The organism is Pseudomonas sp. SF2, from assembly GCF_036858055.1.
In the GTDB taxonomy this organism is placed as follows: domain Bacteria; phylum Pseudomonadota; class Gammaproteobacteria; order Pseudomonadales; family Pseudomonadaceae; genus Aquipseudomonas.
Genome location: NZ_JAMBDI010000009.1, coordinates 1 through 57,280 on the forward strand (window position 1 = coordinate 1; position 57,280 = coordinate 57,280).

At 64.6% G+C, this 57,280-nt stretch carries 49 protein-coding genes and 1 riboswitch (1 of these 50 cut by a window edge); of the genes, 34 read left to right on the forward strand and 15 right to left on the reverse strand.

Features of this window, described 5'->3' with window-relative positions:
- Positions 1-160: 160 nt before the first annotated feature.
- Together putA and M2S36_RS05775 are read right to left on the reverse strand one after the other, a co-directional pair.
- Positions 161-4,114 (reverse strand): trifunctional transcriptional regulator/proline dehydrogenase/L-glutamate gamma-semialdehyde dehydrogenase, encoded by a 3,954-nt coding sequence (gene putA, locus M2S36_RS05770; protein ID WP_233694663.1) that lies wholly within the window; start codon positions 4,112-4,114, stop codon positions 161-163.
- A gap of 12 nt (positions 4,115-4,126) precedes the next feature.
- Positions 4,127-4,474, reverse strand: a complete 348-nt coding sequence (locus M2S36_RS05775; RefSeq protein ID WP_207828606.1) for a hypothetical protein — start codon at positions 4,472-4,474, stop codon at positions 4,127-4,129.
- Here M2S36_RS05775 and putP point away from each other — a divergent pair.
- The 9 genes from putP (at position 4,473) to M2S36_RS05820 (ending at position 15,310) form a co-directional block, all read left to right on the forward strand.
- Positions 4,473-5,951: a sodium/proline symporter PutP gene (gene putP, locus M2S36_RS05780; protein WP_207828616.1), complete on the forward strand. Its 1,479-nt coding sequence runs from the start codon at positions 4,473-4,475 to the stop codon at positions 5,949-5,951. The genes M2S36_RS05775 and putP overlap by 2 nt on opposite strands.
- A 185-nt stretch (positions 5,952-6,136) precedes the next feature.
- Entirely contained in the window at positions 6,137-6,973 is an 837-nt protein-coding gene (locus M2S36_RS05785; RefSeq protein ID WP_207828619.1) for a 23S rRNA (adenine(2030)-N(6))-methyltransferase RlmJ, read from the forward strand.
- Positions 6,974-7,167: 194 nt separating this feature from the next.
- Entirely contained in the window at positions 7,168-8,925 is a 1,758-nt protein-coding gene (locus M2S36_RS05790; protein ID WP_063911962.1) for a carbamoyltransferase family protein, read from the forward strand.
- Positions 8,909-10,039, forward strand: a complete 1,131-nt coding sequence (locus tag M2S36_RS05795) for a glycosyltransferase (protein WP_207828623.1) — start codon at positions 8,909-8,911, stop codon at positions 10,037-10,039. Before M2S36_RS05790 ends, M2S36_RS05795 begins: the two co-directional genes overlap by 17 nt.
- Positions 10,039-10,935 (forward strand): antimicrobial resistance protein Mig-14, encoded by an 897-nt coding sequence (locus M2S36_RS05800; protein WP_207828625.1) that lies wholly within the window; start codon positions 10,039-10,041, stop codon positions 10,933-10,935. Before M2S36_RS05795 ends, M2S36_RS05800 begins: the two co-directional genes overlap by 1 nt.
- On the forward strand, positions 10,932-12,335 hold the full coding sequence (locus M2S36_RS05805; RefSeq protein WP_333956834.1) for a PIG-L deacetylase family protein: 1,404 nt from the start codon (positions 10,932-10,934) through the stop codon (positions 12,333-12,335). Before M2S36_RS05800 ends, M2S36_RS05805 begins: the two co-directional genes overlap by 4 nt.
- A gap of 49 nt (positions 12,336-12,384) precedes the next feature.
- On the forward strand, positions 12,385-13,341 hold the full coding sequence (locus M2S36_RS05810; RefSeq protein ID WP_207828627.1) for a glycosyltransferase family protein: 957 nt from the start codon (positions 12,385-12,387) through the stop codon (positions 13,339-13,341).
- A 66-nt stretch (positions 13,342-13,407) separates the two neighbouring features.
- Positions 13,408-14,181 (forward strand): glycosyltransferase family 2 protein, encoded by a 774-nt coding sequence (locus M2S36_RS05815; RefSeq protein WP_207828628.1) that lies wholly within the window; start codon positions 13,408-13,410, stop codon positions 14,179-14,181.
- Positions 14,182-14,218: 37 nt separating this feature from the next.
- Positions 14,219-15,310, forward strand: coding sequence for a glycosyltransferase (locus M2S36_RS05820; RefSeq protein ID WP_207828629.1), 1,092 nt, complete (start codon positions 14,219-14,221; stop codon positions 15,308-15,310).
- Between the two features lie 3 nt (positions 15,311-15,313).
- On the opposite strand, the gene M2S36_RS05825 is transcribed toward M2S36_RS05820, so the two are convergent.
- The gene (locus M2S36_RS05825; protein ID WP_207828630.1) at positions 15,314-15,919 is read right to left on the reverse strand and encodes a toluene tolerance protein; all 606 of its coding nucleotides are present in this window, start codon (positions 15,917-15,919) and stop codon (positions 15,314-15,316) included.
- 100 nt (positions 15,920-16,019) lie between these two features.
- Here M2S36_RS05825 and M2S36_RS05830 point away from each other — a divergent pair, with 100 nt between their 5' ends.
- The 3 genes from M2S36_RS05830 to hldE all read left to right on the forward strand — a co-directional run bounded on the left by M2S36_RS05830 (position 16,020) and on the right by hldE (position 20,571).
- Positions 16,020-17,195, forward strand: a complete 1,176-nt coding sequence (locus M2S36_RS05830; protein ID WP_233694658.1) for an O-antigen ligase family protein — start codon at positions 16,020-16,022, stop codon at positions 17,193-17,195.
- A gap of 15 nt (positions 17,196-17,210) precedes the next feature.
- Positions 17,211-19,019 (forward strand): lipid A export permease/ATP-binding protein MsbA, encoded by a 1,809-nt coding sequence (gene msbA / locus M2S36_RS05835; RefSeq protein ID WP_233687333.1) that lies wholly within the window; start codon positions 17,211-17,213, stop codon positions 19,017-19,019.
- A 130-nt stretch (positions 19,020-19,149) separates the two neighbouring features.
- Positions 19,150-20,571 carry a bifunctional D-glycero-beta-D-manno-heptose-7-phosphate kinase/D-glycero-beta-D-manno-heptose 1-phosphate adenylyltransferase HldE gene (gene hldE / locus M2S36_RS05840; RefSeq protein WP_207828633.1) on the forward strand — a complete coding sequence of 474 codons (1,422 nt, stop codon included), beginning with the start codon at positions 19,150-19,152 and terminating at the stop codon, positions 20,569-20,571.
- A gap of 131 nt (positions 20,572-20,702) precedes the next feature.
- On the opposite strand, the gene M2S36_RS05845 is transcribed toward hldE, so the two are convergent.
- From M2S36_RS05845 to M2S36_RS05860, 4 genes are all read right to left on the reverse strand, one after another.
- Complete coding sequence (locus M2S36_RS05845; RefSeq protein WP_207828634.1) at positions 20,703-21,671, reverse strand: metal ABC transporter ATPase; 969 nt, start codon at positions 21,669-21,671, stop codon at positions 20,703-20,705.
- Between the two features lie 52 nt (positions 21,672-21,723).
- Complete coding sequence (locus M2S36_RS05850) at positions 21,724-22,536, reverse strand: aldo/keto reductase (RefSeq protein WP_025340852.1); 813 nt, start codon at positions 22,534-22,536, stop codon at positions 21,724-21,726.
- Positions 22,533-23,708 carry an NAD(P)/FAD-dependent oxidoreductase gene (locus tag M2S36_RS05855; protein WP_207828636.1) on the reverse strand — a complete coding sequence of 392 codons (1,176 nt, stop codon included), beginning with the start codon at positions 23,706-23,708 and terminating at the stop codon, positions 22,533-22,535. Before M2S36_RS05855 ends, M2S36_RS05850 begins: the two co-directional genes overlap by 4 nt.
- Positions 23,709-23,901: 193 nt before the next feature.
- Positions 23,902-24,234 (reverse strand): DMT family transporter, encoded by a 333-nt coding sequence (locus M2S36_RS05860; protein ID WP_063911950.1) that lies wholly within the window; start codon positions 24,232-24,234, stop codon positions 23,902-23,904.
- 87 nt (positions 24,235-24,321) lie between these two features.
- Here M2S36_RS05860 and M2S36_RS05865 point away from each other — a divergent pair, with 87 nt between their 5' ends.
- Both M2S36_RS05865 and waaA read left to right on the forward strand, forming a co-directional pair.
- Positions 24,322-25,212: a LysR family transcriptional regulator gene (locus M2S36_RS05865; RefSeq protein ID WP_207828638.1), complete on the forward strand. Its 891-nt coding sequence runs from the start codon at positions 24,322-24,324 to the stop codon at positions 25,210-25,212.
- An 11-nt stretch (positions 25,213-25,223) separates the two neighbouring features.
- A complete protein-coding gene (gene waaA, locus M2S36_RS05870) occupies positions 25,224-26,495 on the forward strand; it encodes a lipid IV(A) 3-deoxy-D-manno-octulosonic acid transferase (RefSeq protein ID WP_207828640.1) in 1,272 nt (423 codons plus the stop codon).
- A 114-nt stretch (positions 26,496-26,609) separates the two neighbouring features.
- On the opposite strand, the gene M2S36_RS05875 is transcribed toward waaA, so the two are convergent.
- The gene (locus M2S36_RS05875; protein WP_207828643.1) at positions 26,610-28,046 is read right to left on the reverse strand and encodes a TolC family outer membrane protein; all 1,437 of its coding nucleotides are present in this window, start codon (positions 28,044-28,046) and stop codon (positions 26,610-26,612) included.
- 160 nt (positions 28,047-28,206) lie between these two features.
- A riboswitch (TPP riboswitch) is annotated at positions 28,207-28,313 on the forward strand.
- 154 nt (positions 28,314-28,467) lie between these two features.
- On the opposite strand from M2S36_RS05875, the gene thiC reads away from it, so the two are divergent.
- Both thiC and cytX read left to right on the forward strand, forming a co-directional pair.
- On the forward strand, positions 28,468-30,348 hold the full coding sequence (thiC, locus tag M2S36_RS05880) for a phosphomethylpyrimidine synthase ThiC (protein WP_087499604.1): 1,881 nt from the start codon (positions 28,468-28,470) through the stop codon (positions 30,346-30,348).
- Between the two features lie 165 nt (positions 30,349-30,513).
- Entirely contained in the window at positions 30,514-31,797 is a 1,284-nt protein-coding gene (gene cytX / locus M2S36_RS05885; RefSeq protein ID WP_207828645.1) for a putative hydroxymethylpyrimidine transporter CytX, read from the forward strand.
- On the opposite strand, the gene M2S36_RS05890 is transcribed toward cytX, so the two are convergent.
- Positions 31,766-32,512 (reverse strand): RsiV family protein, encoded by a 747-nt coding sequence (locus tag M2S36_RS05890; RefSeq protein WP_046613356.1) that lies wholly within the window; start codon positions 32,510-32,512, stop codon positions 31,766-31,768. The two genes, cytX and M2S36_RS05890, sit on opposite strands and share 32 nt — an antisense overlap.
- A 185-nt stretch (positions 32,513-32,697) precedes the next feature.
- Here M2S36_RS05890 and M2S36_RS05895 point away from each other — a divergent pair, with 185 nt between their 5' ends.
- The 9 genes from M2S36_RS05895 (at position 32,698) to M2S36_RS05935 (ending at position 42,025) form a co-directional block, all read left to right on the forward strand.
- Positions 32,698-33,315, forward strand: coding sequence for an NUDIX domain-containing protein (locus M2S36_RS05895; protein WP_063911945.1), 618 nt, complete (start codon positions 32,698-32,700; stop codon positions 33,313-33,315).
- Positions 33,306-33,758: a DUF1249 domain-containing protein gene (locus M2S36_RS05900; RefSeq protein ID WP_016501905.1), complete on the forward strand. Its 453-nt coding sequence runs from the start codon at positions 33,306-33,308 to the stop codon at positions 33,756-33,758. The genes M2S36_RS05895 and M2S36_RS05900 overlap by 10 nt, the downstream gene beginning before the upstream one ends.
- An 85-nt stretch (positions 33,759-33,843) precedes the next feature.
- The gene (gene cpdA, locus M2S36_RS05905; RefSeq protein ID WP_333956835.1) at positions 33,844-34,644 is read left to right on the forward strand and encodes a 3',5'-cyclic-AMP phosphodiesterase; all 801 of its coding nucleotides are present in this window, start codon (positions 33,844-33,846) and stop codon (positions 34,642-34,644) included.
- Between the two features lie 183 nt (positions 34,645-34,827).
- Entirely contained in the window at positions 34,828-35,436 is a 609-nt protein-coding gene (locus M2S36_RS05910) for a YqiA/YcfP family alpha/beta fold hydrolase (RefSeq protein WP_063911944.1), read from the forward strand.
- Between the two features lie 34 nt (positions 35,437-35,470).
- Positions 35,471-37,375 carry a DNA topoisomerase IV subunit B gene (gene parE / locus M2S36_RS05915; protein WP_015272020.1) on the forward strand — a complete coding sequence of 635 codons (1,905 nt, stop codon included), beginning with the start codon at positions 35,471-35,473 and terminating at the stop codon, positions 37,373-37,375.
- Positions 37,372-38,358 (forward strand): esterase-like activity of phytase family protein, encoded by a 987-nt coding sequence (locus M2S36_RS05920; protein ID WP_207828656.1) that lies wholly within the window; start codon positions 37,372-37,374, stop codon positions 38,356-38,358. Before parE ends, M2S36_RS05920 begins: the two co-directional genes overlap by 4 nt.
- Positions 38,355-38,873 (forward strand): retropepsin-like aspartic protease family protein, encoded by a 519-nt coding sequence (locus M2S36_RS05925; protein ID WP_207828658.1) that lies wholly within the window; start codon positions 38,355-38,357, stop codon positions 38,871-38,873. The genes M2S36_RS05920 and M2S36_RS05925 overlap by 4 nt, the downstream gene beginning before the upstream one ends.
- Positions 38,874-38,883: 10 nt before the next feature.
- Positions 38,884-41,142 carry a DNA topoisomerase IV subunit A gene (gene parC, locus M2S36_RS05930; protein WP_207828660.1) on the forward strand — a complete coding sequence of 753 codons (2,259 nt, stop codon included), beginning with the start codon at positions 38,884-38,886 and terminating at the stop codon, positions 41,140-41,142.
- Positions 41,143-41,314: 172 nt separating this feature from the next.
- Complete coding sequence (locus M2S36_RS05935) at positions 41,315-42,025, forward strand: PqiC family protein (protein ID WP_063911940.1); 711 nt, start codon at positions 41,315-41,317, stop codon at positions 42,023-42,025.
- Between the two features lie 160 nt (positions 42,026-42,185).
- On the opposite strand, the gene M2S36_RS05940 is transcribed toward M2S36_RS05935, so the two are convergent.
- Entirely contained in the window at positions 42,186-43,643 is a 1,458-nt protein-coding gene (locus tag M2S36_RS05940) for an AhpA/YtjB family protein (RefSeq protein ID WP_207828663.1), read from the reverse strand.
- Between the two features lie 135 nt (positions 43,644-43,778).
- On the opposite strand from M2S36_RS05940, the gene serB reads away from it, so the two are divergent.
- The gene (serB, locus tag M2S36_RS05945) at positions 43,779-44,993 is read left to right on the forward strand and encodes a phosphoserine phosphatase SerB (protein WP_063911938.1); all 1,215 of its coding nucleotides are present in this window, start codon (positions 43,779-43,781) and stop codon (positions 44,991-44,993) included.
- Positions 44,994-45,090: 97 nt separating this feature from the next.
- Here the strand turns inward: serB and asd are convergent, their stop codons facing one another.
- The 3 genes from asd to M2S36_RS05960 are packed head-to-tail and all read right to left on the reverse strand — an operon-like array spanning position 45,091 to position 48,353.
- Positions 45,091-45,954, reverse strand: coding sequence for an archaetidylserine decarboxylase (gene asd, locus M2S36_RS05950; protein WP_063911937.1), 864 nt, complete (start codon positions 45,952-45,954; stop codon positions 45,091-45,093).
- Positions 45,955-45,963: 9 nt separating this feature from the next.
- Entirely contained in the window at positions 45,964-46,773 is an 810-nt protein-coding gene (locus M2S36_RS05955) for a rhodanese-like domain-containing protein (protein ID WP_233687336.1), read from the reverse strand.
- A gap of 44 nt (positions 46,774-46,817) precedes the next feature.
- Positions 46,818-48,353 carry an HDOD domain-containing protein gene (locus M2S36_RS05960; protein WP_207828671.1) on the reverse strand — a complete coding sequence of 512 codons (1,536 nt, stop codon included), beginning with the start codon at positions 48,351-48,353 and terminating at the stop codon, positions 46,818-46,820.
- Between the two features lie 130 nt (positions 48,354-48,483).
- Here M2S36_RS05960 and motA point away from each other — a divergent pair, with 130 nt between their 5' ends.
- Together motA and motB are read left to right on the forward strand one after the other, a co-directional pair.
- Entirely contained in the window at positions 48,484-49,335 is an 852-nt protein-coding gene (gene motA / locus M2S36_RS05965; RefSeq protein WP_015272014.1) for a flagellar motor stator protein MotA, read from the forward strand.
- Between the two features lie 3 nt (positions 49,336-49,338).
- Positions 49,339-50,352 (forward strand): flagellar motor protein MotB, encoded by a 1,014-nt coding sequence (gene motB, locus M2S36_RS05970; protein ID WP_207828673.1) that lies wholly within the window; start codon positions 49,339-49,341, stop codon positions 50,350-50,352.
- Positions 50,353-50,511: 159 nt separating this feature from the next.
- On the opposite strand, the gene rsgA is transcribed toward motB, so the two are convergent.
- Positions 50,512-51,543 (reverse strand): small ribosomal subunit biogenesis GTPase RsgA, encoded by a 1,032-nt coding sequence (gene rsgA, locus M2S36_RS05975; RefSeq protein WP_063911933.1) that lies wholly within the window; start codon positions 51,541-51,543, stop codon positions 50,512-50,514.
- Positions 51,544-51,688: 145 nt separating this feature from the next.
- Between rsgA and orn the strand changes: the two genes are divergently transcribed.
- Positions 51,689-52,231: an oligoribonuclease gene (gene orn / locus M2S36_RS05980; protein ID WP_003258152.1), complete on the forward strand. Its 543-nt coding sequence runs from the start codon at positions 51,689-51,691 to the stop codon at positions 52,229-52,231.
- A gap of 100 nt (positions 52,232-52,331) precedes the next feature.
- Positions 52,332-52,943, forward strand: coding sequence for a trimeric intracellular cation channel family protein (locus M2S36_RS05985; RefSeq protein WP_063911932.1), 612 nt, complete (start codon positions 52,332-52,334; stop codon positions 52,941-52,943).
- A gap of 259 nt (positions 52,944-53,202) precedes the next feature.
- Here the strand turns inward: M2S36_RS05985 and queG are convergent, their stop codons facing one another.
- Complete coding sequence (gene queG, locus M2S36_RS05990) at positions 53,203-54,267, reverse strand: tRNA epoxyqueuosine(34) reductase QueG (RefSeq protein WP_207828675.1); 1,065 nt, start codon at positions 54,265-54,267, stop codon at positions 53,203-53,205.
- A gap of 65 nt (positions 54,268-54,332) precedes the next feature.
- Here queG and M2S36_RS05995 point away from each other — a divergent pair, with 65 nt between their 5' ends.
- The 4 genes in view from M2S36_RS05995 to mutL are tightly spaced (at most 11 nt apart) and all read left to right on the forward strand, a layout consistent with a single transcriptional unit that may run on beyond the window.
- Positions 54,333-55,193, forward strand: coding sequence for an NAD(P)H-hydrate dehydratase (locus M2S36_RS05995; protein WP_333956836.1), 861 nt, complete (start codon positions 54,333-54,335; stop codon positions 55,191-55,193).
- A 2-nt stretch (positions 55,194-55,195) separates the two neighbouring features.
- The gene (gene tsaE / locus M2S36_RS06000) at positions 55,196-55,654 is read left to right on the forward strand and encodes a tRNA (adenosine(37)-N6)-threonylcarbamoyltransferase complex ATPase subunit type 1 TsaE (protein WP_243434030.1); all 459 of its coding nucleotides are present in this window, start codon (positions 55,196-55,198) and stop codon (positions 55,652-55,654) included.
- A gap of 11 nt (positions 55,655-55,665) precedes the next feature.
- Positions 55,666-57,102 carry an N-acetylmuramoyl-L-alanine amidase gene (locus M2S36_RS06005; RefSeq protein WP_063911928.1) on the forward strand — a complete coding sequence of 479 codons (1,437 nt, stop codon included), beginning with the start codon at positions 55,666-55,668 and terminating at the stop codon, positions 57,100-57,102.
- Positions 57,099-57,280, forward strand: the beginning of a protein-coding gene (gene mutL, locus M2S36_RS06010; RefSeq protein ID WP_207828679.1) for a DNA mismatch repair endonuclease MutL. It continues 1,717 nt past the right edge of the window; 182 of the gene's 1,899 nt are visible here — the first part of the coding sequence; it begins with the start codon at positions 57,099-57,101; the stop codon falls past the right edge of the window. The genes M2S36_RS06005 and mutL overlap by 4 nt, the downstream gene beginning before the upstream one ends.

Below are 57,280 nucleotides of genomic sequence, written 5' to 3' on the forward strand. Positions count from 1 at the left end.
ATGTGGGAGCGGGCTTGCCCCGCGAAGCGCCGCGCGGGCGGCGCTCGATATCACAGGCGCAGAAAATTTTGTGGCGAACACGTGTCAGCCCAACCCCAGCCCCCATAAAAAAAGGAGAGCCGAAGCTCTCCCTTTTCTTCAACAACCCTCAGCCTCAGCTTCAGCCAATGGTCATCAAGCTGGCATTACCACCGGCAGCAGCAGTGTTCACACTCACTGCCCGCTCGATCACCAGACGCTCCAGCGCAATCTGATGATCCCCGCTGGACAGCCCGTGCACGCCCACGATCGCACCGGCACGCTTGGCCACCTGCTGGCACACGCCGCGCAGCTGGTCCGAGTCGCCATGATGGATCACGGCGTCGAACGCCACTTCATCCTTGTTCCAGTCCGCCACCAGCTTGACCTTGGCCTGCAGCTCACGCGGCAGGCGGGCACGCAGGGCCTTGCCCGGCTCGCCGTCAGCCCATACCGCCGAGCTGCCAACCGCCAGCACTGCGGCGAACTGCGCCAGCAGGTCGGCCTCGTTGTCGGCCAGGCACAGCACGTGCTCACGCGGCAGGATGGTGTAGCTGTTGCGCTCGCCGGTCGGGCCTGGCAGCAGGCGGGCGATGCCGCTTTGCGACTGACTGGCGAACTGGCTGCACAGCGCGGCCAGGTCGGCCAACTGGTTGCTCTCGGCCCAGGCCTTCAAACCGTGCAGCGGCTTGATCAACTGCTCGTGCAGGGCGCGGTCAGGCTTGCCTTCGCCGTCCTGCTGCTGGAAGTGGCGGCCAATCGCGTCGGCCGGGCGAGTCGACAGCAGGCGGTACAGGTACAGCGGGCCGCCGGCTTTCGGGCCAGTGCCGGACAGGCCTTCACCACCGAACGGCTGCACACCCACCACCGCACCGACGATGTTGCGGTTGACGTACATGTTGCCGGCGTTGGCGGTTTCCACCACCTTGGCGATGGTCTCGTCGATGCGGGTGTGCACGCCGAGGGTCAGGCCATAGCCGGAGTTGTTGATCTGCTCGATCAGCTGGTCCAGGTTGCGGCGGTTGTAGCGCACCACGTGCAGCACCGGGCCGAAGATTTCACGCTTCAGCTCGTCGAAGCTTTCCAGCTCGATCAGGGTCGGCATGACGAAGGTGCCACGCTTGATCTCGGCAGCATCGGCAATGGCCACCTGATAGACCGAACGGCCTTTCTCGCGCATGCCCTGGATGTGCTTCTCGATACCGGCCTTGGCTTCGGCGTCGATTACCGGGCCAATGTCCACGGCCAGGCGGTCCGGGCTGCCCAGGCGGCTTTCGGCCATGGCGCCCTTGAGCATTTCGATCACGCGGTCGGCGGAGTCTTCCTGCAGGCACAGCACGCGCAGGGCCGAGCAACGCTGGCCGGCACTGTCGAAGGCCGAGGACACCACGTCGATCACTACCTGCTCGGTCAGTGCCGAGGAGTCGACGATCATCGCGTTCTGGCCGCCGGTTTCGGCGATCAGCGGGATCGGGCGGCCCTGGTTGTCCAGGCGGCCGGCGACGTTGCGCTGCAGCAGGCGGGCCACTTCGGTGGAACCGGTGAACATCACGCCTTTGACGCGCTCGTCACCGACCAGGCCGGCACCGACGGTTTCACCGCGGCCTGGCAGCAGCTGCAGCACGCCTTCCGGAATACCGGCTTCCAGCAGCAGGCGCACGGCCTGGGCGGCGATCAGCGGGGTTTGCTCGGCCGGCTTGGCCAGTACCGGGTTGCCGGCGGCGAGCGCTGCGGCCACCTGGCCGGTGAAGATCGCCAGCGGGAAGTTCCACGGGCTGATGCACACCACCGGGCCCAGCGGGCGGTGGGCGTCGTTGCTGAAGTCGTTGCGTGCCTGCACCGCGTAGTAGCGCAGGAAGTCCACGGCTTCACGCACTTCGGCGATGGCGTTGGCGAAGGTCTTGCCGGCTTCGCGGATCAGCAGGCCCATCAGCGGCTGGATTTCGGCCTCCATCAGGTCGGCGGTGCGCTCCAGAATGGCAGCGCGTTCGGCCGGCGGGGTGGCCTGCCAGATCGGTGCGGCATTCAGTGCGCACTGGATGGCATTGTCGACGTCGGCGACAGTGGCTTCCTGAACATGGCCGACCACGTCGCGGTGGTCCGCCGGGTTCAGCACCGGCGCAGCAGCGCCTTCGCTGGCGGCGCAGGCCAGCAGCGGGGCGGCTTTCCAGTCGTTGTGGGCGGTGGCCAGCATGGCGCAGGACAGCGACGCCAGGCGGTGTTCGTTGGCCATGTCGATGCCGGCCGAGTTGGCCCGCTCGCTGCCATACAGTTCACGCGGCAGCGGGATACGTGGGTGCGGCAGGCCGATGCTGCCTTCCTGGGTGCCCATGCGCTCGATGCTGGCGACCGGGTCGGCGACCAGTTCCTGGATGGAGATCGAGTGGTCGGCGATGCGGTTGACGAACGAGGTGTTGGCGCCGTTTTCCAGCAGGCGACGCACCAGGTAGGCCAGCAGCGTTTCGTGGGTGCCGACCGGTGCATAGACGCGGCACGGGCGGTTCAGCTTGCCTTCGGAAATTTTCCCGACCACCTGCTCGTACAGCGGCTCGCCCATGCCGTGCAGGCACTGGAACTCGTACTGGCCCGGGTAATAGTTCTGCCCGGCAATGTGGTAGATGGCCGACAGGGTGTGGGCGTTGTGGGTGGCGAACTGCGGGTAGATGGCTTCTGGCACGGCCAGCAGCTTGCGGGCGCAGGCGACGTAGGACACGTCGGTGTACACCTTGCGGGTGTAGACCGGGTAGCCTTCCAGGCCTTCGACCTGGGCGCGCTTGATCTCGCTGTCCCAGTAGGCGCCTTTCACCAGGCGGATCATCAGGCGGTGGCGGCTGCGCTTGGCCAGGTCGATGACGTAGTCGATCACGTACGGGCAGCGCTTCTGGTAGGCCTGGATAACGAAGCCGATACCGTTCCAGCCGGCCAGCGAAGGCTCGAAGCACAGGCGCTCGAGCAGGTCGAGCGACAGCTCCAGGCGATCGGCTTCTTCGGCGTCGATGTTCAGGCCGATGTCGTACTGCTTGGCCAGCAGGGTCAGCGACAGCAGGCGCGGGTACAGCTCTTCCATCACGCGCTCGTACTGGGCGCGGCTGTAGCGCGGGTGCAGCGCAGACAGCTTGATCGAGATGCCCGGGCCTTCATAGATGCCACGGCCATGGGAGGCCTTGCCGATCGAATGGATGGCCTGCTCGTAGGACGCCAGGTACTTCTGTGCGTCGTGCTCGGTCAGTGCGGCTTCGCCGAGCATGTCGTAGGAATAGCGGAAGCCCTTGGACTCGAAGCGGCTGGCGTTGGCCAGCGCTTCGGCGATGGTTTCGCCGGTGACGAACTGCTCGCCCATCAGGCGCATGGCCATGTCGACGCCCTTGCGGATCATCGGCTCGCCGCTCTTGCCGATGATGCGGGTGAGCGAGGAGGTGAGGCCGGATTCGTTGTGGGTGGACACCAGCTTGCCGGTCAACAGCAGGCCCCAGGTGGCGGCGTTGACGAACAGCGACGGGCTGTTGCCCAGGTGTGGCTGCCAGTTGCCGGTACTGATCTTGTCGCGAATCAGTGCGTCACGGGTGCCCTTGTCGGGGATGCGCAGCAGGGCTTCGGCCAGGCACATCAGTGCCACGCCTTCCTGGGACGACAGCGAGAACTCCTGCAGCAGGCCCTGGACGATGCCGGCACGGCCACCAGCGCTCTTCTGGTTGCGCAGTTTTTCGGCGAGGCCGGCGGCCATCTTGTTGGTCGCTTCGGCCAGCGGGGCGCTCAGGCGCGCCTGCTCCAGCAGCATCGGTACCACTTCCTGCTCGGGGCGGCGGTAGGCGGCGGTGATCGCCGAGCGCAGTACCGACTGCGGCAGGATGCTCTCGGCGAACTCGAGGAAGCACTGGTGGCTGTGGTCGGCTTGGACTTCACCGGCGTCGTCGGCCAGGCTGCTGGCATGGCCGTTGAGTTCGGTCAGGGTGGCACCACCCTCGAGCTTCTCCAGATAGTTGAAGATCGCTTGCTTGATCAACCAGTGCGGCGTGCGGTCAATCGACTGCGCAGCTGCCTTGAGTCGCTCACGGGTCGGGTCATCGAGTTTGACCCCAAGGGTGGTCGTCGCCATTTCTTATCCTCGTTATTGCCACGGTTGTGGCCTAAGCTGGCGCCAAGAGTAGCTGTAGGACAATTCGGGTGCAACCAGGTGCAACCCGAATTTTTCGTGGAAAAGGTGCAACTCGTCCGACAGATATTTCCACACCTTGGAAAGGGTCGTTTTTGGTGCGTTTTCTTCTGAAAAACGACCTTGTTGCTCCAAAAGTGGAGCAAAAAAGCGGCTTTGACTAAAAATGCACGAGCAGGTGCAACTTGCAAATGAAAAATGGTTGCACCCGCTTTGCGTTGTTGCATAGGATTCGCCGCCTGGGTGCAACCGCAATGGCTGCGGTTGTGCATGACATAAAAACAAACGCCAGGGCACACGCATGGGCAATCCACTAACGATCACTTTCGTGATCTATATCGCGGCAATGGTGCTGATCGGCTTCGCCGCCTATCGCTCCACCAAGAACCTTTCCGACTACATCCTCGGCGGTCGCAGCCTGGGTAGCGTGGTTACCGCGCTTTCCGCCGGCGCTTCCGACATGAGCGGCTGGCTGCTGATGGGCCTGCCGGGCGCGATCTACTTCTCCGGCCTGTCCGAAGCCTGGATTGCCATCGGCCTGACCGTCGGCGCCTACCTGAACTGGCTGTTCGTCGCTGGCCGTCTGCGCGTGCAGACCGAGCACAACGGCGATGCACTGACCCTGCCGGACTACTTCTCCAGCCGCTTCGAAGACAACAGCGGCGTGTTGCGGATCATCTCGGCCATCGTGATCCTGGTGTTCTTCACCATCTACTGCGCTTCCGGCATCGTTGCCGGTGCCCGCCTGTTCGAGAGCACCTTCGGCATGCCGTACGAAACCGCCCTGTGGGCCGGTGCCGCAGCGACCATCGCCTACACCTTCGTCGGTGGTTTCCTGGCAGTGAGCTGGACCGACACCGTGCAGGCTTCGCTGATGATCTTTGCGCTGATCCTCACCCCGGTGATCGTGCTGATCTCCACTGGCGGCTTCGACACCACCTTCGCTGCCATCGATGCGGCGAACCCGGCCAACTTCGACATGCTCAAGGGCGCCACCTTCATCGGCATCATCTCGCTGATGGGCTGGGGCCTGGGCTACTTCGGCCAGCCGCACATCCTGGCGCGCTTCATGGCTGCCGACTCGGTGAAATCGATCGCCAACGCCCGTCGCATCTCCATGACCTGGATGATCCTGTGTCTGGCCGGTACCTGCGCCGTGGGCTTCTTCGGCATCGCCTACTTCTCGGCACACCCTGAGCTGGCGGGCCCGGTCACCGAGAACCACGAACGCGTGTTCATCGAGCTGGCCAAGATCCTGTTCAACCCGTGGATTGCCGGTGTGCTGCTGTCGGCCATCCTGGCGGCGGTGATGAGCACCCTGAGCTGCCAGCTGCTGGTGTGCTCCAGCGCCCTGACCGAAGACTTCTACAAGTCCTTCCTGCGCAAGAACGCTTCGCAGGTCGAGCTGGTGTGGGTCGGCCGCCTGATGGTGCTGGCCGTCGCCCTGATCGCCATTGCGATGGCCGCCAACCCGGAAAACCGCGTGCTGGGCCTGGTGGCTTACGCCTGGGCCGGCTTTGGTGCTGCCTTCGGTCCGGTGGTGCTGATTTCGGTGCTGTGGAAAGGCATGACACGTAACGGCGCGCTGGCCGGTATCGTGGTGGGTGCGCTGACCGTGATCCTGTGGAAGAACTTCGACACCCTCGGGCTGTACGAAATCATCCCGGGCTTCCTGTTCGCCAGCATCGCCATCATCGTGGTGAGCAAGCTGGGCAGCCCGTCGCAGGCAATGGTCAAGCGCTTCGAGACTGCTGATGCGGCGTATCACGCTGACAAGTAATACCCGTTGAGTCGGCGGCGCCTGCTTCGCGGGTGAACCCGCTCCCACAGGAATTGCGCAGAACTCAAATTCTGTGAGGTGCCTGTGGGAGCGGGTTTAGCCGCGAAGAAGCCGCCGCCGATCAGCAGCCAGGCCTGACTCCGCCTGCAAGGCAAGGTAAACTTGCCACCCCCGCAGGAGTTGCCATGAACTATCGTCACGCCTTCCACGCCGGCAACCACGCCGACGTCCTCAAACACATCGTGCTGACCCGCCTCATCGCCCTGATGTCGCGCAAGGAACAGCCGTTCGCCTACATCGATACCCACGCAGGGCTTGGCCTGTACGATCTGCAAGGCGACCAGGCAACCCGCACCGGCGAGTACCTGGAAGGTGTCGCCCGCCTGTGGAATCGCGATGACCTGCCGGCCATGGCTGACGACTATCTGCGTATCATCAAACGCCTGAATGCCGATGGCGAGCTGCGCTATTACCCCGGTTCGCCCGAGCTGGCCCGCCGCCTGATGCGTCAGCAGGACCGCGCCCTGCTCAACGAGAAGCACCCCGAAGACGGGCCGCTGCTCAAAGAGAACATGAAGAAAGACCCGCGCGTGGTCGTGCACCTGGGTGAAGGCTGGCATGTGCCGCGGGCCTTGCTGCCCGTGCAGGAAAAGCGCGCGATCATGCTGATCGACCCGCCGTTCGAGCAAGCTGATGAGCTGAAGCGCTGCACCACGGCGATGAAAGAAGCGATCGGCCGCATGCGCCAGACCGTCGCGGCCATCTGGTATCCGATCAAGGACCAGCGTTCGCTGACCCGCTTCTACCAGGACCTGACCAGCACCGGCGCGCCGAAGCTGCTGCGGGTCGAGTTGTATGTGCATCACCAGGACAGCCCGCAGGGGCTCAATGGCTCCGGCCTGGCCATCGCCAACCCGCCGTGGGGGCTGGAGGACGAGCTCAAGGAGCTGCTGCCATGGCTGGCCAAGGAGCTGGCGCAGACCGCCGGCAGCTTCCGTATGGACTGGCTGATCGCCGAATAAGCAGTTGCCTTGGGGCATCTGTGGGAGCAGGCGCTGCGGTGCATGGCACCGGCTTTGCCGGTGTTCGCGGGCACGCCCGCTCCCACAGGTTAATGCAGTGCCTATCCTGATGTTTGCGTTATAATCCCGCCCTTTAGCCGCCACCCGCCCAAGAGGCCGCTGGCGCATTTCTACCGAATGAAGAGGCTAATCCCTTGGCATTGACGATTCTTGGCCTGTCCGGCGCCCTTAGCCATGACCCTTCCGCGGCCTTGTACATTGACGGCAAGCTGATTGCCGCCGCCGAAGAAGAGCGCTTCGTGCGTGACAAGCATGCGAAGAACCGCATGCCCTACGAGTCGGCGAAGTTCTGCCTGGAACAGGCAGGCATCAAGCCATCCGACGTCGACGTGGTAGCCATCCCGTTCGCCCCGATCAGCCTGTTCGGCAAGGCGCGCTGGCACTATGCCAAGCGCTACTGGTACGCCCCGGACCGCGCCCTCGACGCTATCCTGATGGGCAACCGTCGCTACAAGCGCTACCGCAAGAAGATTGTCTGGTGCCTGGAGCAACTGGGCTTCGACCCGAAAAAGGTCAAGATCGAGCCGGTCGAGCACCACCTGGCCCACGCCTCCAGCGCCTACCACTGCTCGGGCTTCAAGGAAAAAACCGCAATCCTTGGCATCGACGGCAAGGGCGAATACGCCACCACCTTCTTTGGCTATGGCGAAAACGGCAAGATCCACAAGATCAAGGAATTCTTCGACCCGGACTCGCTGGGCGGCCTGTACGGCGCAATCACCGAGTTCCTCGGCTTCGAGATGCTCGACGGCGAGTTCAAGGTCATGGGCATGGCGCCGTATGGCGACGCCAGCAAGTACGACTTCTCGCGCCTGGCCAGCTTCGAAAATGGCGAACTGGTGATTAACACCGAATACGCCAACGTCATCGGCCTGCGCCGCTATAAAGAGAAGGGCAAGGGCTTCTACTTCTCGCCGAAGCTGATCGAATGGCTGGGCCCCAAGCGCGAAGGCGATATCGCCGACGAGCCGTACATCCATTACGCGGCCAGCATGCAGGCGCTGTTCGAGAAAATCGCCCTGCAGATGATCGACTACTATCTGGGCGACACCCTGCGTGAAACCGGCAAGCTGGCCTTTGCCGGCGGTTGCGCGCTGAACGTCAAGCTCAACCAGAAGATCATCGCCCGCCCAGACCTGAAAGAGCTGTTCGTGCAGCCGGCTTCTGGTGACGCGGGTACCGCCGTGGGTGCTGCCGCCTACGTTTCCCACGCCCGTGGCGTGCCGGTCGAGAAGATGGAACACGTCTACCTCGGCCCGTCGTACTCCAACGAAGACGTGATCGCTGCCTGCGCCCGTCACCCGAACGCGCCAAAGTGGCGCAAGCTCGACGATATGCCGCAGCGCATCGCCAAAATCATGGTCGATGGCAACCCGGTGGCCTGGTTCCAGGGCCGCATGGAATTTGGTCCGCGCGCCCTGGGCGGCCGTTCGATCATCGGCTGCCCGAGCGTGCCGGGCGTGGCCGACCGCATCAACGAGCAGATCAAGTTCCGCGAACGCTGGAGACCTTTCTGCCCGTCGATGCTCGACACCGTCGCCCCGCAGATGATCAAGGTCGACCACCCGGCGCCGTTCATGACCTTCACCTTCGAAGTGGCTGAAGAGTGGAAGACCCGCGTGCCGGAAGTGGTCCACGAGGACGGCACTTCGCGTGCCCAGGTGCTCAAGCGCGAGTACAACCCGCGCTACTACGACATGATGAAGGCGCTGGAAGACCTGACCGGCAACGGCGTGTCGCTGAACACCTCGCTGAACCGCCGTGGTGAACCGATGATCTGCTCGCCGACCGACGCCCTGAACATGTTCTTCGGCTCGGACCTGCAGTACCTGATCATGGAAGACATCCTGGTTGTGAAGGACGGCGCGGCCCCGTATGACCAGCCGCTCTGAACCGCGCATCCTGCAGTTCTGCCATGGCTATGACGGGCCGTTCCTGGACTGCGCCCGTCAGTACGCCAGCCTGTTCCAGGGGCGTGGCTACCAGGTCACCACGGTGTTTCTCACCGGCGCAGCCGACCCGCAGGTAGCGGCCGGCTGCGCGTCGGACGAGGTGCTGTTCCTGGAGTTCAGCTCCAAGGCCGTACGCGGCCTGAAGCTCGGCGCCATCCGTGCATTGCGGCGGATCGCGGCCGAGCGCAATTTCGCCTTCTGCATTGCCCATCGCTTCAAGCCGATCTACGTGGCGTTGCTGGGCACCGGCTTGCCGGTGATCGGTGTGCACCATGCCTTCGGTGACTACGAGCGCAAGGGGCGACGCATCTTCGCCAACCTGTTCAGCAAACGCCTGAGCCTGCTGGGCGTGTCGGACGCCGTGCGTGACGACATGCGCCGCTGCCTGCCGCAGTGGCCGGCAGAGCGTATCCAGACCCTGTACAACCGCATCGACATCGACGCCCTGCAAGCGGCCCTGGTGCCGCGCGCCGAGGCGCGCCAGGCCTTGGGCCTGGATGCGCAGGCGTGGATTGTCGGTAACGTCGGGCGCCTGCACCCGGACAAGGACCAGGCTACCCTGCTGCGTGGTTTTGCCGAAGCACTACCGGGGCTGCCGGCCGGTGCCCGCCTGGCGATCCTCGGCAAGGGCCGCCTGGAAGCCAGGCTCAAGGACCTGGCCGCCGAGCTGGGCATTGCCGGGCAAGTGGACTTCCTTGGCCAGGTGCCGGATGCGCGTCGTTACTTCCAGGCGTTCGACGTGTTCGCCCTGAGCTCCGACCATGAGCCGTTCGGCATGGTCCTGCTTGAAGCCATGGTTGCCGGTGTACCCGTGCTGGCCACGGCTTGTGGCGGTGCCCGTGAAGTGGTCGAGGGTGTTGGCGTGCTGTTCCCGCTGGGCGATGCCGGGCAACTGGCCCAAGGCCTGAAGCACATGGCCGTGCTCGATGGGCAGCAGCGCCAGGCCTGTGCCGGGCACATGCTGCAGCGCCTGCATGAACGCTTCTCCGACCAGGCGGTGCGCGAGGCCTTCTGGCAGCTGCCGCAGGTCCGTGCGCTGGTGGGGAAGGCCTGATGCTCAACCGTATCCAGGCCTTCCGCGAGCGCGGTTGGCAAGTGATCGATGCCAAGGCCTACGCCGAGGCATGGGCCCGCTTTGGCGGCAGTGTCGCCACCCATCCTCTGGTGGTCGAGCAGCTTGCGGATCTGGCGCAGATCCCGGTGCGTTACCTGGGCTGGCACCAGGCCGGTGAGCTGAAGGCCGCCATCCCCACCTGGGGGCGCCACCTTGCGCTGTCCAAGGACGTGCTCAAGCGTGCCGGCAAAAAGGCGCTGTTCGACCTGGGTAACGCCGAGATCATCCTGCCGGCGGCGGCCGATGCCGCCGCGCCGTTGCGCCATGCCGCGCGCTACCTGTCCGAACTGAACCAGGGCCGCTTCAGTGGCCTCAAGGTGCAGAAGGAACAGCTGGCCATGGCTCGCGCCCACGAAGACCTGTCGAAGAAGTTCCGCTACAACCAGCGCCGCGAGCTTCGCCTGCTGGAAGAGGCGGGCGGTGTGGTGCGCCCGATCAGCGACTTCAGCGCGCAGGAAATCGCCAGCATGTACTGCGACTTGTTCCAGCGCCGCTGGGGCTTCCCGGCCACCGGTGCCGAGCGCATGGCCGAGGTGCTCGAGCGCCTGCGCGCGCTGCTGATCGGTTCGGTCCTGCTGCTGGACGGCAAGCCGATCGCCATCCAGCTGGTATACCGTGTCGAAGCGCCGGAATGGGTCAGCGTCGAGTACATCAATGGCGGTGTCGACCCTGAAACCAAGGCCTTCAGCCCCGGCAGCGTGCTGAGCTTCCTCAATACCCAGGCCGCCTGGGAAGACGCCCGTGCGCGCAACAAGCCGCTGCGGTTCTCGTTCGGCCGTGCCGACCGCGAGTACAAGGACCGCTGGTGCAACCCCGTGCCGGTGTATCAGGCGTGAGCCGCAAGCAGCAGTTGCTCAAGCGCCACCGGCGCAACAAGCGCCTGGGCCTGCTGGCGGGCCTGGTCGCGCTGGTGGCCTTGGGTGTGCTCAGCTGGTGGTGGTTGCCACTGTTGCTGTTGCCGCTGCTGTGGGCGGCCCATGAAGCCTGGTTTGCCGACCACCTGTTCTATGCGCCAGGCGAGGACTACGCCTACGACTTCGGCGAGCAGACCCGGCAAGCCCCTGCCAGCCTGAACGGCGGCCTGCTCAAGGCTGACTGCGCGCTGCAGGGCAACGAGACCCTGATCCTCGAGCTGCGGGTAGAAAGCCGCTGGCTTGGGCGCTTCCTCGACCCGCAGGTCGAGCTGGTGGCTGGTGAACAGACCGACCGGCAAACTTTCGAGCGCGGCGTCGATGGCGTGCGCTTCCTCAACTTGACCGGCCTTGCCGCACCGCTGCAGGCTGGCGCGTTGCGCCTGCGTGGCCGGCATTGCCGGCTGACGGGCCAGCCGCGCTTGTGGATAACTCCGGCGGTCGAGCTGCAAAAGCGCCGGGTGATGGTGATCGCGCCGCATGCCGATGATGCCGAGCTGGCCGCGTATGGCCTCTACAGCCAGGCCGATGAAACCTGGGTAGTGACCCTGACCGCTGGTGAAATCGAGGCCGAGCACTATCAGCAGATGGGCCTGGCAAAGGCCGAGGCCGCGCGCCTGAAGGGGCGCCTGCGGGCCTGGGACAGTATCGCCGTGCCACGCTGGGCCGGTGTGGCGGAGTCGCGCTGCGTGCAGCTGGGCTACTTCTGCCTGCAACTGCCTGCCATGCAGGCCGCGCCAGACCAGCCGGCCGCTTCTCGCGAGGCCGACCTCGCCGACATTCGCGTATTCCGCCGGTTCAACCCGTTCCCGCTGCCGGCCGACGGCGATGGCGCGCCGACCTGGCACAACCTGCTGGCCGACCTGCGTGCCTTGCTGGAAATGGCCAGGCCAGAGGTGCTGGTGATGCCGCACCCGCAACTCGACCCGCACCCCGACCACATCTGTGCCCAGGCAGCGGTGCTGGAAGCCTTGCAAGGCCTTGCCTGGCAGCCGCAAACCCTGCTGTGCTACGCCAACCACCTGCATGACAACGATCGCTGGCCGATGGGCGACAGTGGTGATGGCGTGGCCTTGCCGCCGCAGCTGAGCGCTGCCCAGGCCTGGGCACCCTGCAGCCTTGTGCTGGATCTGGCGACCCAGCGCGACAAGGCCATGGCCCTGGGCATGATGCACGACCTGCAGCCGCCGGCGCCGTTCAAGCGCCGCCTGCGCCGCTTGTTGCAGCGCTGGCTGGCCGGGCGGCGGCCGTCGCCTTACGGCGAGAACGAATTCTTCCGCAAGGCCGTGCGCCGACATGAACTGTTCTGGCGGCGTGAGCTGTAGCCGCGCCCCCATGGTTGACCGCGATGGCGCAGAGCGCCCAAGGAATGCAATGAAAGTCCTATTTTTGGTGCAGAAGGAACAGCGGGCGATTCTCGACCGCCTGTACGATGGCGTCGCGGCCAACTGCGAGTGCGACCTGCGCTGGCTGACCAGCGAAGACCAGCGCAATCTGCGCCGTTATTTCAAGCGTGAAGTGCAGGTCGAGCGTTATGACCGCATTGTGTTCTTCCTGCGTTTCAAGCAGGAAATCCGCCAGGCGGCGTTCATCCGCACCGTGCCGAACCTGGTCATCCTCGAGCATGATGCCTATCAGAACTACATCCCGTGCAAGTACACCGGCAAGTTCAGCGCCCATTACCGCAAGCTGCCCTGGGCGCGGGTGATCAGCTCCGGCTACATGGTCAGCGAGCGCCTGCGTCAGGAAGGTTTCGATGCCGTGTTCGTGCCCAAGGGCTACGACGAGCAGTTGCTGGCCGACCAGGGGCGTGAGCGCGACATCGAACTGGCCTTCGTCGGCAGCACCAACAGCGTGGCCTACAGTGGCCGCAAGGCGTTGCTGGACGAGCTGGGTCGGGTCGAGAACCTGGTGGTGACCCGTACCAAATCGGGTGAGGACTACTGCAACACGCTCAACCGGATCCGCTTCTTCGTCAGTGCCGACGTCGGCATGGGCGAATACATGATCAAGAACTTCGAAGCCATGGCCTGTGGCTGTGTGTTGCTGGCGTATGACCAGGGCGAGCAAGAGAACCGCGCGCTGGGCCTGCAGGACATGCACAACGTGGTGTTCTATGACAGTATCCCCACCCTTCAGGAAAAGCTCCGCCGTTTGCGTTCGGACCCTGAGCTGGCGCGGCAGATTGCAGAAAATGGCCGCCACCTGGCGGTTTCCCGTTTCAGTTTCGCGGCAGTTGGACGTAGCATCGTCGACCACATGCGCCCGGCGCTCAGGCCCCACCCACCGTTGTCTGCATGGCAGCGGCTGCGCCTGAAGCTGGGCATCTAACATAAGAACTTTCGCGCCTACGGAAAGGGTGCCGGAAGTCGATAGTCGCAATGCGGAGGGAGTCCGGTGCGCTTTTCAGGTGAGAGTGACATCACGCTTGTCGTGACCAGTTGTGGGCGGTTCGATCTGCTCAAAGATACCCTTGAGAGTTTCGATCGCTACAATACCGCGCCCATTCGCGAAGTGTTCATCACCGAAGATTCCGGTGACGATGCCGTGCATGCCGCTGTGCCTGAGCACTGGAAGCCGCATTGCAAGGTGTTCGTCAACCGGCCCAAGCTGGGCCAACTGCCGTCTATCGACCTGGCCTACAGCCATGTAAAGACGCCCTACATCTTTCACTGCGAGGACGACTGGCACTTCTATCGCCAGAGCTTCGTCGAAGACTCCCGGGCCATCCTGGAGGTCAGCCCCAACCTGTTGCAGGTCTGGCTGCGCAGCCATGCCCATGACCTGGCCATCCACAGCCCGTACATCCACCTGGGCGATCGCCAGGTGATCGCTGGCGTCCCTTGCTACCCGCTGCTGTCCGACAAGGCCGAGTGGCAGGCTTTTTCGCTCAACCCCGGGCTGCGTCGCTTGAGCGATTACCAGCGTTGCGCGCCATTTGCCGCCTATGCTGGAGAGAAGGCACTTTCCCGACGCTACGCTGAGTTGAACCTGACAGCGGTCACCTTGGAGGGTGATGCAGTATTACATACTGGATTCGGTAATCACGTGACCTTGCCCATCGAAGTGGAGCGCAAGGCCAAACGTCGTAAACGTGATCGGATCAAGTTGGCATTGACGCTCGTGGCGGGTGCCGTGATTGGCATGGGAATCACCATTTTTGTTCAATGAAGTCGCTGCCCCACCTGGCATGAGCGGGAGAGGGCCCATGAACATCGTCAATATGATGTGGGCGGGTGGAACGCCGTACATGTCCATCCACAAGGTGCATCGGCAGGTGCTGTCGCACGCGGGGGCCGATGCCCGGATTACCAACTGGCTGCTGCTGGGTAGTGGGCTCTGCTGTGGGCTTGGTGCGACCCGGGAGTGGCACATGCCGTCACGGGCGCTGAAAGGGCGGCATTTCTGGCGCCTGTTGCGCCCATGGTTGCGCATGCGCTTGCGCAAGGCGCTGAACGAGGCCCAGGCTGAAGTCGTGCTGCTCGACGGTGTCGGTGTGGCGCGGCTGGTGTTGCCGTTGTTGGAGCAGGTTCCGCAGGTGCGTGCCAAGGTGCTGTTTCACGGCAAGACGCGCCTGAGTGACAGTGATGTTCGCCTGCTGCGCATGTTCCCGGCCGAGCGGCTGAGCATTGCCGCCGTTTCGCAGACACTTGCCGCGTCCATCGAACACGACCTGGGCAGGCCGGTGCAGACCTTGCGCATGGCCCTTGACCCGCGGGCATTCGCCGAGCCGTTGTTGAGTCGAGGAGCGGCCAGGCAGGCCCTGCAGTTGCCACAGGTAAATGGGGTGATGCTGGGCGCGGTCGGGCGGTTGGTGGAGAGCAAGGGCTTCGAAATGCTGATCGAGGCATTCGCCAAGGCCAGTGCGCGCCAGCCGGACATGCAATTGGCCATCATCGGCGAAGGCCCCCTGCGTGCGGTGCTGCAGGCCCGTATCGACGCGCTGGGCCTGGCCGGGCGTGTTCACCTGAGCGGTCACCGCGACGACCTGCAGCAGCTGTACCGGGCATTCGACTGGCTATTGGTGCCCTCGCGCTCCGAAGGCCTGGGGCTGGTGGTACAGGAGGCGGTCATGGCCGACGTACCGGTGCTGTGCAGCGACCTGCAGGTGTTTCGCGAGCAGTTGCAGGACACCGGTGGCTACCTGCCCGTTGCCAATGAAAATGCCTGGGCCGAGGCGATCGAGCGTTGCACGGCGCTCAGTGCCCCGGCGGTAGCCGCCCGGCAGCGCCAGGCGCTGGCCCCGGAGCAGGCCTGGCAGGCGTTCTGCAACGGCTCGCAGAGCCTGCTGCGCAGCTGACGCTCAGCGCGCCAGCAGGGCCGCCTCGAAGTCGGCAAGGGGGAACCGGTCGCCCAGGTTCTCCCGTTCGATATAACGCACCATGTGCTGCACATTGCGCCGAATCATGCGCGCCGACAGCGGCGGGCGCAGGAAACGCATGTCGGCCACGTCGATCAGGCCCAGTTGCTGGTCGGGGGTGACCACCACATTTCCCAGGTGCAACGAGCGGAAGTACACGCCGCTGCGGTGCAACTGGCGGATCAGCTCGATGAGGCGCGGCAGATAAATACCCCAGTTGAAACCTTCATCGCGCGACATTTGCAACAAGGTGCGCCCTGGCAGCGGGCGGTACAGCACGGCAGTGCGCCCTGGCAGGTCGAGCTTGTGCTGGCTGATCACTTCCAGAGTGGGGATGCCCAGTTGTGCCAAGCGCGCGGCGTTGTCGACGAAGCGCTGCGAGTACGGGCGCAGCAGTGCAGATGAAATCAGCCGCTTCCTACGGAAAACCTTGAGGAAATTACCATCCGCAAGCAGGTAGACTTTGGCGCCATGGCTATCTGCCTCAAGCACCTGTGCGCCTTGTGTCAGCTGATCGAAGTCGACCTGGGTGAGCCGGGAGCATTGCATGAATAGAGCCTTGTCGTCTGGCGAGCAAAATGACCGGCAATAATGCCGAAAATAATGCAGTTGCACCATGGATGGTGTCTTTGATTCATCGGGGGAAAGGATGTTGTATCAAAAAAACTGGGCGCGAGCCTGGTTGGGTTTGGGGTTGGTCTGGTTCCTGGCAGCGATTGCCTTGGCACCGAGCAACAAGATTTATCAGCAAGGCCTGGTGTTGTTCCTGTGGTTGCCAACGCTGGTAATGGCGTGGTCCGCACGGCAAGTAATCGTGCAGGCCTGGCGGCGTCAGCCGGCCTTGTGGGGGAGTGTGTTGTTGCTGCTGGCTTGGAGCGGGCTCAGCCTGACCTGGTCTGCCGCGCAAGACCCGGGGCGCGAGGCCAAGCGCCTGCTCTACATCCTGCTGTTCCTGCTGGCGTTCCCGCTGCTGGCCCAGCTTGGCCTGGCCCGCATTCGTCAGCTGCTGCTGGCCGGTAGCGCCTTGCTGGCCGTGGCCGCGCTGGTTTCGGTCATTCATTTCTACGGCGTGCTGGGCATGCCGCTGGTGGCCCGCCTGGAGGGCATCGGCGAAATATCGCACCCGATCCTGGGCGCCTACGTCATCGGTTCGGCCGTGCTCTTCCTGCTTTACGAGCCGCCGCGGCAACGTGGCCTGCAGCTGTTGTGGCTGGCAGCACTGGCGTGCCTGGGGTTGTTTGCCATGCTCAGTCAGAGCCGTGGGGCGGTCCTGGCCCTGGTGCTCACCGTGCTCATGGCGCCGCTGTGGTTCCGTGACCGCCACAGCCAGGTGTTCGCCATGCTGGCGGCCATTGCCACCGGCCTGGCCTTCTATCTCGTGTACGACCTGATCGCCCAGCGCGGCTCGTCCTACCGGCCGGAAATCTTCCATGCCGTGGTCGACATGATCGCCGCGCATCCCTGGACCGGCCTTGGCCTGGGGGCTGCCTACGACGTGAGTGCAGTGGGCAAGCACTTCGACCACACCCACAACATGTTCACCCACATCGCAGTGGAGATGGGCCTGCCTGGCATGCTGCTGTGGGTCATGGTGTGGCTGTACACCCTGGGCGAAATCATCCGCGCACGCGGCACGCTGTTCGGCAAGATCCTGCTTGGCTTCTGGGTCTACTCGACCCTGGCCATGCAGTTCGATGCCGCCAGCCTCACCGGCACGCCACGTGCCGAATGGTTCATCAGCTGGCTGCCCGTGGGCCTGGCTATGTTGCTGCCATGGGGGCGTGCCGAAAATGACGCCTGTGGTAAAATTTCCGGTTCAACCTGAACAGCGAGCTTGATAATGGCCGAAACACCGCGACCGGCGGAACACACCTCCAGCCTGAAGATCTACTTCCGGCTGCTGAGCTATGTGAAACCCTATGTCGGCATTTTCCTGCTGAGCATCATCGGTTTCGTGATCTTTGCCTCGACCCAGCCGATGCTGGCGGGGATCCTGAAGTATTTCGTCGATGGGCTGAGCAACCCCGAAGCGGTGTTGTTCCCCAACGTCCCCTACCTGCGCGACCTGCAACTGCTGCAGGCGGTGCCGCTGCTGATCATCCTGATTGCCGCGTGGCAGGGCCTGGGTTCGTTCCTCGGCAACTACTTCCTGGCCAAGGTTTCCCTGTGCCTGGTGCACGACCTGCGTGTGGAACTGTTCAACAAGCTGCTGGTGCTGCCTAACCGCTACTTCGACAACCACAACTCCGGGCACCTGATTTCGCGCATCACCTTCAACGTGACCATGGTCACCGGTGCCGCCACCGATGCGATCAAGGTGGTGATCCGCGAAGGCCTGACCGTGGTGTTCCTGTTCGGCTACCTGCTGTGGATGAACTGGCACCTGACCTTGGTGATGGTCGCCATCCTGCCGCTGATCGCGGTGATGGTCAGCGTCGCCAGCAAGAAATTCCGCAAGCAGAGCAAGAAGATCCAGGTGGCCATGGGCGACGTCACCCACGTCGCTTCGGAAACCATCCAGGGCTACCGCGTGGTGCGCAGCTTCGGCGGCGAGGCCTACGAGCAGGAGCGTTTCGGCAAGGCCAGCCAGAGCAACACCGACAAGCAGCTGCACATGACCAAGACCGGCTCGCTGTACACGCCGATGCTGCAGCTGGTGATCTACACCGCCATGGCCGCGCTGATGTTCCTGGTGCTGTTCCTGCGTGGTGACTCCACTGCCGGTGATCTGGTGGCCTATATCACCGCCGCCGGCCTGTTGCCCAAGCCGATTCGTCAGCTTTCGGAGGTCAGCTCGACCATCCAGAAAGGTCTGGCCGGTGCCGAGAGCATCTTCGAGCAACTGGACGAAGCACCTGAAGTGGACAGCGGCACCGTCGAGAAGGAACGGGTGGAAGGGCGCCTGGAAGTGCGCAACCTGAGCTTCACCTACCCGGGTACCGAGCGTGAGGTGCTGAGCGATATCAGCTTCGTTGCCGAGCCGGGGCAGATGATTGCCCTGGTCGGTCGCTCCGGCAGCGGCAAGTCGACCCTGGCGGCGCTGATCCCGCGCTTCTATCACCACGACCAGGGGCAGATCCTGCTCGATGGCGTGGAGATCGAGAACTATCGCCTGCGCAACCTGCGTCGCCACGTTTCGCAGGTGACCCAGCACGTCACCCTGTTCAACGACACCGTGGCCAACAACATCGCCTATGGCGACCTGGCCGGCGCCCCGCGCGCCGACATCGAAGCCGCTGCGGCCGATGCCTACGCCAAGGAATTCGTCGATCGCCTGCCGAAAGGCTTCGATACCGAAGTGGGCGAAAACGGCGTGCTGCTCTCCGGCGGCCAGCGCCAGCGCCTGGCGATCGCCCGGGCACTGCTGAAGAACGCACCGCTGCTGATCCTCGACGAAGCCACCTCGGCGCTGGATACCGAGTCCGAGCGGCATATCCAGGCTGCCCTGGACCATGTGATGCAAGGCCGTACCACGCTGGTGATCGCCCACCGCCTGTCGACCATCGAGAAGGCCGACCAGATCCTGGTCATGGACCAGGGCCGTCTGGTCGAGCGCGGCACCCATGCCGAGCTGCTCGCGGCCAATGGCCATTATGCCCGCCTGCATGCCATGGGCCTGGATGAACCGGCCAAGGCCGATATCACCTGAACCCTCGTTGATCGGGGCCGTCGCGGCCCCGATTGTCACGGGAATTTTCCTGGGGTGATCTGGCCATAAAGCCGTCGTCTACCCTGTGCTAATATCCTGCCCCTGTTCATTATTTCCATATGGGTTGCCCATGAAGTTGTCCATGCCGCGTTTCGATCAAGCCCCGGTACTGGTGGTCGGCGATGTCATGCTCGACCGCTACTGGCATGGCGGTACTTCGCGTATCTCGCCTGAAGCGCCAGTCCCGGTGGTCAAGGTCGATCAGATCGAGGATCGCCCCGGCGGCGCGGCCAACGTTGCCTTGAACATCGCCGCCCTGGGCGCACCGGCTTCGCTGATTGGCGTCACCGGCCAGGACGAGGCCGCCGACAGCCTGGCCAACAGCCTGCAGGCTGCAGGCGTGCGCTCGGTGTTCCAGCGCATCGCGCACCAGCCGACCATCGTCAAGCTGCGGGTCATGAGCCGTCACCAGCAGTTGCTGCGCATCGATTTCGAAGAACCGTTCGCCACCGACCCGCTGTCGCTGGGTGCCGAGGTCGACAGCCTGCTCGAAGGCGTCAAGGTGCTGGTCCTGTCCGACTACGGCAAGGGCGCACTGAAAAACCACCAGAGCCTGATCCAGGCGGCGCGGGCCAAGGGCATTCCGGTGCTGGCCGACCCCAAGGGCAAGGACTTTTCCATCTACCGTGGCGCCAGCCTGATCACCCCCAACCTCAGCGAGTTCGAGACCATTGTCGGCCGCTGCGCCGATGAGGCCGAGCTGGTTGCCAAGGGCTTGCAGCTGCTGCAGGACCTGGACCTGGGCGCCTTGCTGGTGACCCGTGGCGAGCATGGCATGACCTTGCTGCGCAGCGGCCAGCCGGCGCTGCACCTGCCGGCGCGGGCGCGTGAAGTGTTCGACGTGACCGGTGCCGGTGATACCGTCATCTCCACCCTCGCGGCGGCCATTGCTGCCGGCGAGGACCTGCCCCACGCAGTGGCCCTGGCCAACCTGGCGGCGGGCATCGTGGTCGGCAAGCTGGGTACGGCTGCGATCAGCGCCCCCGAGCTGCGCCGGGCGATCCAGCGTGAGGAAGGCTCCGAGCGCGGCGTGCTGGGCCTGGAGCAGCTGCTGCTGGCCATCGATGACGCGCGGGCGCACAAGGAGAAGATCGTCTTCACCAACGGCTGCTTCGACATCCTGCATGCCGGGCATGTCACCTACCTGGAGCAGGCGCGGGCCCAGGGCGATCGCCTGATCGTCGCGGTCAACGATGATGCCTCGGTCAGCCGCCTGAAAGGGCCGGGCCGGCCGATCAACAGCGTCGACCGGCGCATGGCCGTGCTGGCCGGGCTGGGGGCGGTGGACTGGGTGATCAGCTTCCCCGAGGGCACGCCGGAGAACCTGCTGAGCCAGGTCAAGCCGGATGTGCTGGTCAAGGGTGGTGACTATGGCATCGACCAGGTGGTGGGGGCCGATATCGTCAAGTCCTATGGCGGTACCGTGAAGGTGCTGGGGCTGGTCGAGAACAGCTCGACCACGGCGATCGTCGAGAAGATTCGCAAGAACTGATGCTTTGGGGGCTGCTGTGCAGCCCTTCGCGGGCATGCCCGCTCCCACAAGTACGGCGCAGGCTTGAGCATTACACCGCTCTTGTGTGGGAGCGGGCGTGCCCGCGAAGGGCCGCATAGCGGCCCCAATCATCATTTATGCAGTGAAGTACGCGCCCGCTCCAGCAGTTCCCGCGCCTTGTCGCCAAACCGCTGCAGGTGCGATGCCCGCACCGGCTTGCTCTCCACCAGCCCCTGCTGCTTCACCCAATCCCTCCAGCGCACCCGCTCGTCCGTGACCACCCAGCCCTCCTGCCGTGCAAAACTTTCGGCCAGGTACAGCCCGCGCGTGCTCGCCGGCACCAGTTCGTCTTTCTTCACGGTATACAGCTCAGCCAGTGGCTGGCCGTCCTTCAACGGCATCAGGTACAGGTCCGGCCGTTTGCGGTTGAGCCGCGCCACCAGTTGGTCGCCCTCCAGCCGCTCATCCACGTGGAACAGGCTGAGTTTCTTGGCGTCCCGGGGTACCTGCAGGCGCATGTCATAGATCAGCTGCAGCGAGGCGGTGGGCAAGTGCACATACGCCCGTGGCCGTTCCAGCAGCATCAGCTTGCCGCAGTGCACCGGGCGCGCCGCACCGGACTCCGGGGCCAGCACGAAGTGCGGCGTTTCGCGGTAGTGCAGGGCGGCAGCGTAGGGCACCGGCAGCCAGGTGTCGTTGAAGCGCCCGCCCAGCCAGCCCTCCGGGGTTTCCAGCAGGCATTCCTCGGCCACTTCCTGCACGGCGGTGTGCAACGGCAGGTTCAGCTCCTGCGCCGGTACATAGCCGGAAATCAGTTTCAGCACCACATCGCCACGGTCTTGCCGGCGCTGACGTACCAGCACCCAGTAATCGCGGTTCTGCCAATGCAGGGTCAGCCGCACCGACACGCCCAGGTTGGCCAGTTCGACCACGAAGCGCTGCACGTCGGGCAGCTGGATGGCCTTGCGCCGCTGTTGGGTCTGGGCAAAGTTCAGCGGCATGCCGATGCTCTGGTAGATCAGCCCTTCGGGCGTGGCCTCGACATGCAGCGGCAGTGTCTTGAAGTTGCTCGGGTTCTTGCGGATCAGCGTTCGCGCCACGAGGCTCCTCCTTGCGTCGGGTCAGTCTCCAGGCCCTTGGGCCTGGGGCAACTCAATGCTGGCCCAGGATACGGGCGACGGTGGCCACGTTGTGGGCCAGGTGCAACGGATTGATGGTGCCGACGATAGCACTGCTGACGCCCGGGTGGGCGAACAGCAGTTCGAAGCTGGCTTGCACCGGGTCGATGCCCGGGGCCAGGCAGATATGCCCGCTGGCCAGGGCCTTCTTCACCAGGATGGCCTTGCCGTGTTCGGCAGCGTAGTCCAGCACCGGGCGTTCTGCCTGTTCGTTGAGGTTGTAGGTAACCATGGCGCAGTCACCTTGCTCCAGCGCCTTCAGGCCGCCGGCGACGGTCTTGCCGGACAGGCCGAAGCCGAGGATCTTGCCCTCCTGCTTGAGCTCAGCCAGGGTCTGGTAGACCTCCTGCTGTTCAAGGATCGCCAGGTCGTTGCCGTCGGAGTGCACCAGCACCAGCTCGATACGGTCGGTTTCCAGTCGCCGCAGGCTGCGCTCCACAGAGCGGCGGGTGTGGGCGGCGCTGAAATCGAAGTGCGACTGGCCGTTGTCGAATTCTTCGCCAACCTTGCTGACGATTACCCATTCATCGCGCTGGCCGCGCAACAGCGGGCCCAGGCGTTCTTCGCTGCGGCCATAGGCCGGGGCGGTGTCGATCAGGTTGATGCCCAGCTCGCGGGCCTGGGCCAACAGCAGGCGGGCTTCGTCATCGCCGGGGATGGTGAAGCCGGTGGGGTACTTCACGCCCTGGTCGCGGCCCAGCTTGACCGTGCCCAGGCCTAGCGGCGAAACCTTGAAGCCGGTGCTGCCCAATGGGCGATGGAAGTCGTGCAGGGTGGGCAGGCTCATGGCAGCAGTCGCTCCCAGGCCGGTACGCCCAGCGGTGGGCGTGGCAGGTCGGCCAGGTCGGCCTGCGCCTGTGGGCGGATGCCGTCGCGCTCCAGGTGGCTGATGACCCGGTCGCTGAAGTCCGGTGCCAGGGCCAGCTTGGTCGGCCAGCCGACCAGCAGGCGTTGCTGGTCGGCGAGGAAGGCGTTGTCCGGGCGTACCAGGCCTGATTGTGCAGGTTCCGCGCGGTCGACCCGCAGGGTGGCCCAGCGCACCTGGCTCTGGTCGACCCATGGCAGCAGGCTGGCGATTTCTTTCTGTGCCGCGGCGATTTGCGCAGCCGGTTCGCGGGCAACGCCATCGGCTTCGGCCAGGTCGCCGCCCAGGTACCAGACCCACTGGCCATCGGCGGCCGGGTGGGTGGTAACCGTCACCCGTGGCTTCGGCCCGCCGCCCAGGCAATGGGCGTAAAGTGGTTTCAGGTTGGCACCCTTGGCCATGACCATGTGCAGTGGGCGTGTCTGCATGGCCGGCTGGCTCAGCCCCAGGCCATGCAGCAGGTCTTCGGTGCCGGCGCCGGCGCTGAGCACGATGCGCTGGGCGCGGATGTCGCGCTCGTCCACGCGCAGGCCGATCAGGTCGTCGCCCTCGCGCAGTGGCTCGATGCGTTCACCGGCCAGCAGGCTGTCGCCTGCCAGTTCGGCCAGGTTGGCCAGCAGGCTGGGCACGTCGATGACCAGCTCGGCCAGGCGATAGACCTTGCCCTTGAAGGCGCGGTCCTGCAGCGCGGGTGGCAGTTGCTCGCCCTTCACCTGGTCGACCCTGCCGCGCACGGCCTTGCTGGCGAAGAAGCTGGTGAGGTTGCCGGCCAGGGTGCCTGGCGACCACAGGTAGTGGGCGTCGGACAGCAGGCGGGTGCTGGTCAGGTCCAGCTCGCCGCTGCCGCTCAGCGCTTCGCGCCAGCGGCGCGGCATGTCGGCGATGGCTTCCGAGGCGCCGGTGAGGGCGCCGTGCAGGGCGTACTTGGTGCCGCCATGGATGATGCCCTGGGACTTGATGGTCTGCTCGCCGCCAAGGCTGGCGCGTTCCACCAATACTGTCGAATAGCCCAGACGGCGCAGGCGGGCATTGAGCCAGAGGCCTGCGACCCCGGCGCCGACGATCAGCACGTCAGTGGAAATGGCGGATGGCATGGCGGTACCTCGAAGACTGGGACAGCTGGCAAGTATACAGGGTCGCGCCTGCGGGGGCTTTGCGATCCTTGGGGCTGCTGTGCAGCCCATCGCGACACAAGGCCGCTCCCACAGGTAGAGCACATGCTTTTGTGGGAGCGGCCTTGTGTCGCGAAAGGGCCGCAAAGCGGCCCCGACAATATTCAGGCGAACATCAATGCCCAGCCGTCTTCGAAAACAGCTGAATCACCACCACCCCTCCCACAATCATCGCCATCCCCAGCATCGCCGGTACATCCAGCTTCTGCCCATAGATCACCAGTGCCGCCACACTGATCAGCACAATCCCCAGCCCAGACCAGACGGCATAGGCGATCCCCACCGGAATGCTGCGCACCACCAGGGTGAGCATCCAGAACGCGATGCCATAGCCAACCACCATCAGCAGCAACGGCAAGGGCGTGCTCAAGCCTTTCACCGCTTTCATGGACGCGGTGGCGATGACTTCGGCGCAGATGGCGATGGCGAGGTAGGTGTAGGCATTCATGGCGAGATCCTCCGGTAACTGGGTGGGCATTCTAGGCGTTACCTGGATGGGGTAAAGTCATTACCTATCAGTATGGGAGATAGGTCGATGGCCGAGCAGTGGAACCTTGAACAGCTACGTACCTTCCTTCGCGTTGCAGAACTGCGCTCCTTCTCTGCCGTGGCCCGCGAGCAGCGCAAGGCCCAGTCGGCGATCAGCAGCGCGATCGCCCTGCTCGAAACCGACCTGGGGGTCACCTTGTTCGAGCGCAGCAGTGGCCGGCAACCCAAACTGACCGAGAACGGCAGCGCCCTGCTGGAGGATGCCCGTGAACTGTTGCGCCAGTGTGAGCGCCTGGATGGCCGTGCGTTGGCGCTGATGCGCGGGCAGGAAGCCCTGCTGCGGGTCGCCCAGGACGAAGCCATGCCCTATCAGCCGGTCATCGACAGCCTCGACGAGCTGGCCAGCCGCTACCCGTTCCTGGAGGTGCAGCTGGCCAGCGGCGCCCAGGGCGACGTGGCGCGCAAGCTGGTTGAGCGGCGCGCCGACCTTGGCCTGTTCTTCCACCACGAGAGCATCCCGGCTTCGCTGGAGCGGCGGGCTCTGGGCAGTGTGGAAATGGTCACGGTGTGCGCGGTCGGCCACCCGCTCGCCGGCGAAGGCCGGGTCACTCGCCAGCAACTGGCGCGCCATCGACAATTGCTGATCGCCCCGCAGCAAAGCGGCTACCCCGGTGGCGAGGCGATCAGCCCGCAGGTGTGGCGCGCCGACAGCTTCTACGCCATGGCCGAACTGCTGATGCGCGGCCTGGGCTGGGCCTGGCTGCCGCGGCACGTGGTGCAGTACCCGACCTACCAGGCGCACATGGTCGAACTGGACAGCGAGTGGCGGCCACCGGCCTTGGTGGTGGAACTGGCCTGGCGCCGTGACGCGCCACTGGGGCCGGCCGCGCAGTGGCTGGCCGAGCGCTTTGCGGTGCACCTGCGCGCGATCGGGTAAACTCCGCGGCCATGAACAGAACTCTCTATACCTTGTTGTTTCACCTGGGCCTGCCGCTGGTTGCGCTGCGCCTGTACCTGCGCGCGCGCAAGGCGCCGGCCTATGGCCAACGCATCGGCGAGCGCTTTGCCTTCAAGCTGCCGGTCATGCGCCAGGGCGGCATCTGGGTGCACGCGGTATCGGTGGGCGAGAGCATTGCAGCGGCACCGATGGTGCGTGCCTTGCTCAAGGCCTACCCGGGATTGCCGATCACACTGACCTGCATGACCCCGACCGGATCCGAGCGTATTCGCGCCATGTTCGCCGACGAACCGCGCGTGCAGCATTGCTACCTGCCCTACGACCTGCCTTGGGCGGCAGGGCGTTTTCTTGATCATGTGCAGCCGAAGCTGGGCATCATCATGGAGACCGAGCTGTGGCCCAACCACATTCACCAGTGTGCGAAGCGCGGCATTCCGGTAGCGCTGGCCAACGCACGCTTGTCTGAGCGCTCGGCCCGTGGCTATGGGCGTTTTGCCAGGCTGACCCGGCCCATGCTGGCCGAGATGAGCCTGATTGCCGTGCAGACCGAAACCGAGGCCCGGCGCTTCCGTGACCTGGGCGCGCGTCCGGAGTGCGTGCAGGTCACCGGTTCGATCAAGTTCGACCTGAAGATCGATGAGCAACTGTTGCCGCGTGCCAGGGCATTGCGTGAACAGTGGGGGGCTGCACAGCGCCCGGTGTGGATCGCCGCCAGCACCCATGAAGGTGAAGACGCATTGATCCTGCAGGCACATCGGCAGTTGTTGCAGGTGCATGGCGATGCCCTGCTGATCCTGGTGCCGCGCCACCCCGAGCGCTTCGCTGCGGTGCATGCGCTGTGCAGCGAACAGTTCACCACCGTGCGCCGCTCTGCCGGCACGCCGGTCGATGCGCAGACGCCGGTACTGCTCGGCGACACCATGGGCGAGTTGCTATTCCTCTATGCCTTGGCCGACATCGCCTTCGTCGGTGGCAGCCTGGTGGCGACTGGCGGGCACAACCCGCTGGAGCCGGCGGCGCTGGCCTTGCCGGTGCTGATGGGGCCGCATGTGTTCAACTTCCTCGAAATCAGCGCGATGCTGCGCGAGGCGGGGGCGTTGCAGCAGGTGGATGATGCCGACGGGCTGGCCGAGGCGGTGCGGCGGCTGGTCGAGTTGCCGCAGGACGCGCAGCGCATGGGCGAGGCGGGCAGGGCGGTGATGCGGGCCAACCAGGGGGCCTTGCAACGGTTGCTCGATGGGCTGGGTGCGTTTATCCGCTGATTTTTGCATTGGCTTCTTCGCGGGCTCGCCCGCTCCCACAGGATTGATGCATGCTTCGAGGGCTGCGCAATCCTTGTGGGAGCGGGCGAGCCCGCGAAGAAGCCAACACCTATCTCAAGGCCTGCGCTCGAAGTTCTTGGCGGCGGCGGCAGCCAGGTCCGGTGGCAGGAAGTCCTTGTCCGGGTTGTAGTCCGGCTTCAGGTACTGCTTGAGGTCCTGCAGGTCCTGCGGGCTCAAGGTGCCGGCTGCCTGCTTCAGGCTCAGGTTGTCGAGGATGTAGTCATAGCGGCTGTTGTTGTAGTCGCGTACCGAGGTGTACAGCTGGCGCTGGGCATCGAGCACGTCGACGATATTGCGGGTACCCACCTGGTAGCCGATCTCGGTGGCTTCCAGCGCGCTCTGGTTGGAGATGATCGACTGCTTGCGCGCCTGCACCTGTTCCACGTCGGTGTTCACCGCGCGGTGCAGGTTGCGGGTGTTTTCCACCACCTGGCGGCGCAGGCTTTCGCGCTGCTGCTCGCTCTGGCTCAGGCGCTGGTAGGCCTCGCGCACCTGCGAACTGGTCAGGCCGCCGCTGTAGATCGGGATGTTCAACTGCAGGCCGATGCTGGTCTGCTCGACGTCGCCACTGTAGTGCACGTTTGGCTGGGCAGCCGAGTTGGTGAAGCCAAGATTGTCGTTGTCGCCTTTCTGGTACTTGGCAACCGCATCCAGCGTCGGCGCATGGCCGGCCTTGCGCTGGCGCAGGGTTTCCTCGGCAGCGGTGACCGCGTGGTTGGTAGCCAGCAGGTTGAGGTTCTGGCGCCCGGCGGTTTCAACCCAGGCCTTGGCGTCGTTGGGCGTTGGCACCTGTACCGGTAGGGTATGCACCACGCCCTGGATCGAGGTGTACTCGCGGTTGGTCAGGGTAACCAGTGCCTCGAAGGCATCCTGTACCTGGCGCTCGGCAATGATCCGGTTGGCCCGTGCCGTGTCATAGCTAGCTTGGGATTGCAGTACGTCGGTCTTGTCGGAAAGGCCGACGTCGAACCGTTCGTTGGACTGGTCCAGCTGGCGCTTGAAGGCAGCTTCCTCAGCCTTGGTCGCGGCCAGGTTGTCCTGGGCGCGGAGCACGGCGAAGTAGTTTTGCGCGGTTTGCAGGATCAGGTTCTGCTCGGTCGCCGACAGCTCCAGTGCCGCCTGCTCGTTGACCGCCTCGGCCGCCTGCAACTGGAACCAGCGGTCAGCGCGAAAGATCGGTTGCGCCAGGGTCGCGCTCCAGGTATTGCCGCTGCGGTTGCTGGTGGCCGACGGCTCGTCGAACTTGGTGCGGGTGTTCTGCATCTCGGCACCGGCCGAAAGATTGGGCAGCAACCCGGCACGGGCCTGCGGCACCACTTCGCGGCGGGCGCCGTAATCGGCGCGGGCTGCAGCCAGGTCAGCATTATTGTCGACCGCTTCCTGGTAGACGCTGACCAGGTCGGTCTTCACTGTTTGGGGCACGTCCGCTGCCCAGACCACTCCGTTGGACGCACAAGACACGGCTATTGCCAGTGAGAGTTTGCGCAGCATAGAGGCAATCCTTGTACGAAATTGAATTACTGAACTGTTGAGTATCGAGCGACGGGCCAGTTTAGTGCCATGCGCACCCGGCAACAATCGCTCGGGGTGCCTTTCATCATCCGCGCATTTACCTGCTTGGCTTTGCCGACCACTCCAGTCTAGACTGCGCATGTTCTTGTCGGGGTGCCTTGAAGCAAAGGCTGAGATCGCAAAGTTGCGGATCCCGTTGAACCTGATCAGGTTAGCGCCTGCGTAGGGAACAAGATTGCTCGCCTTCCCGGGGAGCCTCTTGTGCCAGGTCCGGGATTGTCACAGTTGCATGCAGCTTCAGGCACCCCCATATCCGGCACTGCACCCATGAAGGGTGCGTCCGCGCCTTTCAGGTTCACCCCGACATTCCACTGCTAGGAAGCCGTCTGGAGAGCCTGTGATGACCAAACAAGAAAAAGCGATCAACCTCAGCGAATCGGCACAAGTCGATCAGCAGTCCGTGCAACCGTTCCCGCGTTCGCGCAAGGTGTATGTCGAAGGCTCGCGCCCGGACATCCGCGTGCCCATGCGTGAAATCAGCCTGGACGACACCCCGACCGATTTCGGTGGCGAGTCCAATGCCCCGGTACTGGTCTACGATACTTCCGGCCCGTACACCGACCCCAACGTGGTCATCGACGTGCGCAAGGGCCTGGCCGACGTGCGTTCGGCATGGATCGACGCACGTGGTGACACCGAGCGCCTTGCCGGCCTGAGCTCCGATTTCGGCCAGCAGCGCCTGAACGATGCCGAACTGGCCAAGCTGCGTTTCGCCCACGTGCGCAACCCGCGTCGCGCCAAGGCGGGCGCCAACGTCTCGCAGATGCACTATGCCCGCCAGGGCATCATCACTGCCGAGATGGAATACGTGGCCATCCGCGAAAACATGAAGCTGCAAGAGGCACGCGCCGCCGGCCTGCTCGACGAGCAGCATGCCGGCCACAGCTTCGGGGCCAACATTCCGAAAGAAATCACCCCCGAGTTCGTTCGCCAGGAAATCGCCCGTGGCCGCGCGATCATCCCGGCCAACATCAACCACCCGGAACTGGAGCCGATGATCATCGGCCGCAACTTCCTGGTGAAGATCAACGGCAACATCGGCAACAGTGCCTTGGGTTCCTCGATCGAGGAAGAAGTGGCCAAACTGACCTGGGGCATCCGCTGGGGTTCGGACACGGTCATGGACCTTTCCACCGGCAAGCACATTCACGAAACCCGTGAGTGGATCATCCGCAACTCGCCGGTGCCGATTGGTACCGTGCCGATCTACCAGGCCCTGGAAAAGGTCAACGGCGTAGCCGAAGACCTGACCTGGGAGCTGTTCCGCGACACCCTGATCGAGCAGGCCGAGCAAGGCGTGGACTACTTCACCATCCACGCCGGTGTACTGCTGCGCTATGTGCCGCTGACCGCCAAGCGCGTCACCGGTATCGTCAGCCGCGGTGGCTCGATCATGGCCAAGTGGTGCCTGGCGCACCACAAGGAAAACTTTCTGTACACCCACTTCGAAGAAATCTGCGAAATCATGAAGGCCTACGACGTCAGCTTCTCGCTGGGCGACGGCCTGCGCCCCGGCTCGATTGCCGACGCCAACGATGCTGCGCAGTTCGGTGAACTGGAAACCCTCGGCGAGCTGACCAAGATCGCCTGGAAGCACGACGTGCAGTGCATGATCGAAGGTCCCGGCCACGTGCCGATGCAGCTGATCAAGGAGAACATGGACAAGCAGCTGGAATGCTGCGACGAGGCGCCGTTCTACACCCTCGGCCCGCTGACCACCGACATCGCGCCTGGCTACGACCACATCACCTCGGGCATTGGTGCGGCGATGATCGGCTGGTTCGGTTGCGCCATGCTCTGCTACGTCACGCCCAAGGAGCACCTGGGCCTGCCGAACAAGGATGACGTGAAGACCGGCATCATCACCTACAAGATCGCCGCTCATGCCGCCGACCTTGCCAAGGGCCACCCGGGCGCGCAGATTCGTGACAACGCCTTGTCCAAGGCGCGCTTCGAATTCCGTTGGGAAGACCAGTTCAACCTCGGCCTGGACCCGGACACTGCCCGTGCCTACCACGACGAGACCCTGCCGAAGGAATCGGCCAAGGTCGCGCACTTCTGCTCGATGTGCGGGCCGAAGTTCTGCTCGATGAAGATCACCCAGGAAGTACGCGAGTACGCCGCCAAGATCGAAACCGTGGATGTGACGGTCGAGCAAGGCATGCGCGAGCAGGCCGAGCGGTTCCGCCAGGAAGGCAGCCAGCTGTATCACAAAGTCTAAGACCGCTGGGGCCGCTTTGCGGCCCTTTCGCGACGCAAGGCCGCTCCCACAGGGACCGCGCAAGGCTTGAGGCCAGCGCGGTTTTTGTGGGAGCGGCCTTGTGTCGCGATACGAGGACGCAGTCCTCGCCAGGAACACCAACAACATTGCCGGCGAGCGCCAACCATGACATCACCCAGCCAATTCTCCCCCGACCACCCGGTCCCCATCGCCCAGCGCATCTTCGGCGCCCGCGACCTGTTCTCGCTATGGTTCTCCCTGGGCATCGGCCTGATGGTGCTGCAGGTCGGCGCCATGCTGGCCCCAGGCCTGGGCCTTGCCGGTGCGGTGCTGGCCATCGCCCTGGGCACCGGCGTGGGTGTGCTGTTGCTGGGGGCTGCCGGTGTCATCGGCAGCGACACCGGCCTGTCGGCCATGGGCACCCTGAAACTCAGCCTGGGCGGCCATGGCGCGCGCTTGCCGGCGCTGCTCAACCTGCTGCAACTGGTGGGCTGGGGCGCGTTCGAGATCATTGTCATGCGCGATGCCGCCAGCCTGCTGGGCGCGCGGGCGTTCGGCGAAGCCAGTGCCTGGAACAGCCCGATGCTCTGGACCCTGTGCTTCGGCGCCCTGGCCACCTTGCTCGCGGTCGGTGGGCCGCTGGCGTTCGTGCGCAAGGTACTGCGCACCTGGGGCATCTGGCTGCTGCTGGGCGCGTGCCTGTGGCTGACCTGGAACCTGTTCGCCAAGGCTGACCTGGCAGCACTGTGGAACCGCGCCGGTGACGGTTCGATGTCGCTGGCCGTGGGCTTCGACATTGCCATCGCGATGCCGCTTTCCTGGTTGCCGCTGATCGCCGACTACTCGCGTTTTGCCCGCAACGGCAAACAGGTATTCGGCGGTACGGTGCTGGGCTACTTCATCGGCAACACCTGGCTGATGAGCCTGGGCGTGGGCTACACCTTGGCCTTTGCCGGCAGCGGCGAAGCCAACGCCCTGCTGCTGGCCCTGGCGGGCGCCGGCATGGGCATTCCATTGCTGCTGATTCTGCTGGACGAGTCGGAAAAGGCGTTTGCCGACATACACTCGGCGGCCGTTTCCACCGGTGTGCTGGTACGCCTGAAGGTCGAGCACCTGGCGCTGGCCATTGGTGTGTTGTGCACGCTGATCGCCCTGCTGGCGCCACTGGCACAGTACGAAAACTTCCTGCTGCTGATCGGTTCGGTGTTCGCACCGCTGTTCGGTGTGGTACTGATGGACCACTACGTGATCCGTCGCCGCCGCCTGCCGGCACAGGTGAATGGCTTGCACTGGCAGGCACTGCTGGCCTGGGTGGTGGGTGTGGCGGCGTACCATGTGATCGCCGCACAAGCGCCGGACCTGGGGGCGACCCTGCCGGCATTGCTGCTGGCAGGGCTACTGCACGGGCTGCTCAGCTTCAGCCGCGGCCGGGAAACAGTTCAGGCTTGAGCACGCCATTCAGGCGCGGGTAGGGGATCTTCAATTCCACGTGGCCCATGGAGTAGGGCGCGATGCTATAGACCTCGTACTTGACCACCACCGCGCCGTACGTCAGGGCGATATGCGGCGACTGCTTGAACGGCCAGGTCTTGATGAACTCGGCGTCCTTGTCCATGCCCACGCTGATCAGCCAGGCGCGGTGCGATTCCTCGACGGTTTTCCAGAAGGTGTCTTCCTGGCCGGGCACCAGCATGTCCTGCAGGGTCAGCACCTTGTCCAGCTTGCGCGAATAGTTGATGAAACCACGCCCGGGCATGCCGTGGGCGCCGCCGCTGTCCAGGTAGCTGGACAGTTCGATGATCACCAGTCCGTCATGCTGCTCGCGTACCTTGGCCTGCAGGTAGCTGCTGTTGCGCTTGTCGGCGCTGGCCAGGTACTGCTGCTCGTAGGCTTGCAGGGTGGCCGGTGCGTTGCCGCGCTGGTTGTCTTCGGTCAGTTGCAGCAGGCGTTTCTCGACGATGCCATCGAGCTTGGGCAAGGCCGGGAAATGGATCATGTCGATGTTCACCAGCGGGCAGTCGCTTTCGCTGCAGCCGGGTTTGACATGCTCCCAGGCATCGCGCTTGACCTCGAGCGGCGCCCGGTAGTTGGGCGTGAACAGGCTTTGGCAGGCACCCAGGGCCAGGGCCAGCACAGCCACGGAAGTCAGTTTGACAAGTGTCATGGGGATCCTTGCAGAACAGGGAAAAGTCGGCCTTTGACCGTCTGCGCGGCCTTCAGTTCGCCACTAAGCTAACAGAGAGAAGGCGCGCTGTCCCGAGTGCGCGAACGGTTGCCGGAAAGGGATGAAACCGGCAGGCGTGCAGAGTAGGATGGCGCGATGCGGTATTCGAGGTAATGAGGATTTCCATGTCAGACGCGTTGAACTCAGTGCCCAAGGGCTTCGAAATCATCGAGCGGGCCAATTGCTTCCAGGGCTTTTACAAGCTCGACAAGCTACGCCTGCGCCACGAGTTGTTTGCCGGGGGCATGGGCCGCGAGATCAGCCGCGAACTGTTTGTGCGCCATGATGCGGTGTGCGTGCTGCCCTACGACCCGCAACGCGACGAAGTGGTGCTGATCGAGCAGTTCCGTGTGGGGGCGCTGGACAAGGTGGGCAACCCCTGGCTGATCGAGATGGTGGCCGGGCTGATCGACAAGGACGAGCAACCCGAGGAAGTCGCCCACCGCGAAGCCGAAGAAGAAGCCGGCCTGACCTTCAGCGCCCTGTGGCCGATGACCCGTTACTTCCCGTCGCCCGGCGGCAGTGACGAATACGTTCACCTGTTCCTCGGCCGTTGCAGCAGCGAAGGGGCAGGCGGCCTGCACGGCCTGGAAGAAGAGGGCGAGGACATTCGCGTGCGCGTGTGGTCGTTCGAGGATGCCTTGCAGGCAGTGCGCGACGGGCGCATCTGCAACGCGGCGACCATCATCGGCCTGCAGTGGCTGGCGCTGAACCGTGACGAAGTACGAGGTATGTGGAAGTGAACCTGCTGCGCGAGCGTTATCGGGTCGACCTGGTCGGGCTGCAGGCAGCCTGCGAGGCCAACTACGCCCGGCTGATGCGCCTGTTGCCCGACATGCGTACCACCCAGAGCTCGCGCCGCATCGGCATGACCCAGGGCGACCAGATGCTTGGCGTGCTGGTGCTCGACGTGGTGCTGGCCTGCCCGTACACCACCACCCTGCACGTGCGCCAGGAGCACAGCCTGCCGTGGTTGCCGGTGCCACACCTGGAAGTGCAGGTGTATCACGATGCGCGCATGGCCGAAGTGGTCAGTGCCGAACACACCCGGCGCTTGCGCAGCATCTACCCCTATCCCAACGAGGCCATGCACCAGCCGGACGAAAAGGCCCAGCTCAACCTGTTCCTCGGTGAATGGCTGAGCCACTGCCTGGCCTGTGGCCACGAGCTGGCAAGCGTTCGCTGAATTGTGACGTGGTTTGGGTGCGGGTGTTTGCTCGCAACCGTTGTACAGCCATAATTCGCGCTGAATCCGTTCGAGGAGACGGCCGTTGCCGCAGCCAGACCAAACGCGCCCCGTGCATGTGGTGCAACTGACCGATGCCCACCTGTTCGCCGACCCGGCCGGCAGCATGCTGGGTCTCAATACCCGTGACAGCCTGCGCCATGTGGTTGCCCAGGTGCGGCGGGAGCAACCGCTTGTCGACCTGCTGCTGTGCACCGGCGACCTTTCGCAGGACGCCAGCGTGGCGTCCTATGAGGCGTTCCGCGAGCTGACCGCACCGTTTGCCGTGCCTGCTCGCTGGTTGCCGGGCAACCATGACGAGGCGCGGGTCATGGCGCAGGTGGCGCCGGAACTGCTGCAGGCGGTAACCGATGTTGGTGCTTGGCGCATCGTCATGCTCAACACCGCAGTGTACGGCGCGACTCACGGTTTTTTGGAGAATGACCAGCTGGCAGTGCTGGAGGCCGCCTTGAAAGGGGCGGGCGAGCGGCATTGCCTGGTGTGTTTCCACCATCAGCCGGTGGACATCGGCTGTGCCTGGATCGCGCCGATCGGCTTGCGCAATGCCCAGGCGCTGTTCGATATCGTCGAGGGTTATCCACAGGTGCGAGCCTTGCTCTGGGGGCATGTGCACCAGGAATGGGATGAAGTGCGTGGCGGCCTGCGCCTGCTGGCTACGCCGTCGACCTGTATCCAGTTCGCGGCGCGTAGCGAGGATTTCCAGGTGAGCGAGGAGCAGCCGGGCTACCGCTGGTTGCGCCTGCATGCCGACGGGCGGTTGGAGACCGGGGTGGAGCGGGCGCTGGACTTCGAAGTGAAGCTCGACTTCGATAGCCCGGGGTATTGACGATTTTGGGGCTGCTGCGCAGCCCTATCGCGACACAAGGCCGCTCCCCCAGGAGACCGCGTACCCCTGTTGAAGAATTTGTTGCTAAAACCCCTGTGCGGCGCCAAAAGCCGGCGAACGCGCTACACTGCGCGTCCCTGCGCCCGCATTATCAGGCGCGAAGCCACAGATTCCGGGGGCAGCATGTCGGGTTCCATCCTCTATATCCATGGCTTCAACAGTTCACCGCTGTCGAAGAAGGCGCTTCAACTCGAGGCTGTCATGCAACATCTCGGTCTGGCAGACCAGTTGCGGGTGCCCGCCTTGCACCACCACCCACGGCAGGCCATCGCCCAGCTCGAAGCGGCCATCGCCGAGCTTGGCGCGCCATTACTGGTAGGCAGTTCGCTTGGCGGCTACTATGCCACCCATCTGGCCGAGCGCTATGGCCTCAAGGCCCTGCTGGTAAACCCGGCGGTAACGCCGCACAAGCATTTCGACGGCTACCTGGGCACCCAGCACAATCACTACACCGGTGAAGCCTGGGAACTGACCCACGATCACGTGCAGGCCCTGGCCGAACTGGAAGTACCGGCCCCGTTGGACGCCAGCCGCTATCAAGTGTGGCTGCAGACCGCCGATGAAACCCTGGACTATCGCCACGCCGAGCGCTATTACCGTGCTTGTGCCCTGCGCATCCAGGCCGGTGGCGACCACAGCTTCCAGGGCTTCGCCGAGCGCCTGCCGGCGCTGCTGGCCTTCGCCGGCATTGCCCGTGGGCAGTATGCAGCGCTCGATTTTTCTGTATTTTGACCTTTTGCATTCACCAGACTGACGACGAGACCCTATGGCCACTCCCAGCGCTAGCGCCTATAACGCAGACGCCATCGAAGTCCTCTCGGGCCTTGACCCGGTCCGCAAGCGGCCGGGCATGTACACCGATACCAGCCGCCCCAACCACCTGGCCCAGGAAGTCATCGACAACAGCGTCGACGAAGCCCTGGCCGGTCACGCCCGTTCGGTGCAGGTCATCCTCCATGCCGACCACTCGCTGGAAGTCAGCGACGATGGTCGTGGCATGCCGGTGGACATCCACCCGGAAGAGGGCGTGTCCGGGGTCGAGCTGATCCTTACCAAACTGCACGCCGGCGGCAAGTTCTCCAACAAGAACTACCAGTTCTCCGGCGGCCTGCACGGCGTCGGCATCTCGGTGGTCAACGCCCTGTCGACCCAGGTGCGCGTGCGCGTCAAACGTGACGGCAACGAATACCAGATGACCTTCGCCGATGGTTTCAAGGCCAGCGAGCTGGAAGTGGTCGGCTCGGTCGGCAAGCGCAACACCGGCACCAGCGTGTACTTCAGCCCCGACCCCAAGTATTTCGATTCGCCGAAGTTCTCCATCAGCCGCCTCAAGCACGTGCTCAAGGCCAAGGCCGTGCTGTGCCCGGGCCTGCTGGTCAGTTTCGAGGACAAGGCCAGCGGCGAGAAGGTCGAATGGCACTACGAGGATGGCCTGCGCTCCTACCTGGTCGATTCGGTCAACGAGTTCCAGCGCCTGCCTGACGAGCCGTTCTGCGGCAGCCTGGCCGGTAACAAGGAGGCGGTGGACTGGGCCTTGCTGTGGCTGCCCGAAGGTGGCGACAGCATCCAGGAAAGCTACGTCAACCTGATCCCTACCGCCCAGGGCGGCACCCACGTCAACGGCCTGCGCCAGGGCCTGCTGGATGCCATGCGTGAATTCTGCGAATTCCGCAACCTGCTGCCACGCGGCGTGAAGCTGGCGCCGGAAGACGTCTGGGAACGCATCACCTTCGTGCTGTCGATGAAGATGCAGGACCCGCAGTTCTCGGGGCAGACCAAGGAGCGCCTGTCGTCGCGCGAGGCGGCTGCCTTCGTTTCCGGCGTGGTCAAGGACGCTTTCAGCCTGTGGCTCAACGCCCACCCCGAGCTGGGCATGCAGTTGGCGGAGCTGGCCATCAGCAACGCCGGGCGCCGCCTCAAGGCCAGCAAGAAGGTCGAGCGCAAGCGCATCACGCAGGGCCCGGCACTGCCCGGCAAACTGGCCGATTGCGCCGGCCAGGACCCGATGCGTGCCGAGCTGTTCCTGGTCGAGGGTGACTCGGCCGGTGGCTCGGCCAAGCAGGCACGCGACAAGGAGTTCCAGGCGATCCTGCCGCTGCGCGGCAAGATCCTCAACACCTGGGAAGTGGACGGTGGCGAAGTCCTGGCGAGCCAGGAAGTGCACAACATCGCCGTGGCCATTGGCGTCGACCCGGGGGCCACCGACCTTGCGCAGCTGCGCTACGGCAAGATCTGCATCCTTGCCGATGCCGACTCCGACGGCCTGCACATTGCCACGCTGCTGTGCGCGCTGTTCGTCCAGCACTTCCGCGCGCTGGTCGAGGCCGGGCATGTGTATGTGGCCATGCCGCCGCTGTACCGCATCGACCTGGGCAAGGAAATCTACTACGCCCTCGACGAGGCTGAACGCGACGGTATCCTCGACCGCCTGGTGGCCGAGAAGAAGCGCGGCAAGCCACAGGTCACCCGCTTCAAGGGCCTGGGCGAGATGAACCCGCCACAGCTGCGCGAAACCACCATGGACCCGAACACCCGGCGCCTGGTGCAGCTGACCCTGGACGACGTGCAGGCCACCTGCGAGCTGATGGACAAGCTGCTGGCCAAGAAACGCGCGGGCGACCGCAAGAGCTGGCTGGAAACCAAGGGCAACCTGGCCGAGGTCATGGTTTGATTCGGCAGCTTCTGGCTGCCTGCCTGGCGCTGGTTGCCCTGCCGAGCTTGGCGGGCAACTGGCCAGAGCTGAAGCTGAGCGCCGAGCACCCGATCGACGGCATGCGCGGAGGCAACCTGTCTGGCCTGGTGGAATGCCGGGGCGGGCTGTGGGGCGTGTCCGACCGCGACGACGACCGTATTTACCGTTTCGACCGGCAAAACCCGACCTGGCGCGCGCAACCGCTCACCTTCACCCCGCCAGCGGTACCGGAAAGTGGCCTGCCGTGGGGCCTGAAGTCGCGCAACTGGGCGGCGTCGTATATCCGTGGTGGCGAGCTGGATTTCGAAGGCATCAGCTGTGACCAGGCGGGTAACCTGTACCTGGTCAGCGAGGCTCATGCCGCGGTGCTGCAACTGCCGCTGGAAGGCGAGGCGGACTGGTTGAAGATTGACCCTGCCATGGTTCGTCAGGCCCGGGCCAGCGGCATGCTGCTGAACTTCAACGCCTTGTTCGAAGGCCTGGCGATCAACCCGGCGGGCGACCGCCTGTGGCTGGCCGCCGAGCGCGAACGCCGTGGCCTGGTGGCCATCGAACGCCAGCAATCGGTGTGGACCTGCGGACGCAGCTGTGTGCTGCTGAGCGAGGCTGGCGTCGAAATGCAGCCGGCGCAAATGCCCAATGCCCAGGCACTGTCGCGCGACTTCGCCGACCTGGCCTGGTTCGAGGGCAAGTTGTTCACCCTGGAACGCAACGCCTACCGGGTCTGCCGGCGGGATACCGACAGCGGCAAGGTCGAGCGCTGCTGGTCGTTCGCTGCCGATGCCCTGGTCGAGTCGCGCCGCTATCAACAGCCGTTTGGCCTGGCCGAGGCCCTGGTGATCGACGCCAAGGGCGCCTGGATCGGTGTGGACAACAACAACGGCGCCCGCGCCGATGGCGAGACACGCCCGATCGTCTGGCGCTTCGACGCGCCGGAAGGCGGATGGAGCGCCAAGCCATGAGCCAGGCACCGGGCAAGCGGGCTGGCAAGGTATTGATGATCGTCGCCTGGGCGGCGGCGCTGTTTCTTGCCACGCGCTTCTTCGGCCAATGGGAAGACAGCCAGCGCAACCCCAATGCCCAGGTGCAGTCGTCGCATGGTGAAGGCTTTATCGAGGTGCGCCTGCTGGGCAACGGCCAGGGCCACTTCGTGGTGGATGGCGCGATCAACGGCCAGATGGTGCATTTCATGCTCGACACCGGGGCTACCGACGTGGCCATCCCCGAGGCGTTGGGCCGCGAGCTGGGCCTGGAGCGCGGCAGCCCGGTGCAGCTCAGTACCGCCAACGGCCGTACCGAAGGCTACCGCACGCGCCTGGCCAGCCTGCAGCTGGGGGATATCCGCCTGCAGGACGTGCGCGCCATCGTGGTGCCGGGCCTGGACGGGCAGACTGTATTGCTGGGCATGAGTGCCTTGAAACAACTTGAATTTACCCAGCGCGGCGGCACCATGCTGCTGCGCCAGAACCTGAAATGACGAGGCCCGCATGAGCGACTCACTGGAACTCAGCCTGGACGGCGTAGAACGCCGCTCGCTGGCTGACTTCACCGAACAGGCCTACCTCAACTACTCCATGTACGTGATCATGGACCGCGCCCTGCCGCACATCGGCGACGGCCTGAAGCCGGTGCAGCGACGCATCGTCTACGCCATGAGCGAGTTGGGGCTCGATGCCGATGCCAAGCACAAGAAGTCGGCGCGTACCGTCGGTGACGTGCTCGGCAAGTTCCACCCCCACGGCGACTCGGCCTGCTACGAGGCCATGGTGCTGATGGCGCAGCCGTTCAGCTACCGCTACACCCTGGTCGACGGCCAGGGCAACTGGGGTGCGCCGGACGATCCGAAATCGTTCGCCGCCATGCGTTATACCGAAGCGCGTCTGTCGCGCTACGCCGAAGTGCTGCTCAGCGAAGTCGGCCAGGGCACCGTGGACTGGGTGCCGAACTTCGACGGCACCTTGCAGGAGCCGGCCGTGCTGCCGGCGCGCCTGCCCAATATCCTGCTCAACGGCACCACGGGTATTGCCGTGGGCATGGCCACCGACGTGCCGCCGCACAACCTGCGTGAAGTGGCCGCGGCCTGTGTGCGCCTGCTCGACGAGCCCAAGGCCAGCATCGAGCAGCTGTGCGAGCACATCCAGGGGCCGGACTACCCGACCGAGGCCGAGATCGTCACGCCGCGGGCAGAAATCCTCAAGATGTACGAAAGCGGCCGTGGCTCTATCCGCATGCGCGCCGTGTACCGCGTCGAGGATGGCGACATCGTCGTCACCGCGCTGCCGCACCAGGTCTCCGGGGCCAAGGTGCTGGAGCAGATTGCCGCGCAGATGCAGGCCAAGAAGCTGCCGATGGTCGCCGACCTGCGTGACGAGTCGGACCACGAGAACCCGTGCCGCATCGTCATCATCCCGCGCTCCAACCGCGTGGACGCCGATGAACTGATGCAGCACCTGTTCGCCACCACCGACCTTGAGAGCAGCTACCGGGTCAACGTCAACATCATCGGCCTGGACGGCCGGCCACAGCTGAAGAACCTGCGTGCGCTGCTGCTGGAGTGGCTGGAGTTCCGTACCACTACCGTTCGTCGCCGTCTGCAGCACCGCCTGGACAAGGTGGAGAAGCGCCTGCACCTGCTGGAAGGTTTGCTGACCGCGTTCCTCAACCTGGATGAGGTTATCCACATCATCCGTACCGAGGACCAGCCCAAGCAGGCCCTGATTGCCCGTTTCGACCTGACCGAGATCCAGGCCGACTACATCCTCGAGACCCGCCTGCGGCAGCTGGCGCGCCTGGAAGAGATGAAGATCCGCGGCGAGCAGGATGAACTGCTGAAAGAGCAGGCCAAACTGCTTGCCCTGCTGGGCAGCGATGCCAAGCTGCGCAAACTGGTACGCAGCGAGCTGATCAAGGATGCCGAAACCTATGGCGACGACCGCCGCTCGCCGATCGTCGAGCGTGCCGAAGCCAAGGCCCTGTCGGAAAACGAGCTGATGCCGACCGAGCCGGTCACCGTGGTGCTGTCGGAGAAAGGCTGGGTGCGCTGCGCCAAGGGCCACGATATCGATGCCACCGGCCTGTCATACAAGGCCGGCGATGGCTTCAAGGCTGCTGCCGCCGGGCGCTCCAACCAGTTTGCCGTGCTCATCGACTCCACCGGTCGCAGCTACTCGCTGGCCGCCCATAGCCTGCCTTCGGCGCGTGGCCAGGGCGAACCGCTGACCGGGCGCCTGACGCCTCCACCGGGGGCCACCTTCGAGTGCGTGCTGTTGCCGGACGACGACGCGCTGTACGTGGTGGCCTCGGACGCCGGCTACGGCTTCGTGGTCAAGGGTGAAGACCTGCAGGCCAAGAACAAGGCCGGCAAGGGCTTGCTCAGCCTGCCCAACGGCGCCAAGGTCATGACCCCGCGCCCGGTGGCCAACCGCGAGCAGGACTGGCTGGCGGCGGTGACCACCGAAGGCCGTCTGCTGGTGTTCAAGGTCAGCGACTTGCCCCAGTTGGGCAAAGGCAAGGGCAACAAGATCATCGGTGTGCCGGGCGACCGGGTGGCCAGCCGTGAAGAATTTGTTACCGATCTGGCCGTGATTGCCGAAGGCGCGACTCTTGTATTGCAAGCCGGCAAGCGTACCCTATCTCTGAAAGCTGACGACCTGGAGCATTACAAGGGCGAGCGAGGACGGCGCGGCAGCAAGCTGCCACGTGGGTTCCAGCGGGTCGATGGGTTGCAGGTGGAAGTGCCGGCGTAACCGGTAGAAATGTCTGGAACGGCAATTTCAGCGTCGTTCCGGGCAGAAATGCTGGAGTCGGACGGTTATTTCGCGGATGATATGGCCCTTGCGGTGCCGGCGTGGCCGTGTGCCCGTTTGAATCTACATGTATCACTGCGGTTGGCCTGATGGCGACCGCCTGGATGGGATGATGAAATTTCTGCGCCTTCCATTTGCGCTGTTGATGACTGGCCTGCTGGGCCTTGGCGGGTGCACCATGCACCAGCCGGTTGCCCTGTACCAGCTCGACAGTGGTGATCCTGGCCAGCCTTCGCAGAGTGCAGGCATGGCCGTGGTACTCGGCCCGGTATCGGTGGCCGATTACCTGCAACGCGAGACGTTCCTGCAGCGTCAGGCCGACGGCAGCCTGACTTCGGCGACCGACGGTCGTTGGGCTGGCAGCCTTTCGTCGGATATCGACCAGCTGCTGGTGCGCCAGCTCGCCTGGCGCCTGGACAGCCAGCGCGTGGTGCTGGCCCCGGCGGCTGCCGGTTTCAACCCGGATGTACAAGTGCTGCTGTCGATCACTCGCCTGGACTCGGGCAAGGACCAGCCGGCCATTCTGGATGCCCAGTGGCGCCTTCTGGACCGCCGTGGCCATGTGCGTGACAACCGCATCGTTCACCTTGAGCAGCCGCACGCGGGCAGCGAGGCGTCGCAGGTGCAGGCCCAGGGCCAATTGCTGCAGAAGCTGGCCGAACAGCTGAGCACGGCGGTCAAGCCGCTGGCCAACCAGCCAGCGATTGCCGAAGAGTCGCCTAAGAAGCCAGCTGCGCCGGTACAGGTGAAGAAGACGCCAGAGAAATCCAAGATCCCGATGGCTGCACCAATTCGTACCGATATGGAAGTCTATCGGTTCTGATTGGGCTGCCAGATACGAAAAAGCCCGCATTGCTGCGGGCTTTTTCGTATCTGCTGTTTTTGTACTGCCTGTAGCGGCCTCTTCGCGGGTAAACCCGCTCCCACAGGTTCGGCGCAGGTCCTGTGGGAGCGGGTTTACCCGCGAAGAGGCCAGCCCGGTATCAGGCCCGGCGTTCGTGCATCCGCGCCAACTGCCGCTCCAGCATCGACGGGTAGGGCTCCATCAGGCGCTCCACGCAGCAGGCGCCTTCCGGGCTGGCAATCGGGCGAATGCGGGCGCGCTGGCGAATCAGCGTGTCATCGCTGATCTGCCGCTCCACCAGCAACAGGTTGCGGCTGTGCTGCGACAGCGCCAGGGCGTCCTGGGCCTTCTCGGCCATCAGCAGGTCCACCAGCTCCAGCCCTTGCAGGTCGTTGCCCAGGGCCAGGCCCAGTTGCAACTGCAGGGTAATGCCGCTGTCCGCCACCTCGATCTGCAGGGCATGGCCCAGGGCGCGCAACAGTTCGCCGCAGCAGATGGCGTTGGTCAGGTAGTCCTCGCCACAGTCGCGGCTGTGGAACAGCACCAGGGTGCTGCCGTCGTTGAGCGTGTGGGTTTCACCGTCGTAGAGCGAGGCCGCGTGCTCCAGGCAATCGCGGTAGCGCTCGGTCAGTTCGGTCAGGCGCGTGCGTGGCAGGCGGCGCAGCTGCTCCTGCGACCCCAGTTGCACGGCGAGCACGGCGCTGTACTGCGGTTCGTCGGATTCGACCACGGTGGCCTTGGGCGCGCTGTCGTCGTCCAGCAGGCCGGCGAAGGCTTGTTCGTCATCCTCGTCTGCCTGGGCGGCAAACTTGGCGCGCGGTGCGGTCTTGGCTGCCGGAGTGGCATCGTGCAGGTCGTCGTACTGCTCGTCGTCCTCTTCCTCAGGCTCTGGCTCAGGTGGCGGCGGAGGGGCCAGGCGCGCATGCAGCTGGCGAGCGATGTCGCCGATCTCGTCCTGGCGGTCGGTGGCCGGGGTATAGGGTTGCGGGTCGCGCAGCCACACCCGCAGCTGCAGCAGCGGCAGGGTGATGAAGCGGCCTTGGCGCAGGCTCAGGGTCAGCGCCAGTACCAGCAGGATGGCGGCAAGGATGCCCATGCTCTGCAGGCTGATCAGCATCGGCTGCTGGAACTGGCTCATGTCCAGGCTGATGCGCAGTTGCCCGGCAGTCACGTCCTGGAAGGTGATCTTGGTCTGGTACAGGCCTTCGGCCTCGCCCAGCAGGCTGTTGCGCGGGCGCTGGCCGGCCTCGGCGAGGATGCGGTTGTCCACGCTGTAGATCGCCGCATGGGCCACCAGCGGGTTCTTCACCAGATTGCCGAGCAGCACGTTGAGGCTGAGGATGTCGTTGGCCACCAGCAGCTCGGTCGCCGAGGTGGCGGTCTGGGTGGTCAGGCTCTGGCCCAGGGCATCGGCCTGCTCGTGCATGGCCTGCTTGAACTGCAGGCCCATGACACAGGCGTAGATCACCAACGCCAGCGCCACCAGGAATATGTTGGTGCAGGCGATGCGCAGTGCCAGTGGCACGCGACGTTGACTCAGGGCGCGATAGATCATCAGGAAGAAGTTGTCTGCTTTGACGGGCGTGGGCCGGTTCACTGAGCTCGGCTCTTAATGGCATGAAAGTGTGGGGCAGTATAGCGAGCCGGGTTTTGTCGGCAAAGTATCGTTGGCGCCCGATGGTCACGGAAAATCGGTAGAATGCGCATTTTTCATCGAAGTCGGAGCCAGGTTGTGCGCGAAATCGTCCTGATCAACATCACCGGTGAGGACCGTCCCGGTCTCACTGCGGCTATCACCGGCGTCCTGCTGCAGGGCGGTGTGAGCATCCTCGACATTGGCCTGGCAGTCATGCACGGTACCTTGTCGTTCGGCATTCTGGTCGATATCCCGGACAACGAAGTGGCTACCGCCCTGCTGCAAAGCGTGCAGGCCAAGGCCCACGAACTGAACCTGCAGGCCCGCTACACGCCGATTTCCGAGGCGGACTACCAGCACTGGGCCGATGGCCAGGGCGAGGCGCGCCACATCGTCACCCTGCTCAGCCGCAAGATTACCCCCGAGCAGCTGCAGCGGGTGAGTGCAGTGATCAGCCATTATGGCCTGACCATCGAGCGTATCGAGCGCCTGTCGGCCCGTGTGGCGCTGGATGCCGAGACCGACAAGGGCAAGGCGGCCATCGAGATCTCCGTGCGTGGCGTGCCAAGTGACTCCCAGGCTCTGCGTGCCGATTTCTTCGCCTTGGCTGAAGAGCTGAGCGTCGACATTGCCTTCCAGAAAGATGACCTGTTCCGCCGAAACCGCCGCTTGGCGGTGTTCGACATGGACTCGACGCTGATCGAAGCCGAAGTCATCGACGAGCTGGCCAAGGCCGCTGGCGTGGGCGAGCAGGTGGCTGCGATTACCGAGCGCGCCATGCGCGGCGAACTGGACTTCCGCGCCAGCTTCAAGGAGCGCATGGCGCTGCTCAAGGGCCTGGATGTGGGCGTGCTGGACGAGATCGGTGCATCGCTGCGCCTGACCGAGGGGGCCGAGAACCTGTTTGCCGAGCTCAAGCGCCTGGGTTACAAGACTGCGATCCTGTCTGGTGGCTTTACCTACTTTGCTCGCCAGGTGCAGGCGCGGCTGGGTATCGACTATGTGTTCGCCAACGAGCTGGAAGTGGTTGATGGCAAGGTGACCGGCGTGGCCGTGGAGCCGATCGTCGATGCCCAGCGCAAGGCCGAGCTGCTACAGAAGCTGGCCAGCGAAGAAGGCTTGCAGCTGGAGCAGACCATTGCCGTGGGTGATGGTGCCAACGACCTGCCGATGCTGTCGCTGGCCGGCCTGGGCGTGGCGTTCCGTGCCAAGCCGCTGGTGCGCCAGTCGGCCAAGCAGGCTATTTCCACCCTGGGGCTTGATGGCGTGCTGTACCTGCTGGGCTTGCGCGACCGCGACGCGCGCGGCTGATCGGGACTTTGGGGCTGCTGTGCAGCCCTTCGCGGGCACGCACAGCGGACCCAATAAAAAGGCCCTGCAATGCAGGGCCTCTTTCATACTGTTCGAATCAAGCCTGCGCAGGCGCCGCCAACTGCTGCCCCATGCGCACCGCAGAACCAGCACCCAGGTTCTCAGCCCACTTCACCTGCTCCGGCCCGAACAGCACGATAGCGGTCGAACCCAGCTTGAAACGGCCCAGTTCGGCACCTTTCTCCAGATGGATCGGCGCGCGGCTGGCCTCGTCGTAACGGAAGGTCTTCAGCTCACGCTTGGGCGGCGTCACCAGCCCTGCCCACACGGTTTCGATCGAAGCGACGATCATCGCGCCAACCAGCACCACGGCCATCGGCCCGCGTTCGGTATCGAACAGGCAGACCACGCGCTCGTTGCGGGCGAACAGCTCGGGGACGTTCTCCGCGGTGGTCTGGTTGACCGAGAACAGGCGGCCCGGCACGTAGACCATTTCACGCAGGGTACCGGCCAGCGGCATGTGCACGCGGTGGTAGTCCTTGGGCGACAGGTAGATGGTGGCGAACTCGCCGCCCATGAACGGCGCGGCCATGGCCGGGTCACCGCCCAGCAGTTCCTGCGCGCTGAAGCCGTGGCCCTTGGCCTGGAAGATGCGGCCGTGCTCGATCGGGCCAAGCTGGCTGACGGCACCGTCGGCCGGGCACAGGATCGCGCCCGGGGTCTCGTCCAGCGGGCGGGCACCTGGCTTCAGGGCACGGGTGAAGAATGCATTGAAGTGCTCGTAGGCGCTCAGGTCTTCGACCATGGCTTCGGCCATGTTCACCTGGTAGCGCTTGGCGAACCAGGCGGTGAAGGCGTTCTTGAACCAGCGCACGCGGCACTCGGCAATGCAGCCGGCCAGCCGTGACAGCAGGTGGTGCGGCAGCAGGTACTGGCTGATGATGAACAAACGGGATTTCATGCAGGTTCCTTAGACTTCTACAGGCGTGTCCGGGTGGTTGCCCCATTCGCTCCACGAGCCGGCGTAAGCCTTGACGCGTGGGTAGCCGAGGGCCTTGGCCACCAGGTAAGTGAAACCGGAGCGGCGGTGGGTCTGGCAGTGGGTGATCACTTCCTTGTCGGGGGTGATGCCCAGGTTCTGCAGGACTTCGGCGATGTCCTGGCGGATGCGCAGGTGGTCGTTGAGGTCCATGCCGGCGGTCCACTCGAAGTTGATCGCGCCGGGGATGTGGCCGCCTTTGGCTGCCAGCACTTTCTCGCCGCTGAATTCCTGCGGGCCACGGGCGTCCCAGATGACCAGGTCGTCGGCGCCCAGGCGGCTTTGCAGGTACTCGCGAGTAGCGGTGGGCTCACTGTCGATGCGCAGGTGCACAGGCGTGTTGCCGCTGGCGGGTACTTCGGTGGAGAGCTTGTCGGCCGGCCAGGCCTGGATGCCGCCATTGAGGTAGTGGTAACGCTTGTGGCCGATCACGTCGAGCAGCCAGATGAAGCGCCCGGCCCAGCCGCCGCCTTCATCGTCATACACCACATACACGGCATCGTCGCGGTGGCCGAGTTCGCTGAACAGTTTTTCCAGCTCGCCCAGGGCCGGCAGCAGGCCGGGCGCGGGGGGCTGGCCGAGCTGGGTACGCTTGCCTTCGACGAAGCGTGCGCCGGGAATATGCCCGCTGACATAGCGGTTGGTGCTGCTCAGGTCGACCAGGATCAGCTGTGGCGAATCCAGGCGTTGCAGCAGGTCCGCGGCTTCGATTACCAGGGGCAGGCCGGAAAAGTCAGTCATCCACGGTCTCCAGTGTGGAAAGAGGGCCGATTGTAGCGCAAGGCTCAGGCCTTGCGGTTGGCAAACACCGACAGCGCCCGCTCGGTGCATTGTGCGGTCTTGCCGAAGGCTTGCACGCTGATATCGGCCAGTGGCCGGCAGCCCTGGTCAGCCACCATCAGCATCAGCACCTGGTCGTTCACCGCCAGCGAGCGCAGCAGCACGTGCTCGCTGCGGAACAAGGCGCGCAGCGGGGCCGGCAGCAGGGCCGAGAACTGGCTGTGGTTTTCCGGGGTGATGCGCAGTTGTCCAGCCTGGGCCAGCAGCTTTTGCAGCAGTTTGTTCTGCGACACCTGCAGGGCCAGGGCCCCGGCCTCCTTGGGCAGGCCGGCGAGTTGCTGTACTCGCAGGTAGTCGCTGGCCTTGTCCAGGCTCAGCAGCAGGATGCGCTGCATGCCGCAGGCCAGCAGGGCTTCGATGGCCTGGGTGGCCAGGTGCACGGTGTTGGTGAACGGGCTGGGCTGGGCCAGCAGGTGCTGGCACAGCTTGCGCCAGCGCGCCAGGTCGTCGCTGCTGGGCGGTGGCGGTGCCAGCATGTCCGGGTGCGGGCGACGCTGGTGCCAGGGCCAGATCAGCGCTTCGGCGGGGTGGAACAAGGCATGCTGGGCATGGCGGCGGGCGCTGGCCGCAGCCTGCTGGTGCACTTGCTGCTGCACGTCATCCAGCGAGGTCTGCAGGTACAGCGCGGTCAGCAGTTGCCAGCGCAGCAGGTGCGGGTTGTCCCAGCCCACCTGGGCCGCAAGGGCCAGGTTATTGGCCAGCAGCACGGTGTTGGCCGGCTGGTTGAACCAGCGGCGCAGGCCGGGCTCGGCATCCAGGCGGTGTTGCTGGCTGAGCAGGTCCTGGTCACGGGCGATATTGAGCACCTGGGCCAGCTGTTCGCGTTCTTCCAGCAGCAGGCGGTATCCCTGGGTCACCCATTGTGGCAGGCGCCAGTACTCCGCCATGGTCTGGCACAGCGCGATGATGCGCACGCCAAACAGCTCTTCCTCGACATGGGTGGCGTCCTCGCCCTTGTGGATAACCCGCAGCTCCCAGGTGTCGAGCAGCTTGGGGTAGGCCAGCGCCAGCGGCCAGAGTGGCGACAGGAACAGCAGGCTACCCCAGTGGATCTCCTGCCACAGCCGTGCCAGGCGGCTGGCGAACAGGCCGCTGGCCTGCTGCGAAGCGTGCTGGCTGATCAGCTGGAACTGGCACAGTACCGGCGGGATCTCTTCGACGGGTACCGCAGGCAGGCGCTTGAGCAACTGTTCGCTGCGCTCCAGACCCAGGCGGTTGAGGGCGACTTCCAGGCTTTCGGCTGGCTCGGCCAGGCTGGCATTGGTGGGGTGATTGGCTTCGCGCATCACCGACAGCACCAGTGCCGGGCTGTCCTGCATCAGTTCGGCGATATCGCGCAGCGAGCGGCGGCTATCGTGGATGGCGGCCATGACCCGGTCGTAGCTGTGCTTCGGCACGGGGATGCGAACACTCTCGAGCAGCTTTACCCAGGCCTCTAGCGTACGTGGAGCCTGAGCGGGCACCTTGGTTTCAATTGGCATTTTGACATCAGTCCGAACTGGCTTTTCGCATTGAGTGGCTATAGTCTGGCGCAGTTCTGCCGATAAGTAGAAGAAGAGTTTTAAAGCTCCCGCCTCTTCCCCTGACCACGACAGCAAGTGCTTTGAACCTATGGCTAAAATTATCGGCATCATCGTCGTATTCGCGAGCGTGCTCGGCGGATACGTGCTCTCCCACGGCAAGATCGCAGCGCTGATCCAGCCGTTCGAAGTACTGATCATCGGCGGTGCGGCCTTTGGTGCATTCCTGCAGGCCAACCCTGGCCACATGACCATGCACGTCATCAAGAAGTCGATGAAGATGTTCGGCTCGCGCTTTACTCACGCCTTCTACCTGGAAGTGCTGGGCCTGGTGTACGAGATCCTCAACAAGAGCCGTCGTGAAGGCATGATGGCCATCGAGGCCGACATCGAAGACGCCGCCGCCAGCCCGATCTTCGCCAAGTACCCGACGGTGCTCGCCGATGAACGCATGACTGCGTTCGTCTGCGACTACCTGCGCATCATGTCCACCGGCAACATGGCCCCGCACGAGCTCGAGGGCCTGTTCGACATGGAACTGCTGAGCATGAAGGAAGAGCTGGAGCACCCTTCCCATGCGGTGACCGGTATCGCCGACGGCATGCCCGGCTTCGGTATCGTTGCGGCGGTACTGGGTATCGTGGTGACCATGGCCTCGCTCGGTGATGGTGACCAGGCCTCCATCGGCCTCCATGTGGGTGCGGCGCTGGTGGGTACCTTCTTCGGTATTCTGGCGGCCTACGGCTTCTTCGGCCCGTTGGCCAAGTGCCTGGAGCACGATGCCAAGGAAGAGCTGAACCTCTACGAATCGATCAAGGCTTCGCTGGTGGCCTCGGCCTCGGGCATGCCACCTTCGCTGGCGGTCGAGTTCGGGCGCAAGGTGCTGTACCCCAAGCACCGCCCAAGCTTCGCCGAGCTGGAACAAGCGGTTCGCGGTCGCTGAGTCATGGAGAACAATCAGCCCATCATCGTCAAGCGCGTCAAGCGCTTTGGCGGCGGCCACCACGGCGGCGCCTGGAAAATCGCCTTCGCCGACTTCGCCACGGCGATGATGGCGTTCTTCCTGGTGCTGTGGCTGTTGTCCACGGCCACGCCGGAACAGAAGATCGCCATTGCCGGCTATTTCAAGGACCCGATCGGCTTCTCGGAAAGCGGCACGCCCTACGTCATCGACCTGGGCGGCTCGCCTCAGCTGGCGCCGGAAAAGACCATCAACCCCGAAGCCAAGTCCGAGCCGACGCCCGATACCAGCATCCAGCTGGACAAGGACCAGGTGGAGACCATGGCCGAGCAGGTCGAGCGTGAGCGCCTGGAGTTGCTGCTGCAGGAACTGCAGAACAAGGTGGAAGAGAACCCGCAACTGCAGAAGTTCAAGGACCAGATCCTGTTCGAGATCACCCAGGACGGCCTGCGCATCCAGATCATGGACGCCGAGAACCGGCCGATGTTCGACATTGGCAGCGCGCGCCTGCAGCCGTACTTCGAGGACATCCTGCTGGCCATGGCCGACACCATCAAGGCGGTGCCGAACAAGATCAGCATCAGTGGCCACACCGACGCCAAGCCGTATGCCGGCAGTGGCGAGTTCGGCAACTGGGAACTGTCGGCCAACCGTGCCAACGCCGCGCGCCGTGCGCTGGTGGCCGGTGGCTACCCGGATGGCCAGGTGGCACGGGTGGTGGGTTACGCGTCGTCTTCGCTGTTCGACCGCAAGAACCCGTTCAACCCGGTCAACCGCCGCATCGACATCATCGTGCTGACCAAGAAGGCCCAGCGCAACATCGAGGGTGAGCAGGGGACGCCGGAAGCACCGGCTGCTACGCCCGCAGCGCCGGGCGCTGCTGCACCGGCTGCGCCAGGGGAGACCGAGCAGGCACCCATGCAGCCGCGCGAGCTGCGCCAGAAGCTGAACATCTTCGAAGAGGGGACGCTGAAGATGGATGAGGCCAAGGACCAGTAAACCCTCTTTCGTCCTGCGCGGTCCCTTGTGGGAGCGGGCTTGCCCGCGAACACGGGCGAAGCCCGTGCCAACCACCGAGGTGCCTGCTTCGCGGGCACGCCCGCTCCCACAGGATTGGCGTAGCCCTCGAGCCTTGTGCAGAGCCTGTGGAGCAGGCGGTCAGTAGGCGTCTTCGGGCAAACTGGCAATGATCGAGCGGTAGCTGTTCATCCGTTGCTGCTTGATACGCCCCTCGTCCAGCGCCTTGAGCAGTGCACAGCCCGGTTCGCGATCATGCTTGCAGTCGCGGAAGCGGCACGTGCCGAACAGGTCGCGGAACTCGATGAAGCCATCCTCCACATCACTGCGGCTGACGTGACCCAGGCCGAACTCGCGGATGCCCGGTGAGTCGATCAGGTCGCCACCGTTGGGGAAGTGGTACAGCCGCGCGGTGGTGGTGGTATGGGTACCCTGGCCAGACCATTCCGACAGGTCGCCGACACGGGTGCCGGCGTCCGGCAGCAGGCTGTTGACCAGCGACGACTTGCCCACCCCCGACTGGCCGACGAACACGCTGATGTGGCCGTCAAGCATCTGCTGCAGGCGTTGCATGCCGTCACCGTGGTGCGCTGAAACCTCCAGCAGCGGGTAGCCCAGCTCGCGGTACACCTCTAGCAGCGCATGCAGGCCCGGGCCGTTCTCGTCGTTGATCAGGTCGGCCTTGTTCAGCAGCAGCAGCGGGCGAATGCCGGCATGTTCCGCCGCCACCAGGTAACGGTCGATCAGGTTGGGGTGCGGTTCGGGCGCGGGGGCGAAGACGATCACGATCAGGTCGACGTTGGCCGCCACCGGCTTCAGCTGGCCGTGGTTGTTCGGCCGGCACAGCTCGGTGCTGCGCGGCATCTGCGCGACGATCACGCCAATGCCCTGATTGCCCGCACGCCATACCACGCGGTCGCCGGTAACCAGCGCCGGCAGGTTGGCGCGCAAGTGGCAGCGGAACACCTGGCCGGCGACTTCGCCGTCCTGGGCTTCCACTTCTACCTGCACGCCGAAGTGCGCAATCACCAGGCCCAACTGCTCCGGCCCCAGGTCGCCACCCTCCAGTTCCTGCAGTACGTGCTGTTCGCGTTTGGCCGCACGCGCGGCGCGCTCGTTCTGGATTTTTTCGATGCGCCAGTTCTGGCGACGATTGAGCTGGCGTTTGGCCATGAAGGTTCCGTGCGTGGAGGGGCAGGTTGAAAACGGCAAGCAGTTTAGCACGCCAGGCGCCGGACCATTTCGCTTACCTTCGTGCCGTGAATGGGCGTGCCTTGGCCACTACGCTAATATGACGGCCTATACGAGGAGCCCCCGCATGCAAAACCCACAGAATCTGATCTGGATCGACCTGGAAATGACCGGCCTGGATCCGGACAGCGACGTCATCATCGAGATGGCCACCATCGTCACCGACAGCGAGCTGAATACCTTGGCCGAAGGCCCGGTGATCGCCATCCACCACAGTGATGAAGTGCTGGCGCGCATGGACGAGTGGAACACCCGCACCCATGGCGCTTCGGGGCTGACCCAGCGCGTACGCGAGAGCAAGGTCGGCATGGCCGAAGCCGAGGCGCAGACCATTGCGTTTCTCGAGCAGTGGGTGCCGAAAGGCAAGTCGCCGATCTGCGGCAACAGCATCTGCCAGGACCGCCGCTTCCTCTACCGCCACATGCGCAACCTGGAAAACTACTTCCACTACCGCAACCTGGATGTCTCGACCTTGAAGGAGCTGGCCGCACGCTGGGCGCCTGACGTGCGTGACAGCTTCAAGAAGGGCAACACCCACCTGGCACTGGATGACATCCGCGAATCGATTGCCGAACTGCGCCACTATCGCGAGCACTTCATCAAGGTGTGAGCCGAAAGGGCGCAGATATTGTATCTGCGCCCCCTTTTGGTGCCATGGGCAACTGGTTAGACTGCGCGCCTTTCTCGCTCGCCCGCACGGACCCCGCACCATGTTGTTGATGCTCTACCTTATCGCCATCACCGCCGAAGCCATGACCGGCGCGTTGTCTGCTGGCCGCCGCGGCATGGACTGGTTCGGCGTGGTGCTGATTGCCTGCGTCACCGCCCTGGGTGGCGGCTCGGTGCGTGACGTGCTGCTCGGGCATTACCCGCTGACCTGGGTGAAGCATCCGGAATACCTGGTGCTGACCAGCTGTGCGGCGCTGCTGACCATTTTCATCGCACCGATGATGCGCCGACTGCGCTCGCTGTTTCTGGTGCTCGATGCCCTGGGGCTGGTGGCCTTTACCCTGATTGGCTGCATGACTGCACTGGAGATGGGGCAGGGCATGCTGGTGGCGTCGATCAGCGGGGTGATCACCGGGGTATTTGGCGGGATCCTGCGGGATATCTTCTGTAACGACATTCCCCTGGTGTTCCGCCGCGAGCTGTACGCCAGTGTCTCGTTCGCTGCGGCGTGGTTCTACCTGGGCTGCGTGTACTTCAAGGTGCCGGCAGAACAGGCGATGCTGCTGACCTTGTTTGGCGGGTTCCTGCTGCGGTTGCTGGCGATTCGGTTCCATTGGGAAATGCCCAAGTTCCACTACAACGACCAGCAGTAGTCTTGACATGCGTTCCCTGTGGGAGCGGGTTCACCCGCGAACACGGGCGCAGCCCGTGCCATCCACCGTGGTGGCTTCTTCGCGGGTAAACCGCTCTCATGCTGCACATTACTCGTTGAATTAGCAGGGACCCTGTGGGAGCGGCTTTAGCCGCGAACACCGGCTAAAGCCGCTCCCACAGGGTACGAGGACCGCTTGCGAATTCAGTTGTCTGTGCAACAGCGCAGCCTAAAGCGCTGGGCAATCTCCCACAGGGGGGCTACGAAATGCCGTGCTGCGCCAGCGCCCACTCCACATGCTCGCGCACCAGCTCCGATGCATCCTCGCGTCGCGCCTTCAGCGCTTCGATCACCGGGATCGTCGAAGGCGCATTGCCCAACCCTATCGCCAGGTTGCGCAACCAGCGCTCATAGCCGGCCCGGCGCAACGGCCCGCCTTCGGTCTTGCGCAGGAAGGTCCGTTCATCCCACAGGAACATCTCTGCCAACTCGGCATTCTCCAGCCCGTGCCGTGGCTGGAAGTCCTGTTCCTGGCTGTGCCTGGCAAAGCGGTTCCACGGGCAGACGATCTGGCAGTCATCGCAACCGAACACCCGGTTGCCCATCTTTGAGCGCAACTCGACGGGGATCGGCCCCCGCAGTTCGATGGTCAGGTACGAGATGCAGCGCCGTGCATCCAGCACATAGGGCCCGACGAAGGCCTGGGTCGGGCAGATGTCCAGGCAGGCCTGGCAACGCCCGCAATGTTCGCTGGTGGTGGCTTCGTCCACCGGCAGTGGCAGGTCGACGAACAGCTCGGCGAGGAAGAAGTAGCTGCCCGCCTTGCGGTTGAGCAGCAGGGTGTTCTTGCCGATCCAGCCCAGCCCGGCCTGCTCGGCCAAGGCCTTTTCCAGCACCGGAGCGCTGTCGACGAAGGCGCGGTAACCGAACGGGCCGATAGCCTCCTGAATGCGATCGGCCAGGAACTGCACGCGCTTGCGCACCAGCTTGTGGTAATCCCGGCCCAGGGCGTAGCGCGACACGTAGGCTTTTTCCGGCTGTGCCAGGCGCTGCGCCATCTGCGTGTCGCCGGGCAGGTAGTCCATGCGCAGCGATACCACGCGCACCGTGCCGGGGATCAGTTGCTCTGGGTGTGCGCGCTTGCTGCCGTGGGCGCCCAGGTATTCCATCTCGCCCTGGTAGCCGGCGTCGAGCCAGCGCTGCAGGTGGTGTTCGTGTTCGCCAAGGTCGACCCCGGCGATGCCGACGTGGGCAAAACCGAGTTCTTGGCCCCAGATCTTGATCGATTGGGCCAGTTGGGCGAGGTCAGGCGTACAGGCGGACATGGATGGGCAAGGCAATACGGGCTCAGGTGCGTATAATTCTGCCAGACATTGGAGCCTTTGACCCCATGCCGCAGACCAAACACCCCAGCCATACCCCACAATTGCTCAGCAGCGTGACTGTCGCGCACCTGCCCGCACGGCATGCGCATGCCCATAAAGGCGACTTCGGCCATGTGCTGGTGGTCGGTGGCGACCTCGGTACCGGTGGCGCCGTGCTGCTCAGTGCCGAAGCCGCCTTGCGCTGTGGTGCCGGACTGGTCAGCGTGGCGACCCGGCCCGAGCACGTGGCCGCCAGCCTGGCGCGCCTGCCCGAGGTCATGTGCCTGGGCGCCAGTTCGGCCAACCAGCTGATGGGCGTGCTGGAGCGCGCTTCGGTGCTGGTGGTCGGTCCCGGCCTGGGCCAGGCAGCCTGGGGTCGCAGCCTGCTTTCGGCGGTGGCCAATGCCGAGCGCCCGCAGGTGTGGGACGCCGATGCCCTGAACTTGCTGGCGCGTACCCCGCTGGCCCTGCCCAGTGGCAGCATCCTTACCCCGCACCCGGGGGAGGCGGCGCGGCTGCTGGGTATTTCCACCGAGGCTGTGCAGGCGGACCGCCCGGGGGCTGCTCGCAAACTGGCGCGCCGTTACAACAGCGTCTGCGTGCTCAAGGGGGCCGGCACTCTGGTCGCCAACCCGGCCGGGCAACTGCTGCTGTGCGAACGCGGCCACCCGGCCATGGCCGGTGCCGGCCTGGGCGATGTGCTGACCGGTGTGCTGGCGGCGCTGCTGGCCCAGGGCCTGGATGCCTGGCATGCCGCGGGGCTGGGGGTATGGCTGCACGCCTGTGCCGGCGAGCGTCTGGGCGTTAAAGGTAGAGGCCTGGCTGCCAGCGATCTGGCGCCGGTCATTCGTGAGTTGTTGGAGGAGCATTCTGCGTGTCTGGCTTAAACCTGTTTCTGGCCGATGAAGCGGCCACGGTCAAATTCGGCGCACACCTGGCCGAGGTGACCGGCGGTCACGGCGTGATTTTTCTGGAGGGTGACCTGGGTGCGGGCAAAACCACGCTGTCGCGTGGCCTGATTCGTGGCCTGGGCCATACTGGTGCAGTGAAAAGCCCGACCTTCACGGTGGTCGAGCCTTACGAAATCGGTGAGGTGCGGGCGTTCCATTTCGACCTGTATCGCCTGGTCGATCCGGAAGAGCTGGAGTTCATGGGCATTCGTGACTATTTCGAGGGCGACCCGCTGTGCCTGTTCGAGTGGCCACAAAAGGGTGCGGGCGTTTTGCCAAAGCCCGACCTGACCATTACCATAAGCCCCCAAGCGGGCGGACGCTCGCTGATCCTTTCGCCGCAGGGGGCTCGCGGCGAGGCCTGGTGCGTTGCACTGGCCGAACACTATAAACAGTAAGTGGGGTAGGTATGCGCATACGCGCACTGGTCGCCATCGTTGGGCTGCTGCTGACAACGGTGACCGTTGACGCTCTGGCCGTCACTCAAGTCAAGAGCATGCGCCTGTGGCGCGCGCCCGACAACACGCGGCTGGTCTTCGACCTGTCTGGCCCTGTGCAGCACAGCGTCTTCACTCTGAGCGCACCTGATCGCCTGGTTATCGACATCAATGGCGCGACCTTGGCCGCGCCGCTGAACGTGGCTACCTCCAATACGCCGATCAGCAGCGTGCGTTCGGCCCAGCGCACCCCGACCGACCTGCGCGTGGTGGTCGACCTGAAAAAGTCGGTCACCCCCAAAAGCTTCACCCTGGCGCCCAATGCCCAGTACGGCAACCGCCTGGTGGTCGACCTGTACGACCAGGAAGCCGACGCCGTCGCGGCCAGCGCGCCGCCTCCGGCACCGGTACCAACGCCTGCAACCACGCCTGCTACCACCCCGGCAGTGCCGGTGACCCCGGCCCAGCCCGCCATCAAGCTGCCGCCGGTACCCAGCGGCAAGCGTGACATCGTGGTTGCCATCGACGCCGGCCACGGCGGCGAAGACCCGGGTGCGTCCGGCTCGCGTGGCCAGCATGAAAAAGACATCGTGCTGCAGATCGCCAAGGAACTGCAGCGCCAGATCAACAGCGAAAAAGGCTTCCGGGCCGAGCTGACCCGTACCGGCGACTACTTCATCCCGCTGCGCAAGCGCACGGAAATCGCCCGCAAGAAGGGGGCCGACCTGTTCATCTCGATCCATGCCGACGCCGCGCCATCCCGCGCTGCCTTTGGTGCCTCGGTGTTCGCCCTGTCCGACCGCGGCGCCACCTCCGAGACCGCGCGCTGGCTGGCCGACACGGAAAACCGTTCCGACCTGATCGGTGGTGCCGGCAACGTCAGCCTCGACGACAAGGACCGCATGCTGGCCGGCGTGCTGCTCGACCTGTCGATGACCGCCACGCTCAGCTCCAGCCTCAATGTCGGGCAGAAGGTGCTGGGCAACATGGGCCGCATTACCTCGCTGCACAAGCAGCGGGTGGAACAGGCCGGCTTCATGGTGCTGAAGTCGCCGGATATCCCGTCGATCCTCGTTGAAACAGGGTTCATCTCGAACAACAACGAAGCCGCCAAGCTGGCCACCGCCAGCCATCAGCAGGCCCTGGCTCGCTCGATCCACACCGGTGTGCGCCAGTACTTCCAGCAGAACCCGCCGCCTGGCACCTATATCGCCTGGTTGCGCGACACCGGCAAGATCGCCGCCGGGCCGCGTGAGCACACGGTGCGCCCTGGCGAAACCCTGGCGATGCTCGCCGTGCGCTATCAGGTCAGCGCGGCCAGCCTGCGTAGCACCAACGGCCTCAAGACCGATGAGCTCAAGGTTGGCCAGCGCCTCGATATCCCTGCCACCACATTGGCCTCGCAATGAGTGGTGGTTCGCGCATCCAGCTGCTCAGCCCGCGGCTGGCCAACCAGATTGCCGCCGGCGAGGTTGTCGAGCGGCCGGCCTCTGTCGCCAAGGAGTTGCTGGAGAACAGCCTGGACTCCGGCGCCCGGCGTATCGACGTGGAGGTGGAGCAGGGCGGCGTCAAGCTGTTGCGGGTGCG

Bases quoted from the DNA above. Each gene is read 5' to 3' on its own strand.
- M2S36_RS05875 (WP_207828643.1), bottom strand. From the start codon at position 28,046: ATGCTGCGCAAACTCTCACTGGCAATAGCCGTGTCTTGTGCGTCCAAC.
- M2S36_RS05985 (WP_063911932.1), top strand. From the start codon at position 52,332: ATGTTGTTGATGCTCTACCTTATCGCCATCACCGCCGAAGCCATGACC.
- M2S36_RS05955 (WP_233687336.1), bottom strand. From the start codon at position 46,773: ATGACTGACTTTTCCGGCCTGCCCCTGGTAATCGAAGCCGCGGACCTG.
- M2S36_RS05960 (WP_207828671.1), bottom strand. From the start codon at position 48,353: ATGCCAATTGAAACCAAGGTGCCCGCTCAGGCTCCACGTACGCTAGAG.
- M2S36_RS05910 (WP_063911944.1), top strand. From the start codon at position 34,828: ATGTCGGGTTCCATCCTCTATATCCATGGCTTCAACAGTTCACCGCTG.
- M2S36_RS05810 (WP_207828627.1), top strand. From the start codon at position 12,385: ATGAAAGTCCTATTTTTGGTGCAGAAGGAACAGCGGGCGATTCTCGAC.
- M2S36_RS05820 (WP_207828629.1), top strand. From the start codon at position 14,219: ATGAACATCGTCAATATGATGTGGGCGGGTGGAACGCCGTACATGTCC.
- asd (WP_063911937.1), bottom strand. From the start codon at position 45,954: ATGAAATCCCGTTTGTTCATCATCAGCCAGTACCTGCTGCCGCACCAC.
- msbA (WP_233687333.1), top strand. From the start codon at position 17,211: ATGGCCGAAACACCGCGACCGGCGGAACACACCTCCAGCCTGAAGATC.
- parE (WP_015272020.1), top strand. From the start codon at position 35,471: ATGGCCACTCCCAGCGCTAGCGCCTATAACGCAGACGCCATCGAAGTC.
- thiC (WP_087499604.1), top strand. From the start codon at position 28,468: ATGACCAAACAAGAAAAAGCGATCAACCTCAGCGAATCGGCACAAGTC.
- rsgA (WP_063911933.1), bottom strand. From the start codon at position 51,543: ATGGCCAAACGCCAGCTCAATCGTCGCCAGAACTGGCGCATCGAAAAA.
- M2S36_RS06005 (WP_063911928.1), top strand. From the start codon at position 55,666: ATGCGCATACGCGCACTGGTCGCCATCGTTGGGCTGCTGCTGACAACG.
- M2S36_RS05935 (WP_063911940.1), top strand. From the start codon at position 41,315: ATGAAATTTCTGCGCCTTCCATTTGCGCTGTTGATGACTGGCCTGCTG.
- M2S36_RS05865 (WP_207828638.1), top strand. From the start codon at position 24,322: ATGGCCGAGCAGTGGAACCTTGAACAGCTACGTACCTTCCTTCGCGTT.
- M2S36_RS05850 (WP_025340852.1), bottom strand. From the start codon at position 22,536: ATGAGCCTGCCCACCCTGCACGACTTCCATCGCCCATTGGGCAGCACC.
- M2S36_RS05825 (WP_207828630.1), bottom strand. From the start codon at position 15,919: ATGCAATGCTCCCGGCTCACCCAGGTCGACTTCGATCAGCTGACACAA.
- orn (WP_003258152.1), top strand. From the start codon at position 51,689: ATGCAAAACCCACAGAATCTGATCTGGATCGACCTGGAAATGACCGGC.
- putA (WP_233694663.1), bottom strand. From the start codon at position 4,114: ATGGCGACGACCACCCTTGGGGTCAAACTCGATGACCCGACCCGTGAG.
- M2S36_RS05995 (WP_333956836.1), top strand. From the start codon at position 54,333: ATGCCGCAGACCAAACACCCCAGCCATACCCCACAATTGCTCAGCAGC.
- M2S36_RS05830 (WP_233694658.1), top strand. From the start codon at position 16,020: ATGTTGTATCAAAAAAACTGGGCGCGAGCCTGGTTGGGTTTGGGGTTG.
- cytX (WP_207828645.1), top strand. From the start codon at position 30,514: ATGACATCACCCAGCCAATTCTCCCCCGACCACCCGGTCCCCATCGCC.
- M2S36_RS05895 (WP_063911945.1), top strand. From the start codon at position 32,698: ATGTCAGACGCGTTGAACTCAGTGCCCAAGGGCTTCGAAATCATCGAG.
- queG (WP_207828675.1), bottom strand. From the start codon at position 54,267: ATGTCCGCCTGTACGCCTGACCTCGCCCAACTGGCCCAATCGATCAAG.
- M2S36_RS05800 (WP_207828625.1), top strand. From the start codon at position 10,039: ATGCTCAACCGTATCCAGGCCTTCCGCGAGCGCGGTTGGCAAGTGATC.
- M2S36_RS05795 (WP_207828623.1), top strand. From the start codon at position 8,909: ATGACCAGCCGCTCTGAACCGCGCATCCTGCAGTTCTGCCATGGCTAT.
- motA (WP_015272014.1), top strand. From the start codon at position 48,484: ATGGCTAAAATTATCGGCATCATCGTCGTATTCGCGAGCGTGCTCGGC.
- parC (WP_207828660.1), top strand. From the start codon at position 38,884: ATGAGCGACTCACTGGAACTCAGCCTGGACGGCGTAGAACGCCGCTCG.
- M2S36_RS05785 (WP_207828619.1), top strand. From the start codon at position 6,137: ATGAACTATCGTCACGCCTTCCACGCCGGCAACCACGCCGACGTCCTC.
- putP (WP_207828616.1), top strand. From the start codon at position 4,473: ATGGGCAATCCACTAACGATCACTTTCGTGATCTATATCGCGGCAATG.
- M2S36_RS05890 (WP_046613356.1), bottom strand. From the start codon at position 32,512: ATGACACTTGTCAAACTGACTTCCGTGGCTGTGCTGGCCCTGGCCCTG.
- waaA (WP_207828640.1), top strand. From the start codon at position 25,224: ATGAACAGAACTCTCTATACCTTGTTGTTTCACCTGGGCCTGCCGCTG.
- M2S36_RS05925 (WP_207828658.1), top strand. From the start codon at position 38,355: ATGAGCCAGGCACCGGGCAAGCGGGCTGGCAAGGTATTGATGATCGTC.
- hldE (WP_207828633.1), top strand. From the start codon at position 19,150: ATGAAGTTGTCCATGCCGCGTTTCGATCAAGCCCCGGTACTGGTGGTC.
- motB (WP_207828673.1), top strand. From the start codon at position 49,339: ATGGAGAACAATCAGCCCATCATCGTCAAGCGCGTCAAGCGCTTTGGC.
- M2S36_RS05860 (WP_063911950.1), bottom strand. From the start codon at position 24,234: ATGAATGCCTACACCTACCTCGCCATCGCCATCTGCGCCGAAGTCATC.
- M2S36_RS05775 (WP_207828606.1), bottom strand. From the start codon at position 4,474: ATGCGTGTGCCCTGGCGTTTGTTTTTATGTCATGCACAACCGCAGCCA.
- M2S36_RS05855 (WP_207828636.1), bottom strand. From the start codon at position 23,708: ATGCCATCCGCCATTTCCACTGACGTGCTGATCGTCGGCGCCGGGGTC.